Here is a 57,228-nt window from a genome sequence, read left to right as displayed (position 1 = left end):
GGTCGTTGGAGGGTGTTCCAACAGATCAAGCAACAGCTAGGTTTGAGAAACGCTTCGTGAATGTCGGCCCGACGTCCGAAGCGAATACGTAGACGGGGAAATGATGCAGCCAAGGATGCGTACAAAAGCTAACAGCCCCCAGGCTCGTTTTGAATCCATCTCCAAGAAAAATCGAGTGGAAATGACAGTCAAATATAAAAGGCTTGTCTACGGGGCGGTACTCGCTGTTGCAATCGGCTACCTCGCAACGCCATGGAGTGCGCGGGCGGATAGCCCGCTCAATCTCAATGATTTGCAGCGGCAAAACGATGTGATCCTCAGGCAACAGCAGGATCAGCTTCGCCAGGACCAGAGCAAAGCGCAGCGCCCAAGCAGCGCGGGAGGCGCGACGCTGACTCCGCCTGCGCCTGCCGCGGCGCCTGAGACCGGGCCGTGCCGCGATATCAAGACCATCGTCGTCAATGGCGCGTCCCATCTTCCTAAAGGCACGCTTGACGAGATCGTCCATGCTCACGAGGGCCGTTGCCTCAAAGCCGACGACATCGAAGCGCTGCTGACCGAGATCACCGGCGAATATTTTCGGCGCGGCTATATCACGACGCACGCGTATCTGCCCGCACAGGATCTGACAAAAGGGCAACTGACGATAACGGTCGTCGAAGGGGTCATACAGGCGTACCGAATCGAAGACAACCCGCGCAATCGGCTTTGGGCGAATGCGATCTTCCCCGCTGTACCGGGCGCGATGCTCAATCTGCGGGACCTCGAGCAGGGTATCGATCAGATCAACCGGGCCACGTCGAACAATGCGCGCCTTGACATCGAACCGGGCAGTGAGCCGGGCGAGAGCGTCGTCGTCGTTCACAATCCCCAGAGCTTTCCGCTGCATCTGTTCACGTCCTACGACAACCAGGGCGTGGATGCGACGGGTCGCCTGAGCGGAATGGCGACCGTCACCGAAGATGGCCTTCTCGGCTTGAATGAAATCGTGTCGGTCACGCATCGTCAGACGCTGCCGTTCGACAGCGCTCACGATTCGAAAACCGATGCACTCGATGTCGTGATCCCGTTCGGCTATAACACGCTGACGTTCGATCTGAGCGACATGCGCTATGACTCGCTGGTCAACGAAGCCGGCGGTACGCCGCTGCTCTCCCAAGGCAGCACAATCACGCGCAGCATCGGTCTCGATCGTGTCGTGTTTCGCAACCAGGACAGCAAGATCTCGGTTTCGGCCTCGCTTACGGATCAGTCGACGAGCAGCTATCTCCAGCAGCAATACCTCAGTGTTGCGAGTCGGGAGTTGACATTCCTCGATCTTGGCACGTCGCTCTTTGCGGGCGTCAGCGGTGGCTTGTTCAATGGGCGGTTCGACTTTGTCCAGGGCCTGCCGATACTGGGTTCGCTGCGCGACCCCGGCGAGCTTCCCGATAGCGCGCCCCATGCACAGTTTTCGAAAAGCACGCTCGACCTCGGCTACACGCGACCGTTCTCGCTGCTTGGGCGAAACCTCGACTGGTCGAGCCACCTCTATGCGCAGTACGCGATGACGACGCTGTTCGGCTCGCAACAAATTCTGATCGGCGGGCCGACCACCGTGCGCGGCTTTCTCGACGAGACCTTGAGCGGCGACACCGGCGCTTACTGGCGCAACGAAATCGGCGTGCCGTTCTCGCTTTCAGGGCAACTGGGCACGCTGTCCGGTCGGTTCTATACCGGATTCGACGCAGCGTCGGTGACCAATCGTGCGCCCGGTGTGCCCGGCGGCACGATGACCGGGTTGACGGTCGGCGCGTCCTGGCAATGGCGCCAATTGAGCGGCGAAGTGTTTTTCTCGCACCCACTGACCATGCCGAACTCGATCGCACGTGAAGCCGATCGAGTGTTCTTCCGTCTGTCGTACTCGTTGTAAAGGCTGAGCCATGAACCACGTCTATCGCATTGTCTGGAACGCCAGTCGCGGCATGTGGGCCGTTGTCGCGGAAACCGCTCGCGCACGCGGCAAGACAGCCAGTACCGTGGTTTTGAGCGCAGCGGCGCTGGCTGCCGTTGCTGCTTCGGATCTCGCATCAGCCGCGAGTCCGTCCGTCGTCGTCGCCCCGGGCAGCGGCAATACATCGGCGACGACGGCAAACAACGGCGCGACGATCGTGCGGATTTCGACACCGAACGGCGCAGGCGTCTCGGTCAATACGTACCAGCAGTACAACGTCAATTCGGCGGGGCTCGTACTCAATAACGCTCCGACGAGCCAGATTTCGGTCCAATCGAAGCTCGCGGGGCAACTGTTCGCGAACCCGAATCTGGTGACGCCCGCGACCGTCATCCTCAACGAAGTCACTTCGAACAACCGATCGACGCTCGCCGGCTTTACCGAAGTCGCCGGCGGTGCCGCGGACGTGGTCGTGGCGAATCCGTACGGCATTACGTGTTCGGGTTGTGGCTTCATCAATACGAATCGCGTGACGTTGACGACAGGCACGCCGACATTCGGCGGCAATGGCGCGTTGACCGGTTTCAACGTCCAGCAAGGTGACATTCTGGTGAACGGCAGCGGCCTCAATGCAACGGGGCAGCAGATTCTCGATCTCGTCACGCGTGCCGTAGAACTCCAGGCGCCGATCAATGCGCAGGATCTTGGCATCACGGTCGGTCCGAACGTCTGGAGCTACGCGACGCGCGCCGTGACCGGGACGACCTCGCCGACGGGAAGCGGTCCGGCCTATGCGATCGACAGTTCGGCGCTCGGCGGCATGTATGCGAACCGTATTACGCTGATTGCGACCGAGCAAGGTCCTGGTGTGCAGTTGCTGGGCAATGTCGCGGCAACGGCCGGCGATTTCACGCTCTCCGCCGCGGGCGCGATCGTGCTCGCAGGCAATGTGTCGGCGCAACAGAACGTGTCGATCGCGAGCTCGAGCACGGCGGCCAATGCGATCACGCTGAACGGCGCCAGCGTGACGGCCGGTCAGGATCTCTCGGTCAATGCGGCCGGCGGAGCCTCGATGACCGGAAGTGCGCTTGTCGCAGACGGCAATCTGTCGCTTACGGCCGCAAGCCTCACCGATGCGTCGAGCACGAGTACGCTGACCAACAACAATCAGCGTTACGCGGGCGGCGCGCTGTCGCTCAATATCACCGGCGCGGCGACGATCGACGGCACCAACTGGCAGTCTGCCGCAAGCAACCTGTCGGGGGTCTTCGGTAACCTGAGTATCGGACCGGATGGTGCGCAGCTGGTCGCCGGCAATGCGCTGTCGCTGACGAGCAATCAGGGCGACCTCGACCTTGGCGCCGCGTTTGTCAAAGCGGCGAGCAATCTGAGCCTCGACTCGGCCGGCGCGATCACGACCGCGGCAGGTACGGGCGAGGGCGTCGAAAGTTCGAGCGGAACGCTGAGCGTAAGCGCGGCGGGAGGGCTCAACAACGCAGGTGTGCTTTCGGCCGACACGGGAGCGGCGACAATCGAGGCCGGATCGTCGCTGACGAACAGCGGCACGATTCAGGCGGGTGGTTCGCTCAGCATTGCGGACCAGTCGGGCGGGGCAAGCGAATCCATCACGAACGGAGGTACGCTGTTCGCGGGCACGTCCTTCACGTTGCAGGGCGCGAATGTCGGCAATACGTCGGGCGGTTGGATTCAAGCAGGCCAAGGCACGTCAGTGCAGGTTGCAAGCCTCGACAATGCGGGCACGTGGTTGCTGTCGTCGCAGCCTGGAGCGTCGTCGGATACCGTGACGGCAAGCGGCGCGCTGACCAATAGCGGCACGTTGCAGTCAGGCGGTAGCGCGACGATCGCGGCGAACAGCATCGACAATCAGGGCAACGTGCTCGCTGCAGGCAATCTGACTGCTGGCGCGGCGACGACGTACATCAACGAGCACGGTGCGGCAACCGAGGCGGGCGGCACGCTGAACCTCGGCGGGAATTCGCTGACCAACGACGGCACGCTGCAAGGGGCCGCGGTAACGCTGGGCGCGAGCCGGGGATTGATGAACGCGGGTCTCGTCGACGCGAGCACCGGGGCGGCGACCCTCGATATCGGCGGAACGCTCAACAATGAACACAGCGGCCAGATCTATGGCGCGACGGGCGTCGGCGTCGCGGATTTCAGTGGCCGCAGCACCGAAAACGTCACGAACACCGGACAGCTGCTGTCGGGCGGCACGCTGAGTCTGCAGGGTGCGTCGGTCCAGAACAATGCAGGTGCGGTCGTTCAGGCGACGAGCGGTAGCACGGTCGTCGCCAATTCGTTGAGCAACGATGGTCAATGGTTGCTTTCGACGCAGGCGCCGGCATCTCCCGACAGCGTGAGCGTCACGAATGCGCTGAACAACCAGCACGACGGCGTCATGCAGGGTGCGGGCAATGTCGACGTCACGGCGCAGCAACTGAACAACGACGGTGAATTGCTTGCCGGTCGTAACCTCGAGATCGATAGCTCGACAACGAGCACGTCGTTGAACAATACGGGTCTGGTTCAAGCCGGCAATGTGCTTACGCTCGACGCGGCCAACAGCGCCGCGACCAACCAGCCAACCGGCAAGCTGCTCGGTAACGAACTCGATTTCACACTTGCGAACCTCAACAACGACGGCACGATTCAGGGGGGGGCAGGCGCCAACAGCAACATCTCGGTGACGGATACGCTGCAAAATCGAAACGGCGCGACGTTCACGTTGACTACCGCAAGCAATGGCGGCGGCACCATCCGCGCCAATAGTCTGCAGAACGCCGGCACGTTGCAATCTGTCGGCACGATGACGCTCGATATCGGCAACAGCCTGTTTGACAACGGCGCTGTGCTCGTCAACGGCAATGCTGTGATCAACGGCATCGGCGGGGGAAGCTATATCGCGCAAATCGACGGCAATCTGCAAAGCGGCTCGACGCTGACGGTCGACAATGCGTCGAGCATCACCGTCGGCGGCTCGGGGACGATTCTGGGCAATACGATCAGGCTTGGTAGCTCAGCTGATCCTGTTCAGACGTTGACGTTGGATACCGGCGCTCAAGGCGCCGAGATTTCGGCGTCCGGCAACCTTAGTATCAACGCCGGCACGCTGAATATGGATTCGACGGGGAGCAACGAGCGCATTCTCGGTGCGATGAGCGGCGCCGGAACGCTGACGCTCAATCTGAGCAATGCGTTGACCAACGATGGCGCGATCTTTTCAGGGGACGCGCTCAACATTAAGGCGCCCGGCATCACCAATACGAACACAGGGGGCATCAGCGCGCTCCATGGGCTTTACCTCGACGCGGGCGGCGACAATCTGACCAATAGCGGCTCGCTATACGCGGGAACTGTGTTGAACGTGAGCGACGTCAACACGTTGAGCAATCTCGATACGCCTGCAACCGCGACGACGGGTAACGCACCGAGCGGGACGATCTATTCCGGCGGCAATATTTCGTTGACGGCCGGTACGATCGTCAACAACAGCCTGATTCAGGCGAACGGCAATATCGCACTGAATGCCGCAACGATCGACAATGAATCGTCTGAAGCAGGGTCGCTGGTCTGGGGTTCTGCGCAGAACGATGCGACGACTTCGAACGTCGTCTATTCATTGGGTTATCACAACTGTACGGGTAACGTCGCCGACCAATGTTCGCTGACGGACAACACGGAAACCTGGACGGTCTCGCAAACCTTCAATGGCCCGGCCCCGACCTTTGCGCCGCAGATCATCAGCACGGGCGGCGGAACGGTCAGCCTGACGGGCTTTACGACGGCGAACAATATTGGGGCGCTGATCTCGGGCGGTACGGTCAACATCGTGGGCGCGAATTCGGGTTCGACCTTTACGAATAGCGCGCTTGCGCCGCTGGCGTTGACTTATACGCATACGTGGGGGAACTACTTCGAATACGTCGCGGCTGGCCCAACCGTCAGCGGCGCGACGAATTCCGACCAGAACGACTCGGTGACTTACACCTCAAGCGTCATTCCGGGCTACAACACGAATTCAGGCATCTACGCGAGCACGCTGAACGTGTCGAATGTCGCGCTGTACAACGTCGGTCCGACGACGAGTCCGGTGTCGGCGACGGGATCGACATCGTCGAATCCGACACTGCCTTCATCGTCGGGTACAGCGGTCTCGAATCTTCCGTATAGCTCGACGCCGTTCAGCGGCACCTTGCCTGGCGCGCCGTCGCAGACCGGTTCGGGTGATGCGCTACTCAATCAACCGGCGACGGCGGTGAGTCCGGGCCTTGGTGTGACGTTTGCGGGCAAGCAGCCTATCGCTCCCCTGAGCGCAAACGGGTTCCGGAGTCTGAGCGGCATCACGATTACGCTGCCGACCAATCCGAACGGCTATTTCGTCGCCGATCAGGCGCCGGGTGCACAGTACCTCGTCGTCACGAATCCGCTGCTCGGCTCGGGCAGCAATTACCTCGGTGCCGCCTATCTCGAGAGCCAGCTTGGCTACAACCCCGACACGACGGGCGAACTGGTCGGCGACAACAATTACCAGGCTTATCTGGTGCAGCAGGAATTGATTGCGCAATCCGGCAACGATTTGCTGACCGGCTACAGCACGCTCGCGACGCAGATGCAAGGGCTGCTCAACAATGCCGTATCGGAAAGCCAGACCCTCGGTTTGACATACGGTCAGGCGCCGACGGCGGCTCAGCTCGCGAATCTCACCCAGAACATTGTCTGGATGGTCGAGACGGTCGTCGACGGCCAAAAGGTGCTTGCACCCGTCGTCTATCTGAGCGCGGCGACCAAGGCAGGCATCGCGCAGGGTGCCGTGCTTGAAGCAAGCACCACCAATCTCGACGTGACCTCGCTGACCAATACCGGCGCAACGATCGGCGGCAGCCAATCGCTCAATGTGGTCTCGCAAGGCAATATCGTCAACAGCTCCGGTCTGATTACAGGCGGCAACGTCAGTCTGACGTCGACGAACGGGAATATCGTCAATCAGACCCTGACGCAAAGCAGCGGCAGCGCAACGCGAAACATTACGCAGGTCGACAACCAGGCCGGCATCGTATCGACGGGAACGTTGTCCGTTAATGCGGCGAAGGACATGACGAACCTCGGAGCGAATGTGTCCGCCGGAGGCGACGCGAGTCTGTCGGTCGGCGGCAACGTGACCTTCGATACGGTTCAGGACACGAACACGACCACGACGAACTCGGCAAGCTCACATGGTCTCGTGACCACGATCAATAGCGACACGAATTCGGCGACAACGCAAATCCAGTCGAATCTGACGACCGGCGGCAACCTCAATGTCCAGGCGGGCAAGGACCTCACGCTCAATAGCACGAACGTGACGGCGGCGGGCAACGGCAATCTGCAGGCCGGCGGCAATATCAACATCGGCGCGGAAAGCAACTCGACGACCGATAGGAGCAAGAGCACGACGTCCGGTGTCGGTTACGACCAATCGCTCTATGCGTCGACGACAACCACGACGGCGAGCAATACGACGACTGCGGTCGGCAGCAATATCCGGTTCGGCGGCAACGCGAATCTGTCGGCAGGCAACGATATCAACTTGCAGGGTGCCAATCTGAGCGCGCAAGGCAACGGCACGATGAGCGCCCAGAACGTCAATATCATGGCCGCGCAGAACACGAGCACGACGACGACCACGACGTCGACGAGCACGATCCTCGGCGTCGACCACGGCAATACGGGCAGCAATGGAAACTCGGCGAGCGCGTCGTCGGGCGACGGCGCCGCATCGGCGAGTGCATCGAGCAGCCGCAGTGCCGCAAACGGCATGGGGCAGGGCAGTGTGTCGGCGAACGCCAATGCGTCGGGTAGCGCAACGGGCAGCTCCAGCAACGGCGATGTGCAGGGTGCGGTCACCGGCAGCGCGGGTGCGACGGTGACGGCAGAGGCTTCCGGCGGGATCGACTTTGCGTCGCATACGACGACGACAACGACCGACGCGAGCACGGCGAGCGTGGGTTCGAGTGTCAACTTCGGCGGCAATACGACGGTCAACGCGAAGCAGAATGTGACGCTCCAGGGCTCGACGTTGAACTCGGGCGGCAACGCAACGATCAACGCGCAAAACGTCAACGTCGAGGCCGCGCAGAATACATCGACGTCGACGACCACGACGACGAGCACTGCGGTCGGTCTGATCGCAAGCAGCAACAACTCGGCGAGCGTGTCTGCGAACGGCGACGCTTCGGGCAGTGCGGGCAAGGGTATCGTGCCGAATGCGAGTGCCGATGCGTCGGTCAGTGCGCAAGCGTCGAGTAACAATCAGCTTGCGCTCGTCAACCACGATACGAGCACGACGAGCGCGCTCAATATCACGAATCAAGGTTCGGCGATCACGGCGGGCGGCGATCTGAACGTCAACGCGAGCAATAGCCTGACGGCGACCGGGTCGAGCCTCGAGGCCGGCAACAATCTGAACCTCAACGCGAAAAGCATGTCGTTCAATTCTGCCAACAACGCAAGCGAAACCACTTCGTCGAGCAGCAACACGTCGGCCGGGTTCTTCGCGAACGGAAATGCGCAGGCGAGCGCAAGCGGCAATGGGGCTGCGGGTATCGGTGCGAGCGCGAGCGGCCAGCTCAGTGCATCGGCTGGGGGCGAGGTCGGCATCTATGCGAACAACACCACGCAGAGTTCGTCGAGCGGCTCGACGACCGCTGTGACGTCGAGCTTGTCGGCCGGCAGCAATATCAACCGCAAGGCAAGCTCGAGCATTACCGATGTCGGCACGCAGATCACGGCAGGCGGCAACCTCAATCAATCCGCCGCGACGATCACGAGCCTCGCTGCCGCGAATACGAGTCATTCGACATCGAGCACGACAACGAATACGGCGACGGTCGGCGGTTACGGTTCAGTGAGCGCATCGGCATCGTTGAGCACGGAGGGGGGTAAGAGCACGAGTGCGGGCATCAGTGCGGGGCTCCAGGCCAACTACGAGAATCAGCAGAACTCGCAATCGTCGAGCAGCAGCAATGCCGTCGTGTCGAATATCCAGGTTGGGGGCAGCGTGAACACACAGTCCTCGGGTGCGACGAATCTGCAGGGCACGGCCGTCAGCGCAGGTCAGAATGTCAATGTCTCGGCGAGTACTTTGAACTATACGGCCGCGCAGAATACGACCCGGTCGCAAAGCAGGCAATCGGACGGAACGGCCGGCGTGCAAGTTGATGTCGTCAAGAAGGAGGTCAGTGCGAACGGCGGATACACAGGTTCGTCGAGCCGGCAAAGCACGAGCACGGCGGTGACCGGGAGTATTACGGCGGGCGGAAACCTCAACGTGACAACCAAGGGCGATGCGAACCTCGAAGGCACGAATCTGAGTTCGGGAGCGGCAACCAATATCACGACGGGCGGCAATCTGAACTATACGGCGGCCGCGAATACGAGCAGTTCGTCGGACTCGTCCCAGGGCGCATCGCTATCCGTCTCGGTCGGCAAGGCGGGCAGCTCGGTTGCGGCCGGTGCGAACTATAGCCACGATTCGTCGAACAGCAGTACGGCAGTTGTCGGCAGCATCACGAGCGGTGGGTCGTTGACGGTCAACAGCGGACAGAACGCGACATTCACGGGCACGGCCATCTCGAGCGGCGGCAACGGTTCGATTGGCGCCGGCGGTACGCTGTCGTTCAATGCCGCGCATAGCACGAACTCGAGCGAGAGCTATGGGGTGGGTGTCTCGGGGCAGGTTGGAACCCAAAACAACGACACGACGGCGACGCAGCCCAAGGCGACCGTCACCAAGTCTGCCGGGGCCGATGTCAACGGCAATTATTCGAAGAGCCAAAGCGATACCGCGACGGTGGCCAGCGTCACCAGTAATGGCAATCTGCAGTTGTCTTCTGGCGGCGACACGAACCTGCAAGGCACGAATGTGAGTTCGAACGGGGTCACGTCCCTAACTGCGGGCGGCAACGTCAATATCACGGCAGCGAAGAGCACGTCGAGTTCGGTTGGGTTCGGGCTTGATGTCGGTGGAAGCGTATCGAGCACCACACCCGCCGCAAATCAACCGAAGCCAGCCGGGACGCCGAGTCCGGGTGGCGCGGTCGGAGCGGCCGCGGACAATGCGACAACGCCGACGCCTGGCACGGCGACGAAGATTCGTAATGCGTTGGGCTCGACGATCGGTGCGGCGGTCGATGCCGTCAAGGGAATGAAGGGCGGTTCGGGCGATAGCACGAACACGGGTTCGACGCCCGGCGCGACGACGGAAAAGCATGCAAGCGGCGTACTGACGGTTGCGGACGTCAGCAACTCGAGCTCACAAAACGCGAGCATCACAGGCGGACACGGCGTCGTGATTGCGTCGGGCGGAGGCAGCTCCGGTACCACGCAAATCACGGCGAACGTGACGCTGCCCAAGCAAATGCCAGCCGGTTCGACGGTGACCGCACAAACGGCGGACGGTCAGCCTTTGCCGTCGTGGCTCAAGTTCGATCCGTCAACGGGCAAGTTCAGCGGTACGCCGCCCGCCGGCACGCCCGCGTTGACCGTCGACGTCAAGGTGCCTCAACCCGATGGGACTACGCAGGTCGTGCAGATGAAGTTTTCAGCGCAGTAGCGAGTGACGCGCAGCGATCCGTCGAAATGATCGACGGATCGCTTAGCGAAGCGGTGGTGTCGTCGCCCTGTTGAGGATCTTGCGGAGGTTTTTTGGACTCGCTAATTTTTTCGCCTCCTTTGCAAAACCGGGTATCGTGTCGGCGAACGGCGCGCGACCCCCGGCCATTCCGGCACCGCGCGCCTTACCTCACCTCGACCCCCAATCCGTGACCGACTTTCCCCTCCTTACCTGGACCGACCCCGCCGCCGGCACCACCCACACCGCCCGCTGGCGATCCGAGGCCGGTAATCCGCCGCCGAAGCGCGTGACGATCGGCGACGACCGCACCACGGCCGACGCCGCCTACCGCCAAGCCTGCGAAGGCATCGCGCTGCTCTGGCGCGGCGACTTTCAGAACGCGCGCCAGTTGCTGCAGGCGATGTCCCGCCGCGCCGACCGCAAGCCGCGCAAAGCCGCCGCCTCTGCGCTCGACGCGTTCAATCTCCACCGCCAGGCACAGTCGCAACGCGCACGCACGCTCGGCATGCTGCTGATTCCGCTCGAAGCGGATTACTCGATCGATCTGCGCCGCGCGCCGGATGTGCGCGATGCGTGCTCGGAAGCGTATGGCGCAGGCGAAGAGCCCTCGGTCGTATCGCTAAGAGAGCTGCTCGGTTTGATCGGCGCGCATGAGTGGCGCAAGAAGGGCGTCGAGATTCCGGCGCTCGATGGCGAGCGCATTCACCCGCACTACGGCGTGTTTTCGCCGGTGCGCGGCGAATATGTCGACTTGGTCGCCAAGGCGCCGTTGCCTTCGCAAGCGCTCGCGTTCGATATCGGCACGGGCACCGGCGTGCTTGCCGCCGTGCTCGCCAAGCGCGGCGTGAAGCGCATCGTCGCGACCGACCAGGACTCTCGCGCGCTCGCTTGTGCTCGCGAGAACCTCACGCGGCTCGGCCTCCAGTCTCAAGTCGACGTCATCGAGGCCGATCTCTTTCCGGACGGCCGCGCGCCGCTCGTCATCTGCAATCCGCCGTGGCTGCCCGCGCGGCCGAGCTCACCGATCGAACGGGCCGTCTACGACCCGGACAGCCGCATGCTGCGCGGCTTTCTCGATGGCCTCGCGGCGCATCTCGAGCCGCATGGCGAGGGCTGGCTGATCATGTCGGATTTTGCGGAGCATCTTGGCTTGCGCTCGCGCGACGCGCTGCTTGGGATGGTCGATGCGGCTGGTTTGCAAGTCGCGGGCCGCGACGACACCAAGCCGAAGCATCCGAAGGCTTCGGATGCGAGCGATCCGCTCTATCAGGCGCGTGTCGCTGAAGTGACGTCGCTGTGGCGACTGAAAGCGAAGTGATGTGATTGTCGCGCGGCGCCGCGCAAGGGCTGCGCTGCCGGCGCGAACGAGGCGAATCGCCCGCGCAGCGCGCCGCCGCTCACGAATCCGATCGGTCGCGCGACCCCCGCGCCAGATACTCGAGCACGCCCCGCCCAGCCGCCGCGCCGCTCGCAAAACACGCGGTCAGCAGGTACCCGCCGGTCGGCGCTTCCCAATCGAGCATCTCGCCCGCGCAGAACACGCCGGGCAGGCGCTCGGCCATCAGGTCCTCGTCGAGCGCTTCGAACGCGACGCCGCCCGCGCTGCTGATCGCCTCGTCGATCGGCCGAACGCCCGTGAGCCGCAGCGGCAGCGCCTTGATCGCGAGGGCGAGCCGCGCGAGATCCGCGAACTCGTCTTTTGACAGGCACTCGCGCAGCAACCCGAGCTTCACGCCCGTGATGTGCAGCTTGCTTTGCAGATGGCTCGACATCGAGCGCGCGCCGCGCGGGCGCATGAGCGCTTCGGCGACGCGTTGCGCGCTCCAGCCCGGCGCGAGGTCGAGCCATATCGTCGCCGCGCCGTCAGCCTCGATCGCATCGCGGATCGGCGCCGACAGCGCGTAGACGAGACTGCCTTCGATGCCCGTCTGCGTGACCACGAACTCGCCTTGGCGGAATGGCGGTGCGGCGCCGTCCTCGCTGCACGCGACGCCGATCGCAACCGATTTCACCGGCTGCCCTGCGAAGCGTTCCTGAAAGAACGCGCTCCAGTTCGCGTCGAACCCGCAATTCGACGGCTTGAGCGGCGCCACTTCCACGCCGCGCGCTGCCAGGAGCGGCACCCACGTGCCGTCGGAGCCGAGGCGCGGCCAGCTCCCGCCGCCTGTGGCGAGCACGACGGCATCGGCTAGCACGACACGCTCGCCTTCGGGCGTCTCGAAGCGCAGCGCGTGAAGCGCATCAGTCGAACCGTTCCAGCCGACCCACCGGTGCCGCATGTGCAGCCGCACGCCCGCCTCGCGCAGCCGACGCAGCCACGCCCGCAGCAACGGCGCCGCTTTCATCCCGGTCGGAAATACGCGGCCCGAGCTGCCGACAAACGTCCCGATCCCAAGCCCGTGCACCCATTCGCGCAGCGCCTCGGGACCGAGGCGGCCGATGAGCGGCGCGAGCGTTTCGCGCCGTGCGCCATAGCGTCCGACGAACGCGTCGAGCGGTTCCGAATGCGTGATGTTCATCCCGCCGATGCCGGCCAGCAGGAACTTGCGTCCGGCCGACGGCATCGCGTCGAAGACGTCGACGCGCACGCCTGCGCGCGACAAGACCTCGGCGGCCATCAGCCCGGCAGGGCCGGCGCCGACGACGGCGACGAAAGCGGTCGAAGGAGATTCGTGGTGTTGATCGGGCATGCGGTGCGGATCGGGAACCAAGTTGGGCCGTCTGAGGCGCGCGTTGCCGATAAGCCAATTGATCGCGCACGGGAGCCGGCAGGCGGGGCCGCTATTGTCACATCGCAGCCTTTGAGTCCGCAATCCGGGCCCTATACTCTTTCAATACCCTTTTCGATCATCAGGAGACGACATGAACCACCCCCACGCTCACATTCGTTCGCTGTCGACCGGAGTTAGCGCTTTAGCGCTTACTCCGGTCCCATGCAAAGCTCCCCCCGAGGGGGCGGATGCCTCCCTTGGGGCGGCCCGGCGGGAGGCATCATGACCCGCAAGTACATTGACTGCCGCGAATTCCCAAGCGATATAGGGTGCTCGGTCGCGCTATCGGCGGATTCGGAAGGCGAATTGCTCGAGGCCGCGGTGCAGCACGCGGTTGTGGTACACAAGCATGTCGATTCGCCTGAGTTGCGTGCGCAACTCAAGACGCTCTTCAAGGACGGCACGCCGCCCGTCGACGCCCCGCGCCACGCCTGAGGCGCGCCGCGGGACGCCGCCAAGAGGCCGCCGTGAGGCCAACTGTCGTGAAAGCGCAGGTCCCGTGCAGCAGCGGACCTGCGCGTGCCCGCGTTCAGCCGGGGTAAGCCTCGTCCACCTTGAGCCCGGCCAGCTTGAAGATGACGCGTAGCGTCTGCGGTTTGATCTCGCGTCTCGACGCGAGCGTCGTCAATATGAAGTCCATCACCTTCGCGTACTTGAGCAATGTGAGGCAGTTTTCGAGCCCGGCGTCTCCGTCGCGCATCAGTTCGGCAATCCGTAGCATCTCGACCGAAATGTCGCGCGCCATTTCGAGTTCGAGTTGCTGCTTTTCGGACCAGGACGGTGTCGCCAGCAGTTTGGCGAGCATCTCCTGAAACTGTTGCTCCGCGTCTCCGTTAGGTATCGTAGCCATCGCTGTCGTCCTTTCGTCAACTTGGGTCTGAGGCGGCGATCAAGCGCGCCGCGCCACGCACGATCGAGTGACGTAACGTGCGCGGCCGTGTTTCGCCACCGTGTTACGGCGCTGATCGCGCACCTCCGATACGATCGAGTTCGTCGCGGGCATCGTGCCATGGTGCGCTTTCCCGCGTGGCACCGCTTTGCCGCGACGTTCCCCGTGTTGTTTCCCATGTCTTGAGTTCCGAGCGGGCCTCGTCGGTGCGTGCGACAGGCTGCGCGAACGAGACGCATGAAGCATTCCATGCTGTCCATCGCGGTCGCACGCGGGTACGAAGCGTCGCCCAGCGCTCTTTTCGGTAAACTGACGCGATTACTTCCGTTCTTCTGTAGGCTGTCGCACGTATAGGTGCGACTTGCCGTCAAGCGCCTTCACGATGTCCGACAAAATCCACGAAATCCGCCCGAACCAGTCGATCGAGCTGCTGAAGGAACTGCATATCCTGACGCGCGACGGCAAGATGAATCAGGACAGCCGCCGCAAGCTCAAGCAGGTCTACCACCTGTTCCAGTTCATCGAGCCGCTGCTCGCGGAGGTCCGGCAAAAGCAGGGACACGTTTGCCTTGTCGACCACGGCGCAGGCAAGTCTTACCTGGGCTTCATCCTCTACGACCTGTTCTTCAAGGAGCAGCCCGGCGACGGCGCTTCGCACATCTATGGAATCGAGACGCGCGAGGAACTGGTCGCGAAGTCGGCCGAGCTGGCGGCGCGGCTCGGGTTCGAGGGGATGTCGTTTTTGAACTTGTCGGTGGCGGAATCGATCGCTTCGGATCGCCTGCCGGCGAGCATCGATATCGTCACGGCGCTGCACGCGTGCAATACCGCAACCGACGACGCGATCCGCTTCGCGCTCGAAAAGCACGCGCAGTTCATCGTGCTCGTGCCGTGCTGCCAGGCAGAAGTCGCGGGCGTGCTGCGCAAGAACAAAGGGAAGTCGCTCGGCAATGCGCTCGCGGAAATCTGGCGCCACCCGCTGCATACGCGCGAATTCGGCAGCCAGATCACGAACGTGCTGCGCTGCCTGCAGCTCGAAGCGCACGGCTATCAGGTGAGCGTGACGGAACTCGTCGGCTGGGAACACTCGATGAAGAACGAGCTCATCATCGCGCAGTACAAGGACTTGCCGCGGCGGCGTCCGGCGGAGCGGCTAGGCGAAGTGCTCGGCACGCTCGGCCTCGAGGAGTTGCACGAGCGCTTTTTCACCCCGGCTTGAGCTTGGCGGATTTGGGCGCATTCGCGGCGGATTCGTCGGGGCGCCGCATGCGAGCGCGTGACGTATCACGCGCTCGCCCGTTCACGTTCTCATGCGTCGCGCCGCTCGCTCATCCATGCCCGCCAGCCTTCGTGGCCCAGGCGGCGCAGCGTTTCCTGATTGCGTTCGTAGATCTCGGCGGCGTCGGGAAACGCATCGACCGCGCGCGCGATGCTCGACTCGCGCAGCAGATGCAGGATCGGATACGGCGCGCGGTTCGTGTAGTTCTCGATGTCGTCGGGCTCGCTGCCTTCGAACTGGTACTGGGGATGGAAGCTCGCGATCTGCAGGATGCCCTCGAGCCGCATCTGCGTGAGCAAGCGCTCCGCAAGGAACAGGCAGTCGTTGAAGTCGAGAAAGTCCGCGAGCGTGCGCGGAAAGACGACGAGCGTCGTGTCGATCTGCTCGGGATCGGCGTTCGCCAGCGCGTTCAACTCGGCTTCGAGGTCCGTCAACACGCCTTCCATGCCGGTCGCTTCGCTGATCGCGTAGCGGATCTGATTCTTCACGTGCACGGCCTTCGCGAACGGGCACAAGTTCAGCCCAATGACCGCGCGCGTCAGCCAGTGGCGCGTGGCGGCGAGGATGGTGTCGTGGGAATCGGTCGACGTCGGCATGATGCCTTGAGTAAATCGAAAGCTTGCATTCTAAGCGCGATGCGATGCGCCTCGCTTCGTGCAAGAGACGCTTCAGTCCTTCGTCGCGGATAGCCGTTCGCGTCGCAGGGTAAACCCCTAGATATGTTGCTGGCCACGGCGATGCAGCGCTTCGGCGTGCGCCCGACGGCGCTGGCCGCGCTCGGCACGCTTTGGTCAGGACGGTTATGCTATGCGGCCGGGCGCTGGCCGCCGTGTTCCGAACTCGACCAAGAGAAGCTCATGTCCAAGAAACCCGCACCGACCGAAACTCCGATTCACGAACTGATCGCCGGCCGCTGGAGCCCGCGCGCGTATTCGAGCGAACCGATCAGCCGCGAGCAACTGCAGTCCGTGCTCGAGGCGGCGCGCTGGGCGCCGTCGGGCTACAACATTCAGCCGTGGCGCTTCATCGTGTTCGACCGCAGCGTCGACGAAGCCGCGTTCAAGCGCGCTTTCGCGACGCTCGTGCCGTTCAACCAGGGCTGGAACGCCAACGCGCCGGTGCTCATCGCGGTGACGGCGCACACGCTGAACGCGAAGGGCGAGGTGAACCGCGTCGCGCCGTATGACGCGGGCGCAGCGGGGTTCTCGCTGGTGCTGCAGGCTCACGCGCTGGGTCTCGCCGCGCATCAGATGAGCGGCTTCGACCAGAAGGCGTTCCATGAGGCGTTCGCGCTGCCGGACGACGTCGAAGCGATCGCGTTTATTTCGATCGGCCACCACGGCGACGCGGAAAAACTCGATCCGGCGCTGCGCGATCGCGAGAAGGCGCCGCGCACGCGCTTGCCGCTCGGTGAGATCGCCTACGCGGGGGCGTGGAAGAAGGCGTTCTGATTCGCGGCACTTTCGTCACAACGTTTGCCACGACGCAACGCTGCGACTCCTATTGATCGTCGCCGACCGCCGATAACGGCAGGGCGACATGCTCGAGCGGCTTGCGCTCGGCGTTGATGCCCCAGACCGCCGCGACGAGCGCCGCGGCGATCATCAGCGCCGCGCCGACCAGATAGCCGGAGAACACTTTGCTGGCTTGATGCGTATCGATGAGGCGCCCGAAGAACGCCGGCCCGGCGATACCGCCGAGACCCGTGCCGAACGCGTAGAACACCGCGATCGCGAGCGCGCGGATTTCGAGCGGGAACGATTCGCTGACGGTGAGATACGCGGAGCTCGCCGCCGCCGACGCGAAGAAGAAAATCACCATCCACGCAACTGTCTGCTCGACGACGGTGAGCCAACCGCGCTCGAACAAGTACCCGCAGGCGATCAGCAGGACGCCCGAAATCGCGTACGTGAACGCGATCATGGCGCGGCGTCCGATTGAATCGAAGGCATGACCGAGCACGAGCGGCCCAAGGAAATTGCCGAGGGCGAACGGCAGCAAATACCAGCCGACATGGTCGCCCGGCACGCGATAGAACTCGGTGAGCACGAGCGCATAGGTGAAGAAGATCGCGTTGTAGAAGAACGCTTGGGCCGTCATCAGCGAGAATCCGACGAACGAGCGCCGCCGGTGCAGCACGAAAAGCGCATGCAGCACCTCGCGCAGCGGCGTGCCTTTGCGTTCGCGCAACCGCAGCACGCGCACGCTTTCATCGCTCAGCACGTGGCCGGCTCGGCGAAACCGCGCTTCGATCGCTTCGACGATGTGGCTCGCTGGTCCCGGCTGATTGTGCGTCAGCAGCCATCGAGGGCTCTCCGGTATCCACATCCGCATCGGCACGATGACGAGCGCGAGCGCCGCGCCGATCAAGAAGCACGCGCGCCAGCCCCAATCGCCGGGCAGCACGTGCGGATCGAGCAGCACGATCGACCCGCCTGCGCCAAGCGCCGCGCCGACCCAGAACGTGCCGTTGATGGCGAGATCGGTCCAGCCGCGCACGCGGGCCGGCGTGAATTCCTGGATCGTCGAGTTGATCGCCGCGTATTCGCCGCCGATGCCGGCGCCCGTCAAGAAGCGGAACACGATGAAGCTCGCGAGATTCCACGAGGTCGCGGTTGCCGCCGTCGCCACCAGGTACAGGCTCAGCGTGACGAAGAAGAGCTTGCGGCGTCCGAGGCGATCGGTGAGCCAACCGAAGAAGAGCGCGCCGAGGACAGCGCCCGCGATGTAGGCGCTGCTTGCAATGCCGACATCGGCGTTGGAAAAATGCAGCGCCGGGCTCGTCTTGAGCGCGCTCGCCACCGCGCCTGCAAGCGTGACTTCGAGCCCGTCCAGCAACCACGTGACGCCGAGTGCGACGACGATCAGCGTGTGAAAGCGTCCCCATGGCAGGCGGTCGAGACGGGAGGGCAGATCGGTTTCGACGATGTCGGGCGGCGGGTGCAAAATGGGTCCTTTATCCGGTTGCAAAGTGCGCGCCAGCAAACTGCGTTCCTCGCCGTTCACGCGCGTGACGGCGGGTGCCCCCGGGTTGATGGCGGCGGTGCTTTTATGATAAAAAACCGGTCCTCAATTGTTCGCGCCAAGCGTGATGCGATTTAAGCCATGACTTATTGCGCGATTGACTTCGGCACCTCGAACTCGGCCGTCGCGCTGCCCATCGGCGGCGGTGTGCGGCTTGCACCGGTCGAGGGCGACTACACGACGCTGCCCACCGCCGTATTTTTCAACACCGACGAACACACGCGCGAATTCGGCCGCGCCGCGCTGGAAGCGTATATCGACGGCTTCGACGGCCGCCTGATGCGCTCGATGAAAAGCATCCTCGGCTCGGCGCTCGCCGAAACCACGACCGACCTCGGCGACGGCTCCGCGATCAAATACACCGACGTGATCGCGATCTTCGTCGATCACCTGAAGGGCAAGGCGGAGGCGTTTGCCGGCGCGCCCATCGAGCAGGCCGTGCTCGGCCGTCCGGTGTTCTTCGTCGACGACGATCCGCGCGCCGATTCCCTCGCGCAGCGGCAGCTCGAAAGAGCGGCGCGCTCGGTCGGGCTCACGGACATCCACTTCCAGTACGAGCCGATTGCCGCCGCGTTCGACTACGAATCGCGGCTCACCGAAGAAGGGCTCGTGCTGGTCGCCGATATCGGCGGCGGTACGTCGGACTTTTCGCTCGTGCGAGTCGGTCCCGAGCGCATGAAACGAATTGAGCGCAAGGACGACGTGCTCGCGCATCACGGCGTGCACGTGGCCGGGACGGACTTCGACCGGCGCGTCGAACTGACGACGATCCTGCGCGAACTCGGCTACCGCTCGCTCGATCCGGAAGGACGCGAATTGCCGAACCGCATCTATTTCGACCTCGCGACCTGGCATTTGATCAACACGGTCTACGGGCCGAAGCGCGTGAGCGAATTGAAGCTGATGCGGCATCTTTACACCGATGTGCGGCAGCATGACCGCCTGATGCGCGTCGTCGAGCGGCGCCTTGGCCACGCGATGGCGGCGCGGGCGGAAGAGGCGAAGATCGGCGTGGCGGCCGGCGGCCAGACGCTGATCGACCTGGAGGCGGTGGAGGAAGACCTGCGGCTCGCGTTCGATGAAGCGCAACTGATCGAAGCCGGCATCGACGAAGCGCAGCGCATCGTCCAAGCCGCGCGCGATACCGTGCAGGCCGCGGGCATCGCGCCGCGCGATGTCGGTGCGATCTATTTCACGGGCGGCTCGACTGGGCTGGCGTTCCTGTCGAACGCCTTGGCCGGAGCGTTTCCCGGGGCGAAGCCGGTATTCGGCGACCGCCTTGCCAGCGTGGCGACCGGCCTTGGAATTCACGCCCAGCGCATTTTTCACTGACGCGTTTTCACGCTGGCCTGGCTCTCTCGTCGGACAAATAAAAAAGCCCCGCATTTGCGGGGCTTTTCAGCATCCTGTTAAGGCTGGGCTGGCTTACGCCGGCTTGATGTTCGCAGCTTGCTTGCCCTTCGGGCCAGTCTTCACTTCGAACGTCACTTTCTGGTTTTCTTGCAGCGTCTTGAAGCCTTCCGTGCGGATTTCGGAGAAATGCGCGAACAGATCTTCGCCGCCGCCGTCCGGGGTGATGAAGCCAAAGCCCTTTGCGTCATTGAACCACTTGACGGTACCGGTTTCCATATTACTTTTTCCTAAACAATGGGTAAAAAAGGCCGAAGCCTTGGGGAGCGCACGAAAATCAAGGAAGGGTAATAGACCAACCGGAGTACCGTTGATGGGGCGAAACTACGAAAGACCAATTCACTCGCCACTTGAAATCCTGCCCGGACTTTATAAGGCGAAAGTCATGAAAGGTCAACCCAATCCCGACAAGCTTGGGGGGCTTTTCGAAAGCGTTAAGAATATATGGCGGGCATAACGCTTACAAATCTTGCAAGCCGGCTGTTTTTTTGTAGTGACTGAACCATTTTGGCGCCATTCGGCGGTTGCAACCGTTAAACTACGCGCCGCGTGGCCGGTTGCACCGAGTGGCACATCGGCCTTCACAGAACGCGTGGCGGTAAGCGCGCCGTGCACGGAGTCTTATGCACTGCCGCACTGACCATGCCTTTTGAGATATCGGAAGGAGAAGTCGTGAAAAGTTCTATTCAACGGAACGTTGGGCCGATTGCACTGATGCTGACAGGCCTGGGTTCGATCATCGGATCGGGCTGGCTCTTCGGCGCATGGAAGGCAGCCAAAATCGCCGGTCCTGCGGCGGTTTGCGCATGGGTGATCGGCGCTGTCGTGATTCTCGCGATTGCTCTGACGTATGCCGAACTCGGTGCGATGTTCCCGGAATCCGGCGGTATGGTGCGCTACGCGCGCTACTCGCACGGCGCGCTGGTCGGTTTCATCAGCGCGTGGGCGAACTGGATCGCGATCGTGTCGGTGATTCCGATCGAAGCCGAAGCGTCGATTCAGTACATGAGCACCTGGCCCTACGAATGGGCGCACGAGCTCTTCGTCAACGGCTCGCTAACCACAAACGGTCTGTTGCTCTCCGCCGTGCTCGTGGTGATCTACTTCCTGTTGAACTACTGGGGCGTCAAGGTGTTCGCGCGCGCCAACTCGGCGATCACCGTGTTCAAGTTCATCATCCCCGGCGCGACGATCCTCGGCCTGCTGCTCACGGGTTTCCATTCGGACAACTTCGGCACGTCGAGCAATTTCGCTCCGTACGGCTGGTCGTCGGTGCTGACCGCGGTCGCGACGAGCGGCATCGTGTTCAGCTTCAACGGCTTCCAGAGCCCGATCAACCTGGCCGGTGAAGCGCGCAATCCGGCCAAGAGCGTGCCGTTCGCCGTGATCGGCTCGATCCTGCTTGCACTCGTGATCTACGTGCTGCTGCAAGTGGCGTATATCGGCGCGGTGAGCCCCGGCGACGTGATGAAGGGCTGGAACCACTTCAACTTCAAGTCGCCGTTCGCGGAACTGGCGCTTGCGCTGAACCTGAACTGGCTGGCGATCCTGCTCTACATCGACGCGTTCGTGAGCCCGAGCGGCACCGGCACGACCTACATGGCGACGACCACGCGCATGATCTACGCGATGGAGCGCAACAACACGATGCCGAAGATGTTCGGCAACGTGCACCCGTTCTACGGCGTGCCTCGCAATGCGATGTGGTTCAACCTGATCGTCTCGTTCATCTTCCTGTTCTTCTTTCGCGGCTGGAGCTCGCTCGCGGCGGTGATCTCGGTCGCGACGGTGATTTCCTACCTCACCGGCCCGATCGCGCTGATGGCGCTGCGCCGCGCGGCAACGGACCTCGAGCGTCCGCTCACCGTACCGGGCATGAAGGTGATCGCGCCGTTCGCGTTCGTCTGCGCGTCGCTCGTGCTGTACTGGGCGAAGTGGCCGCTGACCGGCGAAATCATTCTGCTGATGATCGTCGCGCTGCCGGTGTACTTTTACTTTCAGGGCAAGTCGGGCTGGGCAGGCTGGGGTCGTGATCTGAAGGCTGCATGGTGGCTCGTGGCCTACCTGCCGGCGATGGCGATCCTGTCCCTGATCGGCAGCCATCAGTTCGGCGGCATGGGCGTGCTGCCGTACGGCTGGGACATGCTGGTCGTGGCCATTGTGGCGCTCGGCTTCTACTTCTGGGGCGTGAGCTCGGGCTATCGCACCGAGTATCTGAGCGAGCGCGAATCGCACGATGAGATTCTCGAGGGGATCGGCGCTTGAGCGGTGGGTCGCTGGGTTCCACCTGCTTGATGTGAAAGCCCGCCTGAGCAATCAGGCGGGCTTTTTCTTGACGCTTGCCGTTTCGTCGGTCGCGTCAGTGCGGCCTGGGCGCTTTTAATTCGCGCTGCCGAACACGTAGTTCGTCATCGCCAGCGAGCGCTGGTAGGTGCCAAGCGACTGCCTATCAAGCGTGTAGTCGTCGTCGGCCGCGCCAAGCGCGGAGAACACCGGCAGCAGATGCTCGTCGGTCGGATGCATGAGCACCGCGTGCGGCGCTTGCCGCCGATAGTCGAGCAGTGCATCGACATCGCGCGCGGCGAGCCGCGCTTCGAACCAATCGGTGAACTCGGCGACACGCGGATCGGCGTCTTCCGGCCGGGCGGAAAAGTCGACCGCGCGCAGGTTGTGCGTGATCTGGCCGGAGCCGATTACCATCACGCCGCTATCGCGCAGCGGACGCAGCGCGCGCCCGATCTTGTAGTGATGAGCCGCATTCATGCGCGGCTGGATCGACAACTGCGCGACGGGCACGTCCGCGTGCGGAAACATCAGCAGCATCGGCACCCATGCGCCGTGGTCGAGACCGCGGGCTTCAGTGCGGGCTGCGATTCCCGCTTCGGCGAGCAGTGCAACCGCTTGCCGCGCCACCTCTGGCGCACCGGGCGCCGGATACTGGAATTCGTACAGCGCGCGCGGAAAGCCGTAGAAGTCGTGGATCGTCTCGGGCTTTTCGGCGGTGCTGGCGACGGGGGCCGCAGTCCCCCAGTGCGCCGACAGCATCAGGATTGTGCGCGGACGCGGCAAACGCTCGGCCAGCAATGCAAATTCAGCGGACGGCAGCGACGGATCGATCGGCAGCGTCGGCGCGCCGTGGGACAGGTAGACGGAAGGAAGGCGGGACATTTGGGCAACATCGCGTCGAGCGCGATGCGGAAAGTGAGGTTGCTTCGAATATAGGCGCGTATTGCTGCTTGATAAACCGGCTCAGGCGGAATTGATTGCGTCGCCGCTGTTGGTAATCGGCGGCGTCCGCGCTTCAGCCGTCGACGCCGCGCATTCCCTGCCAGACCGGCGCGGGCGGCGTGCCGATTGCGAACATATCGAGCACCCGGGCGACCGTGTGATCGACCATCTCGTCGATCGAGGCCGGCCGGTTGTAGAACGCGGGTAGCGGTGGAAAAATGACGCCGCCCATTTCGGTCACGGCCGTCATGTTGCGCAGATGCGCGAGGTTCAGCGGCGTTTCGCGCACCATCAGCACGAGGCGCCGGCGCTCCTTGAGCGTGACGTCGGCAGCGCGGGCGATGAGGTTGTCGGAAAGGCCGTGCGCGATGCTCGCGAGCGTCTTCATCGAACAGGGCGCGACGATCATCCCGTCGGTCGCGAACGACCCCGATGCGATGCTTGCCCCCACGTCGCGCACCGAATGCACGACATCGGCGAGCGGATGGACGTCGTCCTTGGTGAGCCCGAGTTCGTGCTGGATGTTGAGCCAGCCGGCGCCGGAGATCAGCAGGTGGGTTTCGACGTCGCCCGTGCGCCGCAGCGTCTCGAGCAGTCGCACGCCGTAGATTGCGCCGGTGGCGCCGGTCATCGCGACAATCAGCCGGCGCGGCGGCGCGCTGCGGGTCTCCATCGAACTTGCCGCTGGCCGGGAGCGTGAAGCGACGCGGACGGCTTTACGCCGCTGCGAACAATTGCTGCAGCTCGCCGGACTGATACATCTCCATCAGGATGTCCGAGCCGCCGATGAATTCGCCCTTCACGTAGAGCTGCGGAATGGTCGGCCAGTTGGAGTATTCCTTGATGCCTTGGCGGATGTCTTCGTCGTCGAGGACGTTGACGGTCTTGAACTGATCGACGCCGCATGCCTTCAGGATCTGCACCGCGCGGCCAGAGAAGCCGCACATCGGGAATTGCGCGTTGCCTTTCATGAAGAGCACGACGGAGTTCTCGCCGACGATTTGCTTGATGCGTTGTTGCGTGTCCATGGGGGGCCTTGCGTTTTGTGGGGTAGAGATAGATCGAAATGATAGCGGAATTCGCCGGGCCGGGCTGAGGGCGGCGCCGGCGTCAACGGCGGGCGATGGCGCGGGCTGGGGCCTCGGCGCCGTTCAGGCCGGCGTTCATCCGCCGTCGATCCACGTGCCGCCGCTGATGCGTTCGATGGCAGCAAGGTCGGCGCGCGAATGCACGCTTTCGAAGCCTTGCGCGGCGAGCAGGGCGCGCACGTCGGCGGCCTGGTCGTAGCCGTGTTCGATCCACAACTGGCCGCGTGACGCGAGGCGCGAGCGCGCGCCGGCCACGATGATCCGGATCGCCGATAAACCGTCCGCCTCGTCGGTGAGCGCGCCGTGCGGTTCGAAGCGCAGGTCGCCTTCAGTCAGATGCGGGTCGCCGTGCCGGATATACGGTGGATTGCTGACGATTGCGTCGAACGAGAGCGCCGGGTCGAGCGCCGTGTACCAGTCGCTTTGCAGCAACTGCAGCGCACCGCCGGGGCGTTTGGCGTCGAGCAGCTTGGTGGCATTGCGCGCCGCCACGGCGAGCGCTTCGGCGGAGCGGTCGAGCGCCCAGACGCGCGCGTCGGGCCGCGCTGACGCAATCGCCACCGCGATCGCGCCGGTCCCCGTGCCGAGGTCGAGCACGCGCGGCGCCGCCGTGCCGTCGAGCGCGGCGAGCGCTGTCTCGACTAGCAGCTCGGTCTCCGGCCGCGGAATCAGCACGTGCGGCGTCACTTCGAATTCGAGGCCGAAGAACTCGCGCGCGCCGACGATCTGCGCGATCGGCTCACCTGCCGCGCGACGCGCTTCGAGCGCTCGATACTGCGCGCATGCGGCGTCGGACAACGGCTCGTCGCCGCGCGTGATCAGTTCGGTTCGGCGCCAGCCGAGCGCATGCGTGAGCAGAATCCGCGCTTCGAGCGCGGGCAGCGCCGACGCGCGCAGCAACGACGCAGCCGTTTGCGGCGTGAGTCCAGAGTCGGCGGCGGTGTTCATAAGCAGGCGCCTTGTTCCGGCAGACGTCGCACGACCTCAGTCGGCGTCGCCCAGCGACGCCAGCAGCTCCGCCTGATGCTCGCTGACGAGCGCGGCGATCAGTTCGTCGAGATCGCCGTCCATGATCGCTTCGAGCCGGTACAGCGTCAGGTTGATGCGGTGATCGGTGAGCCGCCCCTGCGGGAAGTTGTAGGTGCGAATCCGCTCGGACCGGTCGCCCGAGCCGATCAGGCTCTTGCGCGTCGCCGCTTCCTTCGCATGCTGCTCGTGGTATTGCTTGTCCTTGATGCGCGCGGCGAGCACCTTCAGCGCGCGGTCCTTGTTCTTGTGCTGCGAGCGGTCGTCCTGGCATTCGACGACGATCCCCGTCGGAAGGTGGGTGACGCGCACCGCCGAGTCCGTCTTGTTGATGTGCTGGCCACCCGCGCCGGACGCGCGGAACGTATCGATGCGCAGGTCTGCCGGATTGATCTCGACTTCGCCGATCTCGTCGGCTTCCGGCATGACCGCCACCGTGCACGCCGACGTATGGATGCGGCCTTGCGTCTCGGTCGCCGGCACGCGCTGCACGCGGTGTCCGCCGGATTCGAACTTGAGGCGCGAATACGCGCCCTGGCCCGCGATCCGCACGATCACTTCCTTGTAGCCGCCGAGGTCCGACGCGCTCTCCGACATTGTCTCGACCTGCCAGCGCTGGCGCTCGGCATAGCGCAGGTACATGCGCAGCAGATCGCCCGCGAACAGCGCCGACTCGTCGCCGCCGGTGCCCGCGCGGATTTCGACGAAGATGTTGCGGTCGTCGTTGGGATCTTTCGGCAGCAGCATCGTGCGCAGCTCGCCTTCGAGCTGGCTCATCTTCTCGCGCGCGCCGCGCACTTCCTCTTCGGCGAAATCGCGCATCGAAGCATCGGCGAGCAGTTCCTGAGCGGTCGCCGAATCGGTGAGCGCCTGCCGCCAGCGCGCGTAATGCTCGACCACCGGCCCGATTTCGGCGTGCTCGCGCGTGAGCTTGCGGTACTGGTCGAGGTTCGACGTGACGTCTTCGCGGCTTAGCAGGTCATTGAGTTCGGCCAGCCGGTTGGCGAGCTGGTCGAGCTTGTGTTGCATGCTCGTTTTCATGGTGTGGAGCGGGGCTCCCGGGTAGGCTGCAAATCTGAGGTAAGGGGCGGGGGAGCCGCGGGTGGGGAAATAGGTCGATCAGTCTGCCCGCGGAGCTCCCGTAGCGGAGCAAGGATGCGAGGCAGCGCCGCTAACGGTCGGAAGAATTCGAATGCTTGTAGAACCCGCCCAACAGCTCGATGAGCGTATCGCGATTTTCGCTGCTTGCGCGATTGAGCGCGTGAGTCGGGCCGTGAATGAGCTTGTTGGTCAGCGACTGCGACATCGCTTCGAGCACCACCGCCGGATCGTCGCCGCGCGCGAGCATCTTGAGCGCCCGTTCGACTTCCGCCTGGCGCAGCAAATCCGCTTGCGTGTGCATGTGGCGGATCACCGGCACGATGCTGCGCGCATCGAGCCACTGCATGTAGTTCGCGACGCGTGTCTCGATGATCGACTCGGCTTGCGCGACGGCCGCCTGCCGCGACGCATTGCCTTCGCGCACAATGGCGCCGAGGTCGTCGACGGTGTAGAGGAACACGTCTTCGAGCTTCGCGACTTCGGGCTCGATGTCGCGCGGCACGGCCAGATCGACCATGAAGATCGGCCGGTGGCGGCGCGCCTTCACCGCGCGCTCGACGGCGCCCAGGCCGATGATCGGCAGCGTCGATGCCGTGCAGGACACGATGATGTCGAACTCGTGCAACCGCGCGGGCAACTCGGAGAGCGGGATCGAGCGGCCATTGAAGCGCTCGGCGAGCTTCGCGCCGCGCTCGGCGGTGCGGTTCGCGACGACCAGCTCGCGCGGCTGCTGGGCGGCGAAGTGCGTCGCGCACAGCTCGATCATTTCGCCGGCGCCGATGAAGAGCACGCGCTGGTTTGCGACCTTGTCGAAGATGCGCTGCGCGAGCCGCACGGCCGCGGCGGCCATGGACACCGACTGTGCGCCGATCTCGGTCGTGCCGCGCACTTCCTTCGCCACCGAGAACGTGCGCTGGAACAGCTGATTCAGGTACGTGCCAAGCGCGCCCGCCTCGGATGCCGTGCGTACCGCATCCTTCAATTGTCCGAGGATTTGCGTTTCGCCGAGCACCATCGAATCGAGACCCGACGCGACGCGGAACGCGTGCCGGACCGCTTCCGACTGCGGCAGCGCATAGACATGCGGCGCAAGTTCGCCGACCGGAATGCCGTGGTACCTCGACAGCCACTCGATTGCGGTTTCGCGCGCGGCGCGGTCGTCGGTTGCGCAGTAAAGTTCGGTGCGGTTGCAGGTGGACAGGATCGCGGCTTCGGGCGCGTTAGGGGCCGCGCGGCCGAGCCAGAGGTCCTTGAAGGTCGCGAGAGCCGGCTTGATCTGGTCGAGCGGAAACGCCACGCGTTCGCGCAGGGCGACTGGCGCTGTATGGTGGTTGATTCCGATCGTTAAAAGTTGCATGTGCGGGGCTGCAATGGACCCTGGCTGTGGGTGCGGCAAGGCTATGATTCAGCCGCATATTATAGCGTTTCTATGCTGCTTTCATTTTCGCCGCGATCGGCGTCTTCTGGCCCTTTGATCCCTTTGGGCCCTTTGGGCCCTTTGGTTCCTTTGGCCGGCGTCTCGCCGAAGATCCGGTCGAGCTGATAGCCGAAGCCGTAGAGCGGGCTCAGACTGTAGCCCCGCTCCGGATGCAACTGCAGCTTGGTTCGCACGCGCGACGCGTGGGTATCGAGCGTGCGCGACTTGAAGTCGCGCCGCGTCGCCCAGACCGCCTCGAGAATGTGCGCGCGCGAAACCGGGCGCCCGAGGTTCGCGAACAGCAGCAGCGCGAAGCGGCATTCCTTCGGTGTCAGCGTGACGACCTGATCGTCGAATCGTGCTAGACCGCGCGCGACGTCGAACGCATACTCGCCGAAGCGTCCGCGCGACGGGCTGGGCGGACGGCGCACGCCGGCGCGGCGCAAGAGCGCGTCGACCCGCGCGAGCAGCTCAGGTCCGCGCACCGGCTTGCCGAGGCAATCGTCGGCGCCCGCATGCAGGCTCGCGACGATCTCGCTCTCGCGCGGCGCGTGAATCATGACCATGGCCGGCAGGCCGGGCAGGATCGCGCGGGCGGCCGGGATCACGTCTTCGGACGGCAGATCGCCCGCCCACTGGTCCGTAATGAGAAGATCGCAGGTTCGCGTGGCGATCCACGCGAAGAAGTCGTTGCTGTTGGTGAAGTGCCGACAAGTATGGCCGCCGGCGAAGAGCAGCCGGTCCATTACTTCGGCGTGGCGAGAATCCGGTTCGATAAGGGCGATTCGCATGGATGGGCGTCAGCGGCAGCGCGCGCACTTGCTTAACATTTTTCCGACCCCTAAACTCGACCGCTGCACAGAGAAATGCCGTGCTGATCTTTTGGTTGAATGAGATAAGAATGCTATTAAGGCGTCTGCGCAGTGCCTATGGGATTAGTCTGAAAATAATGCGAGGGTGCCGCTGATGGGCTGGCCGGGAATCGTCGTGCTGGGCGCTGTCGTCGGCTCGCTCGGCTGGCGGCTTCATCCGCTGCGCCGCACGGGCCGCACCCGTCCTTGGGTTGCCGTGCTGATCGGGGTTGCGGCAGCCAGTGCCGCCAAGATGGCCGGCAGTGTGACGGGCCTTTTCTATGATGGCGACACGCTCGAATGGCCGGTTTGCACGGCCATCGCACTTCTCGCCGTTGCCGTGACGGTCGGCTTGGTCTCCCGTCGATGAACGCTTGCAGGCTACATAATGAATATCCGACTTCCTGAATCCGCTGCCCTCGGCGAATCCATTCCCGAGCGGCTGGCGCGGCTGCGCGGTGCGATGGCGCGCGCGGGGCTCGCCGCCTATATCGTTCCGTCCGCCGATCCGCACCTCTCCGAATATCTGCCGGAGCGCTGGCAAGGCCGTCAATGGCTGTCGGGCTTCAAGGGCTCCGCTGGCCTTCTCGTCGTCACCGCCGACTTCGCGGGCCTCTGGACCGACAGCCGCTACTGGGTGCAGGCCGAAACCCAACTGGCGGGCAGCGGAGTGCAGTTGATGAAGCTCGTGTCCGCGCAACAGTCGCAGGCGCATGTCGATTGGCTGGCGCAGAACCTTCCGGCAGGAGCGACGGTCGGCGTCGACGGCGCAGTGCTGGGCGTCGCGGCGGCGCGCGTGTTGACCGATACGTTTTCCAGGCGCGGCATTGCCTTGCGGACCGAGGTCGACTTGCTCGACGAGATTTGGCCGGGACGCCCGGCGCTGCCGGACGTGGCTGTCTATGAGCACGCCGCGCCGCATGTCGGCGACGCGCGCGCCGAAAAGCTCGCCCGGGTGCACCGCGCGATGCAGGAAAACGGCGCGCAATGGCATTTCGTCTCGACGCTCGACGACCTCGCGTGGCTCTTGAACCTGCGCGGCGCCGACGTGAAGTACAACCCGGTGTTCGTCGCGCATGCGCTGATCGGGCTCGATGGGGCGTCGCTCTTCATCGGCGACGGCAAGGTGCCGAAGGAAACGGTCGATGCGCTCGCGCGCGACGGCATCCGCGTCGAGCCGTATCAACGCACTCCCGCCGCGCTTGCGGCATTGCCGGCCGGCTCGACCCTGCTCATCGATCCGCGCCGCGTGACATACGGCCTGCTGCAGGCGGTGCCGGCGTCCGTGAAAATCGTCGAGGCGGTCAACCCGTCGACGTTCGCCAAATCGCGCAAGACCGCGAGCGAAGCCGAACACGTGCGCGCGACGATGGAACAGGACGGCGCCGCGCTCGCCGAGTTTTTTGCGTGGTTCGAAAGCGCGCTCGCCAAGGGCGAGAGGATCACCGAACTCACGGTCGACGAACGCCTGACCGCCGCGCGTGCGCGCCGGCCGGGCTTTGTGTCGCTGAGCTTCTCGACGATAGCGGGCTTCAACGCGAACGGCGCGATGCCGCACTACGGCGCGACCGCTGCGTCGCATTCGACGATCGAAGGCAACGGTCTGCTCTTGATCGACTCCGGCGGTCAATACGTCAGCGGCACGACGGATATCACGCGGGTCGTGCCGGTCGGTACGGTTTCGGCGGATCAAAAGCGCGACTTCACGATCGTGCTCAAGGCGATGATGGCGCTCTCGCGCGCGCATTTCCCGCGCGGCATCCGCTCGCCGATGCTCGACGCGATCGCCCGCGCGCCGATCTGGGAAGCCGGCCTCGAGTACGGCCACGGCACCGGCCACGGCGTCGGCTACTTCCTGAACGTGCACGAAGGCCCGCAGGTCATCTCGCACTACGCACCGGCCGAGCCGTTCACGGCAATGGAGGAAGGGATGATCACGTCCGTCGAGCCGGGTATCTACCGGCCGGGCAAGTGGGGCGTGCGGATCGAAAACCTCGTGTTGAATCGCGTCGCTCAAGAGACTGCGTTCGGCTCGTTCCTCAAGTTCGAGACGCTCACGCTGTGCCCGATCGATACGCGTTGCATCGAGCTGTCGTTGTTGCGCGAGGACGAGCGTGCGTGGCTCAACGCGTATCACGAGACGGTGCGCACGCGCGTCTCTCCGCACGTGTCGGGCGACGCGAAGGTGTGGCTCGAGACGCGGACGCAGCCCATCTGATCGTCGCGCATCAAAACTACGTTTGGGCGAACAGCGCGCTGGCCGGCAATCGGACTTCGGTGCGCCCGCTCGCCGACGTGCTGAGAGCGGAGTTCGCATGACCATCAAAGCCGTCGTCTTCGATTTCGGCGGGGTGCTGATCGACTGGAGCCCCGAGTACCTGTATCGCCAACTGATTCCCGATGAAGCGGAACGCCGCTGGTTTCTCACGCGCGTCTGCGCGATGGATTGGGTCGTGAGGCAGGACGGCGGCCAGCCGATCGCCGAAGGCACCGAGGAACTGATCGCGAAGTTTCCCGAGCACGAGGCGCTGATCCGCGCGTTCTACGAACGCTGGCACGAGATGATCGCCGGCGTGCTGGAGGACGGCGCGGCGACGGTCGAGAAACTCGATGCGGCCGGCGTGCCGCTCTTCGGCCTGACGAACTGGTCGGCGGAGACGTTCCCGTACGCGTGGGAGAACTTTCCGATTCTGCGGCGCTTCAGGGACATCGTCGTCTCGGGCCGCGTGAAGCTCGTGAAGCCGGACCCGGCGATTTTCCGCGAGATGGTCAGCCGTATCGAGCCGCACTTGCCCGACATCGAGCCGCACGAAATCGTCTTCATCGACGACAACCGCAAAAACGCCGATGCCGCGACGGCCCTTGGCTGGCACGGCGTGCATCACACGAGTGCGGCGGCGACCGAAGCGCGCCTGCGCGAGTTGGGCCTGCCGGTCTGAACCGTCGCTGATCGGGCGCGGCCGCGTGATCGTCCGAAGCGCGTCCGAAGCGCGTCCGGCGCGGGGTTCCCGTTCGCCTCGCGGTTCATTGCCCGATCAGGTTGCGCAACGCGCCGCTCAGCCCCTTCACCGTTTCGCCCACGCCTTTGGCGACGCCCTTGACGCTTACGCCGAGCGCATCGGCAAAGCCCGAACCGAGCTTCGTCGCGAAGCTCTCGTTGAGCGAGAACTTCGGGTCGCGCAGATTGCCGTCGAGTTCGAAATGCAGCGTGATCTTGTCGCCGTGCGTCTTTAGCGCGGCGACGGCGGCCTTGGTGGACAGCGACAGGAAGGTGTCGAGCGGATCGCCGGTCTCGGCGAGCTGCAGGTGATCGAGCGTCACCACGCCCGGTGCGTGAAGCTGCTCGTTGTGCACCGTCGCGTCGACGGTCATGTCGAGCGTGCCGCCCGCCACGGGCGTCTTCGCGCTGATTTTCGTCAGCAAATACGGGTCGAGCGTGACGATGTCGACGCCGCGCAGTTGCGTGTTCGTCTGCGAATCCTTGCTCGCGATCTTGATCCAGCCGGAAAACGATACCGTGCCTGTGTGCTGCGGCCCCTTGATGCTGCCCTTCGCGGCAACCGTCGTCGGATCGGCGAGGGCGGGCAGATGCAGATGATCGACCGTCGCGTTCGCGTTTTCGACCACGATCTTGTAGGCCGGGTGCCGCACGGTCTCGTCGTAGAAGTCGAATGTGCCGTGCGTGAATTCGATGTGGTCGACGAGCTTGTCGGGTCCCCAAACGGGAGTGGTTTCGGTTTCGCTCGCCGGCGCCTCGCTGAGCGATCGCCGCAGGTTCGGCACGACTTGCAGGCCGCCGCTCTCGGTGCGCAGGACGGTCAACTTGAAGCCGTCGACGACGACGCTTCGCACGTGGATACGTTTCCTGAGCAAATCGGGCAGGTCCGGTTCGACCGTGATCTGATTGGCGCGCAGCGTATCGCCCGCGGGCCAGCCCTTGGGCGCATGCAGACGGACATGGGTGAGCCGGACGCCCGACAGGCCGATGTCGATGCGCTCGGCGCTCCCGAGCGGCCCGAGCACGCTGGCGATGCGCGCTTTCAATTCGCGCTCGAGCGCATAGACGCCCGCAAACGCCGCCACGACGAGTGCCACGATCACGCCGACGACCACCCACGCTACCCGCATGCCTTTCGTTGCCATCCGTTGCTCCTGGCTGCCGCTCGCGCTCCGCACCGCATATGGACAAGCGCCCCGCGCACTCGACAGTGCGCGGGGCGCTTATTTTCACGCAAGCCGTGTGCCTTGGTTGGCGATCGTTTGGCTTAGCGGGTGACCGGCTTGTAGCGCACGCGCTTCGGCTTGGCGGCTTCCTCGCCGAGGCGCTTCACCTTGTCCGCTTCGTATTCGTGGTAGTTGCCGTCGAAGAACACCACTTGCGAGTCGCCTTCGAAGGCCAGGATGTGCGTGGCGATCCGGTCGAGGAACCAGCGGTCGTGCGAGATCACCATGACCGAGCCCGCGAATTCGAGCAATGCATCTTCGAGCGCGCGCAGCGTTTCGACGTCGAGATCGTTCGACGGTTCGTCGAGCAGCAGCATGTTGCCGCCCGCGATCAGCGTCTTCGCGAGATGCAGCCGTCCGCGCTCGCCGCCCGACAGCGTGCCGACGTTCTTCTGCTGATCGCCGCCCTTGAAGTTGAAGCGGCCGATATACGCGCGCGACGGCGTTTCATACTTGCCCACCGTCAGCACGTCGGCACCGTCGGAAATCTCTTCGAACACCGTTTTCGAGCCGTCGAGCGCGTCGCGGCTCTGATCGACATAGGCGAGCTTGACGGTCGGCCCCTGCACGATTTCGCCTGAATCCGGCTGCTCCTGGCCGGTCAGCATGCGGAACAGCGTCGACTTGCCGGCGCCGTTCGGCCCGATGATGCCGACGATTGCGCCCGCCGGAATCTTGAAGCTCAGGTTGTCGATCAGGAGGTGATCGCCGTAGGCCTTGCTGACGTTCTTGAACTCGATGACTTCGTTACCGAGCCGCTCGCCGACAGGAATGAAGATTTCCTGTGTTTCGTTGCGCTTCTGGTATTCCTGGCTGTTCAGCTCCTCGAAGCGTGCGATACGCGCCTTCGACTTCGCCTGGCGTCCCTTCGGATTCTGGCGCACCCACTCCAGCTCCTTCTTGATCGCCTTCTGGCGAGCCGATTCGGACGCTTCTTCCTGCTTCAGCCGTTCTTCCTTCTGATCGAGCCAGCTGCTGTAGTTGCCCTTCCACGGAATGCCGTGGCCGCGGTCGAGTTCGAGAATCCACTCGGCGGCGTTGTCGAGGAAGTAGCGATCGTGCGTGACTGCGACGACCGTGCCGGGGAAGCGCACGAGGAACTGTTCGAGCCAGTCGACGGATTCGGCGTCGAGGTGGTTGGTCGGTTCGTCGAGCAGGAGCATGTCGGGCTTTTCGAGCAGGAGCTTGCACAGCGCCACGCGGCGCTTTTCGCCGCCCGACAGGTTTTCGATCTTCGCGTCCCATGCCGGCAGGCGCAGCGCATCGGCGGCGATTTCGAGCTGCTGCTCGGGGCTGCCGCCGTCGCTCGCGGCGAGGATCGCTTCGTATTTCGCTTGTTCGGCGGCGAGCGCGTCGAAGTCGGCGTCGGGTTCGGCGTAGGCCGCGTAGATCTCGTCGAGCTTTTTCTGGGCCTGGAAGACGTCGCCGAGGCCGTCCTCGACCGCTTCGCGCACCGTCTTCGACGGATCCAGCTTCGGCTCCTGCGGCAGATAGCCGATGTTGAGGTTCGGCATCGGCGTGGCTTCGCCTTCGATTTCCTTGTCGACGCCGGCCATGATCTTGATGAGCGTCGATTTGCCCGAGCCGTTCAGGCCGAGCACACCGATTTTCGCGCCGGGGAAGAACGAGAGCGAGATGTCTTTCAGGATCTGGCGTTTCGGCGGCACGATCTTGCCGACGCGGTTCATGGTGAAGACGTATTGGGCCATGGGCTAGAAGTCGGAATGTTGATGCCGCGCCGCGCGAGAGAGGGCGCAGGCGGCGATTGATGAAATTGGGCGCGCTGCGCGGAGGGGCGCGGCGCTTGGATGGGCTGTCGTGCCGGCGCTTTGCGCGTGTGAGCGTCCGTTATTGTACTTCGCGCTCGAATGCGCGCTGGCGCGGCCCCCACGCGAGCGTGCCGACCATGCTGGCGCCGGGATGGCCGAGGAACGTGCCGCGGTGGCCGCCGGCTTGCGCGCCCTGTGCGCAGATCATGTCGGCGCCGTTGGCTTTCCAGGCCAGGGCTTCGGCGACCGATCGGATGTCGATGCGACGAGCCGCTATCAGACGTTGAACAGGAAGTTCATCACGTCGCCGTCGTGCACGACATATTCCTTCCCTTCGGCGCGCATTTTCCCGGCCTCCTTCGCGCCTTGCTCACCCTTGTAGGTCACGTAGTCGTCGAACGAGATGGTTTGCGCGCGGATGAAGCCGCGTTCGAAGTCGGTGTGGATCACGCCCGCGGCCTGCGGCGCCGTGTCGCCGATATGAATCGTCCACGCGCGCACTTCCTTCACGCCCGCCGTGAAGTACGTCTGCAGCCCAAGCAGCTTGAAACCGGCGCGGATCACGCGGTTCAGGCCCGGCTCGTGCATGCCCATGTCGGCGAGGAACACTTCCTTGTCTTCGTCGGCCAGATCGGCGATCTCGGCCTCGATCGCGGCGCACACCGCGACGACCGGCGACTTCTCGCCTTCCGCGTACTTGCGCACCGCTTCGAGATGCGGGTTGTTCTCGAAGCCGTCTTCCTTCACGTTCGCGACGTACATCGTCGGCTTCGCGGTGATCAGGCAGAACGGCTTGAGAAGCGCCTCTTCCTCGTCCGTCAGATCGAGCGCACGCACCGACTTCGCCTGATCCAGTTGCGCGCGCACCTTTTCCAGCACGGCCGCCAGCTTGACCGCTTCCTTGTCGTTGCCGGACTTCGCCGCCTTCGAATAGCGCGCGAGCGCCTTCTCGACGGTCGCGAGGTCGGCGAGCGCCAGTTCGGTGTTGATGACTTCGATATCCGACAGCGGATCGACCTTGCCCGCGACGTGAATCACGTTCTCGTCCTCGAAGCAACGCACGACGTGCGTGACCGCGTCGGTTTCGCGAATGTTCGCGAGGAACTGGTTGCCGAGGCCTTCGCCCTTGCTCGCGCCGGCGACGAGCCCAGCGATATCGACGAACTCGACGACCGCCGGCACGACGCGCTCGGGCTTGACGATCTCGGAGAGCGCCTTCAGGCGCTGATCGGGCACTTCGACCACGCCGACATTCGGCTCGATCGTGCAGAACGGATAGTTTTCGGCGGCGATGCCCGCCTTGGTCAGCGCGTTGAACAGGGTGGACTTGCCGACATTAGGCAAGCCGACGATGCCGCATTTGAGGCTCATGGAATCCTTCGAACGGGTGAAACGGCGCTACGGCCGCGCGCTCTTCGGTGCAGCCGGCAGGACGGCTTCGCCGCAGCGCGGAAAAAAGGACGGCGCGCAGGGCGCGGCCGGCAAAAGCGCTATTGTACCGCTGGTCCCGCGACGGGCCGCGCCCTTCGGCATCGAGCGTGCAGCCGCGCCGGGCGTTGCCCGCCGCAGGCAGTCCGACCGTGAAGGGGCCAGATGCTCGCCGGCGTGCCCGCGCCACTTTTGATATAGCGCACCAGCGCGGCCCGTCCGGACAAGCCGTCCGAAAGGGCGCGGCTATAATGCCCGGCATGAATGCCTCACATCAAAGCTTCCACGTGGCCGTCGTCGGCGGCGGGCTGGTCGGCAAGACCACCGCGCTCGCGCTGACGCAGGCCGGCCTGCGCGTCGCGCTGCTCGCTCAGCCCACCGTGCCGCGTCCTGCGGATGCTGTCTTCGATTCGCGCATCTACGCGCTGTCCGCCAGTTCGCAGACTTTGCTCGAACGCCTGCGCGTCTGGCAGGCCCTGGATCACAGCCGGCTTTCACCCGTCTACGACATGCGCGTCTGGGGCGACGCGCACGCCGAACTCCATTTCTCGGCGTTCCAGGCATCGGTGCCGCAGCTCGCGTGGATCGTCGAATCGTCGCTGATCGAGCAATCGCTCGATGCCGCGCTGCGTTTCCAGCCGAACCTGACCTGGATCGACGCGCGCGCCCAAGGGCTCGACGTCAAACCGGATGCGGCAGCGCTCGGTCTCGCGAACGGCCAGGTCATCGAGGCGGATCTGGTCGTCGGTGCGGACGGGGCCCATTCGTGGGTGCGCGCGCAGATGGGCTCGAAGGTCGAACGGCGCGATTACCGGCAGAAGGGCGTCGTCGCGAACTTCATGGCGGCCAAGCCGCATGGCGAAACCGCGTACCAGTGGTTCAAGGACGGCGAAATCATCGCGTTGCTGCCGCTGCCGGACGGCCACGTGTCGCTCGTCTGGTCGGCGCGCAGCGAGCACGCGCGCGATCTGATGGCGCTCGATCCCGCGCAACTGGCGGCCGCCGTCGAAAAAGCGACGCTAGGCCAGCTCGGCGCGCTCGAATGCGTGACGCCCGCGCAGGGCTTTCCGCTCGCGCTGCAAACGGTCGACCGCCTGATCGCGCCGCGCGTCGCGCTGATCGGCGACGCCGCGCACCTGATCCACCCGCTCGCCGGCCAGGGAATGAACCTCGGCTTGCGCGACGCGGCCGCGCTCGCCGACGTCATCGCGAAGAAGGAGCCGTTCCGCGATTTGGGCGACCCCGTGCTGCTGCGCCGCTACGAGCGCGCGCGCCGCGAGGATATCGGCGCGCTGATGCTCGCCACCGACGGCCTGCAGCGCCTGTTTTCCGTACCGGGCACGGTCGCGCGCGCGGTGCGCAACACAGGAATGGCGCTGGTTGGTGCGCAGCCGCTCATTAAGCGCTGGCTTGTTTCGGTCGCCTTGGGCTAATAATTCGGCAGCGACTGTCCGCCGCGAACACCTGGCACGCGATGCGCGCGCGTTTCACCAAAGGATGCACAACATGAAGAAAATCGTTCGGATCGCCGTGACGGTGCTGGCCGTCGCGGCAGCGACCCTCGGCTGCACCGCCCAGGCCGACCAGGCCGACCAGGCCACCGACAAGCTGAAGTCAACGCTGCAAGCGCGCCTCGGCAGCGACATGCCGATCAAGAGCATCGCCAAATCGCCGATCGCGGGCCTATACGAGATCAATCTCGGCACGCAGATCATCTATAGCGACGCAAACGGCGACTACTTGCTGCTCGGCGATCTCGTCGACACGAAAACTCGCACCAACCTGACCGAAGCGCGCCTTGCCGAAACCAACAAGATCGACTTCGCGAGCCTGCCGTTCGCGAACGCGGTCAAGGTCGTGAAGGGCAACGGCAGCCGCAAGATCGCGGTGTTCTCCGATCCGAACTGCCCGTACTGCAAGCAGCTCGAAACGACGCTGAAATCGATCGATAACGTCACCGTCTACACGTTCCTGTATCCGGTGCTGACGCCGGATTCGCTCGTGAAATCGAAGGCGATCTGGTGCTCGGCCGACCGCGCGAAGACCTGGGAAGCCTGGATGCTCGACCACAAAGCGCCCGGTGGCCCGGCCGACTGCGACACCAGCGCGCTCGACAAGAACCTCGCGCTAGGCCGCGGCATGAACGTGACCGGCACGCCGACCGTGTTCCTCGCCGACGGCCGCCGGCTGCCGGGAGCCGTGTCGGCCGACCAGCTCGACAGGGCCCTATCCGCCGTGCGCTAACGCAGCGGACCCTTTGACAAGAGGCGCAATCGCGCCTCTTGCCGTTTCTGCCGTCCCTTTTTTCGACCCTTGCCGTTTTCCGAACCCACTTGCCTGCCGATGAAGCCGATCCGCTACACCATCGTCCCGAAGCAACCTGCCGCGCACTTGTTCGAAGTGACCTTGACGCTCGCCGACCCCGATCCGGCCGGACAGCGCTTCATGCTGCCGGTGTGGATTCCCGGCAGCTACATGGTGCGCGAGTTCGCGCGCCATATCGTCACGCTGCGCGCGTTCAACGAGGCGGGCCGCAAGGTGCGCATCGAGAAGACTGATAAGCACGCGTGGCAGGTCGCGCCGGTGAAGGGCGGCTCGCTGACCTTGCGCTACGAAGTGTATGCGTGGGACATGTCGGTGCGCGCCGCGCATCTCGACGACACCACCAGCTTCTTCAACGGCACGAGCGTGTTTCTCGCCGCACTCGGGCATGAGGAAACGCCTTGCGTCGTCGATATTCAAAAGCCCGCGGGGCAGGCGTACCGCAACTGGCGCGTCGCCACGGCACTGCCCGAGGCGCGCGGCACGAAGCGCTACGGCTTCGGCGAATACCGCGCGGAGAACTACGATGAGCTGATCGACCACCCGGTGACGCTCGGCGAGTTCGCACTCGCCACGTTCAAGGCGCACGGCGTGCCGCATGACATCGTGATCGCGGGGCGCGTCGTGTCGCTCGACATGGACCGGCTCGCGGCGGACTTGAAGGGCATCTGCGAAGCCCAGATCGCGCTGTTCGAGCCCAAGACGAAGAAGGCGCCGATGGATCGCTACGTGTTCATGACGCAGGCCGTGAGCGACGGCTATGGCGGCCTCGAGCATCGCGCGTCGACGGCGCTCATCTGCAATCGCACCGACCTGCCGGTGCTGGGCCAAGCCGACGCGTCCGAGGGGTATCGGACGTATCTCGGACTATGCAGCCACGAGTATTTCCACACGTGGAACGTGAAGCGCATCAAGCCCGCCGCCTTCGCGCCATATGACCTGACGCGCGAGAACTACACGTCGCTCCTGTGGCTCTTCGAGGGCTTCACGTCGTATTACGACGACCTGATGCTCGTGCGCAGCCGGAGCATCACGCCGGATCAGTACTTCACCTTGCTCGGCAAGACGATCGGCGCGGTGCTGCGCGGCAGCGGGCGCTTGAAGCAGAGCGTCGCCGAAAGCTCCTTCGACGCATGGGTCAAGTACTACCGCCAGGACGAAAACGCGCCGAACGCGATCGTCAGCTATTACGCGAAGGGCTCGCTCGTCGCGCTGGCGTTCGATCTCGCGATCCGCGCGCAGACGAATCACCGCAAGTCGCTCGACGATGTGATGCGGCTCCTCTGGCAGCGCTACGGCCGCGATTTCTACCGCGGCAGCGCCGTCGGCGTGGGCGAAGACGAGGTCGCGGCGCTGATCGCCGAGGCGACCGGCGCGGACCTCTCGGCGCTTTTCGAAGAAGCGGTGCGCGGCACGCGCGACTTGCCGCTCGCCGAGCTGCTCGCGCCGTTCGGCGTGACGCTCGAGCCGGAGACGGACAAGAACGGCAAGCCGTCGCTCGGCGCGAAGACGCGCGGCGGCGCCGAATGCGCGCTGACGGCGGTTCACGACGGCAGCGCGGCGCAAAAGGCGGGCTTGTCGGCGGGCGACGTGCTGGTCGCCGTCGACGGCCTGCGCGTCACCGGATCGAACCTCGACGCGCTGCTTGCGCGCTACCTGCCCGGCGCCAAGGTCGAGATTCATGCGTTCCGGCGCGATGAGCTGCGCGTTGCCCAGGTGAAGCTCGATGGCCCGGAGGTCTCGCGCTACAAGCTGGCGACCCGCGACAAGGGGGGAAAGGACGGCCGTCGCGGCGAGCTCGCAGCCGTGCGCAAAGTCCGCGAGCGCTGGCTGCAAGGCTGACCGAACGGCATGGAACGGCCGGCCGTCCGAGCGCGAGCGGCCCCGTCCTGAGCCGAAAAGGGGCAGCCAGGTCCGTCTAGACGCGCCAGAATGGGGGCGATCGCGCACTCATTCGGGACTGTCGCCCCTCCCAAGTCGGCCGATTGTTCTACCGGTGCAACAATCCGTCGCCGCCAGGCTACTTTTTCGCGACGCGCCGAAACATACAATGGCTTCACTCGCGCAACGTTGCGCACCCCTTCTGGAGCCAAATATGACCACCATCCTGCAACTGAACTCGTCGGCCCGTTCGCAAGGCGCGAACTCGACGCTGCTCGCGAACGAACTGACGGCGAAGCTGCAACAATCGAACGCGGGCGCGAAGGTCGTCGTTCGCGATCTGCTCGCCGACGGGCTGCCGCACCTCGACGAAAGCGTTCTCGGCGCGTTCTTCACGCCGGCCGACCAGCGCACCGCCGAACAAGCTGCGATCGCCGCCAGGAGCGACGCGCTGATCGCCGAACTGCAAGCCGCCGATATCGTCGTGATCGGCGCTCCGCTGTACAACTTCGGCATCTCGTCGCAACTGAAGACGTACTTCGACTGGATCGCTCGCGTCGGCGTCACGTTCCGCTACACGGAGAACGGTCCCGAAGGTCTGGTGAAGGGCAAGAAAGTGTTTGTGGTGTCCGCACGCGGCGGCAAGTACGTCGGTACGCCGGGCGACACCCAGACGCCGTACCTGAAGATGTTCCTCGGTTTCATCGGGATGACCGACGTGAACTTCATCTACGCGGAAGGGCTCAATATGGGCCCGGATGCGGCGGGCGCTGCGCTGGCCGGCGCACGCGAGGCGATTGCTGCGGCGTAATTCGCTTGCTGGTCCGTCTTGAAACGTCACGGCGCTCTCGCGCCGTGACGTTTTTTTATGTGCAGCGAATTTTACCGATGCGAATTCAACCTATTTACTTTCTCGGTGTCAATGCAGGCGCCAATCGATCGGATCTCGGCCGTTTGCCGTCAAATAATCGTTCGCCATCGCGAAATGGCGGCAGCCAAGAAATCCACGATGTGCTGAAAGCGGAGAGGGGTGGGGCGCCTCGAGCACGCAATGTGGCTTGTCCTCCAGCAATGCTCGCTTTGCTTGCGCGTGTGCGCCCCACAGCATGAAAACGAGGCCGTCGTGGCGCATGGCGAGTTCGTGAATCAGCGTATCGGTGCATTTTTCCCAGCCGCGTTTCGCATGGCTCGCGGCTAAGCCTCGCTCGACCGTCAGCACCGTGTTCAGCAGCAGCACGCCTTGTTTCGCCCACGCATCGAGACATCCATGGTGCGGCGTCTCGTAGCCGAAATTCGCGGCGATCTCCTTGAAGATGTTCCGTAGCGACGGCGGCGGACGCACGGACGGCGGCACCGAAAACGCCAGCCCGTGCGCCTGAGGATGTCCGCGGTCTTCGCCGTGATAGGGATCCTGGCCTAGGATGACGACTTTCACGTCGTCCGGACTTGTCAGGCGCAGCGCGCGAAACACATCGGCGGGATAGATGGTCTTGCCCGCCGCGCGTTCGTCATCGACGAAGCGGCACAGCGGCGCGTAAGCGTCGCTGTCGATGAACGAACGGAGATGGGTGTGCCAAGCGGCAGGCAGCGCATCGAACTGCGCTTCGAGCGCTTCGATCGACGGCGCGGCCTGCGCCGCTGGCGGTGCGTCGAAAAGCGAGGCTTGCGACGAGCGGGAAGGGGAGCGAGAGGCGGATTTCATGGCGAGGAAGTGTCGCAGCAAACGCCGCGCGGCTCAAGCCGGGATATCGCGTCCTCTCGCAATCGCTCAACGCTCGCGCAATTGATAGCCTCGCTGCGCCTTGCTGGTGTCGTCCGGGGCCAGGCCTGGGACCTTCGCTGCCAGTTCGGCTTGCAGCGCACGCAGCGCCGCTTCATCGCCATGCTTCAGTTCGAGCTCGATTTCGCTAATCGGTGCACGGCGGGTTTCACCGCCCACAACGGCAGTGATTTCGCCTTGGTCGATCGCAGCTTCGATTTCGGTGTCGCCGTGAACGATGTGCCAAAGCGTGCGCGTGAAATTCGTGCTGAAGAGTTCGATCAACGCCGGCGCCGCAGCGCGTAGCGCGTTAGCGGAGGCGGCATCGTCGCACGCCGCGGCGAGCGCATCGATGTCGAGGCCTTCGCCTGCAACCGGCATTTCCCATTCATGCCGCCGATGCAGGCCGCCCTCGGCGATGCCGACCGTCTTGTAAGTCTGCAGCCAGCCGTGCGGCGATTTTCGCAAGCGCAGCGCGCTCTTCGACTTCGCAAGCGCTAGCGCCGGCGTATCGAAGTAGTCATTCGTCAGTTGAACATGAATGCCGGTTTTGCCCGTCCGCGCTACGAAGAATGCTGTGGCCGCGGCGATCTGATCGGGCGGCAACGCAAGCTTGATTTCACGTTCGATGCTCATGGCAGTGGCGACCTTGGCAAGAATCAGAAAAACATCCGAGCAAGCTCTGCACCGGGCTCGTCGGCGCGCATGAACGCTTCGCCGACAAGGAAAGTATGCACCGACAGCTCGCGCATCCGCTCGACATCCGCGCGCGACAGGATGCCCGATTCGGTCACGACGATCCGGTCCTCGGGAATCGAATCGAGCATGCCGATCGTCGTTTGGAGCGACGTCTCGAACGTGCGCAGGTTGCGATTGTTGATGCCGATCAGCGGCGTTTTCAACGTGAGCGCTTCCTTGAGTTCGGCGCTGTCGTGCACTTCGACGAGCACCGCGAGGCCCAGCGAATGCGCGAGCGCTTCGAGATCCTGCATCTGCGAGGTTTCGAGCGCGGCGGCGATCAGAAGGATCGCATCGGCGCCCATCGCGCGGGCTTCGACGATCTGATACGGATCGACGATAAAGTCCTTGCGCAGCACCGGCACATCGCACGCGGCGCGCGCGTCTTCCAGATAGGCTGCGCTGCCTTGAAAGAACTGCACGTCGGTCAGCACCGACAAACATGCCGCGCCGTGCTTCGCGTACGAGCGCGCAATGTCGGCGGGCGCGAAATGCTCGCGCAGCACACCTTTCGACGGGCTCGCCTTCTTGACCTCGGCGATGACCGCGGCCTTGCCGGCCGCGTGCTTCGCACGCAGTGCGCCGACGAAGTCGCGCTTGTCGCGCGCCGAAGCTTCGAGGCGCAGTGCTTCGAGCGGCGCGCTTTGTTGCGCTGCTCGGACTTCCTCGCGCTTGACCGCGATGATGCGTTCCAGAATGTCGCTCATTGTTGATGATTCCGTTTCTGTGTCTGTCGAGTTATTTGACCGCTTGCGGCTTGAATTGCTGCGTGAAGCGCACCAGTTCGTCGACCTTCGCGCGCGCCCTGCCGCTCGCGATCGCTTCGCGCGCCAGCTGGATGCCGTCCGCGATCGATGCCGACACGTTTGCCGCGTAGAGTGCGGTGCCGGCGTTCAGCGTGACGATCTCGCGCGCGACCCCCAGCGTGTTGTCGAGCGCTTCGAGCAGCATCGTCTTCGATTCGGCCGCATCTTCCACCTTCAGTGTGCGGTTCGACACCATCTGCAAGCCGAAATCCTCGGGATGGATCTCGTACTCGTGCACTTCGCCGTCGCGCAGTTCGCCGACGAGCGTCGCCGCGCCGAGCGACACCTCGTCCATGCCGTCCTTGCCGTACACGACGAGCACGTGCTTGGCGCCGAGCCGCTGCATCACGCGGACCTGGATGCCGACGAGGTCCGGGTGGAACACGCCCATCAGCTGATTCGGCGCGCTTGCGGGATTCGTCAGCGGCCCAAGAATATTGAAGATCGTCCGCACGCCGAGTTCGCGGCGCACGGCGGCGATGTTCTTCATCGCGGGATGATGGTTCGGCGCGAACATGAAGCCCATTCCTGTCTCGGCGATAGACGCGGCCACCTGGTCCGGTTGCAGATCGATATTGACGCCGAGCGCTTCAAGCACATCCGCGCTGCCCGACTTGCTCGACACGCCCCGATTGCCGTGCTTCGCGACCCTCGCGCCGGCGGCCGCAGCGACGAACATCGTGGCCGTCGAGATGTTGAACGTATGCGAGCCATCGCCGCCCGTGCCGACGATGTCGACGAAATTCGAGTTGTCGGCCACCTCGACGTGATTCGCGAATTCGCGCATCACCGTTGCGGCCGCGGCGATTTCGCCGATCGTCTCTTTCTTCACGCGCAAGCCAGTGATGATCGCGGCTGCCATCACCGGCGACAGGTCGCCGCGCATGATGAGCCGCATCAAATGCAGCATTTCGTCGTGGAAGATTTCGCGGTGCTCGATCGTGCGCTGCAACGCTTCCTGCGGGGTGATGGTCATGATGTCGTCCCTCTTCACGCGCTGCGGTGCGCGCCGGCGGCTTTTGCGCTTCTTACGAAGTTCTCGAGCAGCGGGTGGCCGTGCTCGGACAGAATCGATTCCGGGTGGAACTGCACGCCTTCGATCGCGAATTCCTTGTGGCGCACGCCCATGATCTCGCCGTCGTCGGTCCACGCTGAGATTTCGAGGCAGTCCGGCAGCGACTCGCGCTCGATCGCGAGCGAGTGGTAACGCGTCACTTTGAAGTGCTTCGGCAGGTCGGCGAACACGCCCTTGCAGTCGGTTTCGATCTGGCTCACCTTGCCGTGCATGATCGTCTTCGCGCGCACGACGCGCCCGCCGAACGCCTCGCCGATCGCCTGATGGCCGAGGCACACGCCGAGAATCGGCTTTTTGCCCGCGAAGTGACGCAGGACGTCGAGCGTGATGCCGGCGTGCTGCGGATTGCTCGGTCCGGGCGACAGGCAGATGCGCTCGGGGTCGAGCTTCTCGATTTCATCGAGGGTGATTTCGTCGTTGCGATGGGTCCGGACGTCTTCGCCGAGTTCGCCGAAGTACTGGACCAGGTTATAGGTGAACGAATCGTAGTTATCGATCATCAGCAGCATGGTCTTGTCTCCGGTCAGAAGTCGCTATCGAGGCCGTCTTGCACTTGCTCGGCGGCGCGCAGCACGGCGCGTGCCTTGTTCTCGGTTTCTTGCCATTCGGATTCCGGCACCGAATCCGCGACAATTCCCGCCGCCGCCTGTACGTACAAATTGCCGTTGTGGATGAGGCCCGTGCGGATCGCGATCGCGAGATCCATCTCGCCGGTGAACGACAAGTACCCGACGGCGCCGCCGTAGAGTCCGCGCTTGACCGGCTCCAGTTCGTCGATCAGCTCCATCGCCCGCACTTTCGGCGCGCCGGAGAGCGTGCCGGCCGGGAACGTCGCGCGCAACACGTCGAAATTCGTCGTGCCCGGCTTCAGCTTGCCTTCGACCGAGCTCACGATGTGCTGCACATGCGAGTACTTTTCGATGACCATCCTGTCCGTGACGGCCACCGAGCCGATCTGCGCAATTCGGCCGACGTCGTTGCGCGCAAGGTCGATCAGCATCACGTGCTCGGCGATTTCCTTCGGATCGTTCAGGAGTTCCGTGGCCAGCTCGGCGTCGCGCTCCGGCGTGTTGCCGCGCGGGCGGGTGCCGGCGAGCGGACGGATCGTGACGATCCGGTCTTCGCCGCGCTTTTCCTGCCGCACGAGAATTTCCGGCGATGCGCCGACCACGTGAAATTCGCCGAAGTTGTAGTAGTACATGTACGGCGACGGGTTCAGCGAACGCAGCGCGCGGTACAGCGAAAGGGGATTGTCGCGATACGGCTTGATCAGACGCTGACCGACTTGTACCTGCATCAGTTCTCCGGCTGCGATGTATTCCTTCGCCTGACGGACCGCGGCGAGGTAATCGTCCTTCGCAAACTCACGGTAGATCTCGGTGCGCACGCTTGCCGACGTGACGGGCGGCTGTACTGTCGTGCGCAGACGCTGGCGCAGGTCGCGCAGACGCTGCTTCGCGCGCGCGTACGCCTCGGGCGTAGACGGGTCTGCATAGACGATCAGGTAGAGCTTGCCGGCGAGATTGTCGATGACGGCGACTTCCTCGGTCAGCAGCAACTGAATGTCGGGCAGGCCGAGATCGTCGGGCGGCGTGCTGTGCGCGAGCTTCCTTTCGATGTAACGCACGGCGTCATAGCCGAAATAGCCGGCGAGACCGCCGCAAAAACGCGGCAGCCCAGGACGCTGGGCGACTTTGAAGCGAGCCTGGAATTGCGCGATGAATTCGAGCGGATCGCCTTCGTGCCTCTCGACGACCTTGCCATCCGCGACCACTTCCGACACGCCCGCCTTCGCGCGGACGAGCGTACGCGCCGGCAAGCCAATGAACGAGTAGCGCCCGAAGCGCTCGCCGCCCACCACCGATTCGAGCAGGAACGAGTTGGCGCCGCCGCGTTCGGCCTGCGCGAGCTTCAGGTACAGCGAAAGCGGGGTTTCGAGATCGGCGAGCGCCTCGGCGATCATCGGAATGCGGTTATAGCCCTCGTTCGCGAGGGATTGGAATTCGAGTTCGGTCATGTTCCGATCCTGTTCGTAGGCAAGGCGGCTGGCGCCAGGCAAAGCATTGGCGCTGCGCGGCCGGTCGGGCATGTACGGCAAGAGGGTGCCAACCGGCGCGGAGTGCCTCGTGCAACGCGCGCATGGCGAACCGGCAACTGGCCGTGAATGCAGCATCCGCTTAGGATGCAGGCCTCGGTTCAAGCAATGCGGCAAAAGGAGCGCGAGCGCGCAGCGAAGTAAAAAACGGGCGCTGAAGACGAACTCCAGCGTACCTCAAGAGAGGTTAGCGCGACCAGCGACGCCAGGGCCAAGCTCCCCGGTCGATGCTGCTCAGACTCCGTTTTTTATTCAGAAACATGAAGATGGACGATGGTTGGGTCAGGGTAGGGCTGCTGCGCCACGGTTCGCGTTATAGGCCGAAATGGCGATTGCGGCATCGAACAGCGAGGCAACTATACCATCCGATTTTATCGTTTGTATAGCTTGCCCATGGTTGTAGCCATAAGGGACGGTGAGGGTCGCGAGGCCTGCTGCCCGGCCCGCGAGTGCGTCGTTCTCCGAATCGCCGATGGCAACGGCCTCCTGCGGCGCGACGCCCAGCGTCTCGCACGCGGTGAGCATCGGCAGCGGGTCCGGCTTCTTGCGCGGCAGGCTGTCGCCGCCGTAGACCACGGCAAAGTAGCCGATCAGCGCGTACTTTTCGAGCAACTCGACAGCAAACCGGCGCGGTTTGTTGGTGACGCACGCGAGCTTGAGGTTCGCGTCGCGCATCGCTCGCAGGCCGGCTTCGACATCGGGATACAGACGCGTGGCGAGGCCGTTGATCTTCGCGTACTCCACTTGATAAAGCGCAAGCGCTTCCTCGAAGCGGCACTGTGCTTCGTCGGCCGAAAAGCGCGGCGCGAGGACGCTGCGGATCAGATGTTCCGAGCCCTTGCCGACATAGCCGATCACTTCCTCGCGCGACGTTTCCGCTGCGTCGAGTTGCGCGAGCATGCCGTTCAGGCCTGCGGTGAAATCGTCTGCAGTATCGATCATCGTGCCGTCGAGATCGATCACGGCTGCTTTCAGTCGAGGCCCCGTGAAGCGAGGGGCGTCGAATGTCGGGGCCGCCTTCGTCATGTTCGGGCCGCCTTGACGGTAGCGAGGGCGCGGCGCATGTCGTCGATCACCGCGCGATAGTCCGGCTTGCCGAAGATCGCCGAGCCCGCGACGAACGTATCCGCGCCGGCGGCTGCGATTTCCGCGATGTTGTCTGCCTTCACGCCGCCGTCCACTTCCAGGTGGATCTCGCGGCCGGTGCGCTCGCGGTACGTGTCGATGCGCGCGCGCGCTTCGCGCAGCTTGTTCAGCGCCTCGGGGATGAACGATTGACCGCCGAAGCCCGGGTTCACCGACATGATCAGCACGAGGTCGACGCGGTCCATCACGTGATCGAGGTAGTTGAGCGGCGTGGCAGGATTGAACACGAGGCCGGCCTTGCAGCCGTGATCGCGGATCAGCGACAGCGTGCGGTCGATGTGATCGGAGCCTTCCGGATGGAAGCTGATCAGATTTGCGCCGGCCTTCGCGAAGTCCGGCACGATGCGGTCGACGGGACGCACCATCAGATGCACGTCGATCGGCACCTGCACGTGCGGACGGATCGCTTCGCAGACGAGCGGGCCGATCGTCAGGTTCGGCACGTAATGGTTGTCCATCACGTCGAAGTGGATCCAGTCGGCGCCGGCGGCGACGACGTTGCGGACTTCCTCGCCAAGCCGCGCGAAGTCGGCCGAAAGGATGCTGGGAGCGATGCGGAAATGCGTCATGGCGCTAAGTGGTTGGCGAAGTGGGGCCGAAAAACCGCTATTTTACCGTTTCGCGCAGGCAAAAGCGGGCGTGTTCGGTTGCGGGCGGGGGCCGCATCCATCAGAATGCCAAACCAGAGCGGTTTCGGGCCGGCAGGCGCAAGACTGTTGCCGCGCGGGTCCAGCAGGTTTCTATCAGAACGGAATTACGATGAGCCAGTATCAATTCAGCGTGTCGGCGCAGACGCGTTACTTGCCCGAGCAGTCGGACCCGGAGCGTCGTCAATACGCGTTCGCGTACACGTTGACGATCCGCAATACGGGTCAGGTGACCGCGCAATTGATCGCGCGTCACTGGATCATCACCGACAGCGAAAGTCAGGTTCAGGAAGTGAAGGGGCTCGGGGTCGTCGGCCACCAGCCGCTTTTGAAACCGGGCGAGCAATTCGAATACACGAGCTGGGCGGTGATTGCGACGCCCGTTGGCACGATGCGCGGAGAGTACTTCTGCGTGGCCGAAGACGGCGAGCGTTTCGAAGCACCGGTTCCGGAATTCGCGTTGCAAATGCCGCGCACGCTGCACTGAATCAGCGCGGGCCTGAGCCGCCCCGCGCATGCGACGCCGCCTGGCGGCGCGCTTATCGAAGCGGACGCTTGTTGCCCGGATTCTTCTTTCTGCCCGACGCCGTCCACACGACGATGAAGACCAACAGGGCCAACGCCAGAAAGGCTTCCAGCGCGAAGATGAGCATCGGGTATTCGTCGAGCAAATCAGACATGGCGGTTTCCATCAAGAACGAACATTCTAAGCGCTTCGGTCTTCGCGCAGCAGGCTGGGCCGCTGCGGTTTCCATTGCTGTGCTGGTCGCCGCGTGCGGTGGCGGTTCCATCGTACGGCCGGCTGTGTCACCGCCGACAGGCGCCGCGATCATCCCGGGCCAAATTGCCGCCGCGCGCCTGACACCGGTCGCGTGGCAACAGGTGCCGGGTTGGGAGGACGATACGCTGATCGGCGCGACGGCCGCGCTGCGCCAGAACTGCCTGCGGCTCGCGCAGCAATCGAACTGGCGGCGCGCGTGCGCCGCGGCCGTGCAACTGGACGATCTCGACTTCGCGAGTGCGCGCACCTTCTTTGAAACGTACTTCACGCCATTCCAGTTCGCCAACAGCGATGGCACGCTGGATGGCCTCGTGACCGGCTACTACGAACCGCTGTTGCGCGGTGCGCGCACGCGCCATGGTCCCTACCAGTACGCGCTGTATCACTGGCCGTCCGGGTACCGTGCCGGCGCGGCGTTGCCGGCGCGCGCGCAGCTCGAACGCTCGGGCTTGCTGGAGGGGAACGAACTGGTTTGGGTCGACGATCCGATCGAAGCGTTCTTTCTGCAGGTGCAGGGGTCGGGACGCATCGTGATGGAAGACGGCAGCGTAATGCGGGTCGGTTTCGGCGGGACGAACAACCAGCCGTACAAGTCGATTGGACGCTGGCTGCTCGACCGTCGCGAGTTGACGCCTGCACAGGCGACGATGCAAGGGATCAAAGCGTGGGCGCGCGCCAATCCGACTCGCGTCGATGCCTTGCTCGATACGAACCCGCGTTTTGTCTTTTTCAGGGAGATGCCGTCGACGGAGTCGACGCCGAGCGATGGCGCTGACGGACCGATCGGCGCATTGGGGGTGCCGCTGACGCCCGAGCGCTCGATTGCCGTCGACCCTTCCTCGATTCCGCTGGGCACGCCGGTCTTCCTGCAGACCACGCGGCCGATGACAAACTCGCCGATGAACCGCCTCGTGTTCGCTCAGGACACCGGCAGCGCGATCAAGGGCGGCGTGCGGGCCGACTACTTCTGGGGACTCGGCGACGACGCCGGCGATCTGGCTGGCAAGATGAAGCAGACCGGACGGATGTGGCTGTTGCTGCCGAATTCCTGATGAGCTCGCTTGCGGCGCGCGGCGGTTCCGCCCCGCGCCGGCCCCGACGTGTCTGCGCCCCGCGTCTCAAACACCGAGCTTGCGCTTGTCGATGACCCGCCTCGCCTTGCCTACCGACCGCTCGATCCCGTTCACCGGCATTACGTTGACGATCGCGGAGACCCCTATCAGCGCCTTGATGTCGTAGGCGAGCGCCTGCTTGGCGGCGTCAAGCGACGCGGCATCCGGCGCAGTTTCGGGGCAGGGTTCGACGTTGAGCGTCAGCACGTCGAGCGGCCCTTCCTTCGTCAGCACGATCTGATAGTGAGGCGCCAGCGCGTGCCGTTTCAGCAGGAGTTCCTCGATCTGAGTCGGGAAGACGTTCACGCCGCGCACGATCATCATGTCGTCGGAGCGGCCCGTGATCTTCTCCATACGGCGCATTGTGCGCGCCGTGCCGGGCAGGAGGCGCGTCAGGTCGCGCGTGCGATAGCGGACGATGGGGAGCGCCTCTTTCGTGAGCGACGTGAAGACGAGCTCGCCGAGCTCTCCATCAGGCAGCACCTCGCCGGTTTCCGGGTCGATGATTTCCGGATAGAAGTGGTCTTCCCAGATCGTCGGGCCATCCTTCGTTTCCACGCATTCCGAGGCCACGCCGGGACCCATCAGCTCGGACAATCCATAGATGTCGACCGCATCGATGCCCATGCGTTTTTCGATTGCGACGCGCATGTCGTTGGTCCAAGGCTCCGCGCCGAAGATGCCGATGCGCAGCGAGCAGTGCGCGGGGTCGATACCTTGGCGCTCCAGCTCGTCGGCGATCGACAACATATAGCTCGGCGTCACCATGATGATGTCGGGCTTGAAGTCCTGGATCAGCTGCACCTGCTTTTCCGTTTGGCCACCGCCGAACGGAATGACCGTCAGCCCAGCGCGTTCCGCGCCGTAGTGTGCGCCGAGACCGCCGGTGAAGAGACCGTAGCCGTAGCTCACGTGGACCTTGTCGCCGCGCCGTGCGCCTGCCGCGCGAATCGAGCGTGCGACGAGATTGGCCCACGTATCGATGTCGCGCGCCGTGTAGCCGACGACGGTCGGCTTGCCCGTCGTGCCCGACGACGCGTGAATGCGCGAGATCTGTTCTTGCGGCACGGCGAACATGCCGAACGGATAGTTATTGCGCAAGTCGCTTTTTGTCGTGAACGGGAAGCGCGCAAGATCGGCTAGCGACTTCAGATCGTCCGGATGGACGCCGGCGTCGTCGAACTTGCGCCGATAGACCGGCGAGTTTTCGTACGCGTGCTTGAGCGACCATTTCAGCCGATCGAGCTGGAGCGCTGCGAGCTCGTCGCGGCTGGCCTTTTCGATCGGCTCGAGCGGGAGCGGGGTAGTCATCGGGTGTCTCCTACATGTTTGCTATTGAGGTGCGAAGCACGACGGACGCATTGCGCTTCGCAAAAGCTTTGATTCAGGCGGACGAGCGCTGCCGTGAAGGAGCGTGGGCGGCTCCGAATCTGCATCAGCTATCGACCGCTATCACATGACCCTTGATGTGCGCGGACTTGCCGCGAAACATTGCGACGGTGTCGCCGGCACGGTTCGTCACGCGAATGTCGTAGATGCCGTTGCGCCCGCTCAACACCTGCTCGACGGCCTCGGCCGTCAGCACGTCGCCGCCGTGGACCGGCCGCAGGAATTCGATTGAACAACCCGAAGCTACGGTATTGAGGTTGTACGTGTTGCACGCGAATGCGAACGTGGAATCCGCAAGCGTGAACATGAGTCCGCCGTGGCAGATGTTGTGGCCGTTGAGGAAGTCCGGACGGACGGTCATGCGCATCCGGGCATAGCCGGGGCGCACTTCGAGCAGTTCGAAGCCGAGCGCACGGCTGCAGGCGTCAGAGTCGAACATTGTCTTCGCGGTGGCACGCGCCAGTTCGTCGGGGGCGAGGCTTTCGTGGGCTGGTTGGGAAGACATCTCAACGTCCTTCAAAGCGCGGCGCGCGTTTTTCGATAAAGGCGTGCACACCCTCGGCGTAGTCGAAGGATGCGCCGAGTTTGCGCTGCAAGTCGCGTTCGAGATCGAGTTGCTGATCGAGCGATTGCGTCACGCTGGCACGCATCGCCGTCTTGATGGCCGCAATGGCGCGCGTGGGCTGTTGCGCGAGCCGGGCGGCAAACTGTGCGGCGATGCTGGGCAGTTCGGCGTCGTCGACGACTTGCCAGATGAGGCCCCAGCTAAACGCTTGCTCTGCGCTCAGTTTGTCCCCGGTAATGGCGAGCCCCAGCGCGCGTGCCATGCCGATGCGTTGAGGCAGAAATGCTGTCCCTCCCGAGTCCGGCAGAAGGCCGATCTTGACGAACGCTTGAATGAAGCTGCTCGAGCGCGCGGCAAGCACCAGGTCGCACGCGAGCGCGAGATTGGCGCCCGCGCCAGCTGCCGTGCCGTTGACGGCGGCGATGATGGGCAGCGGCAACGCTTGCAGGCGGCGGATCAGCGGATTGAAGTACTGGTCGACCAAGTCGCCCGGATCCGTCATCGCGCCAGGCGTGAAATCGAGGTCCGCGAGATCCTGGCCGGCGCAGAAGCCGCGGCCCGCGCCGGTCAGCACGAGCGCGCGAACGTCGGCTTTTTCGACTTCGTCTAGCGCTGCACTCAATTCCCGGTGCATCGTTCGCGTGAAACTGTTGAGCTTGTCGGGGCGGTTCAGCGTGATCGTGGCGACGTGCGCTGACGCGCCGATGTCGACGCGGATCGTTTCATAGGGCATCAAATGTCTCCTGTCGACCAGAGTTAGCGCTTTAGCGCTTACTCTGGTCCCATGCAAAGCTCTCTGACTCTAAATATCGCGGCGCGCTCGGGCGCCGGCAGCTCGATCAAACGCGCTCGATAGCCAGCGCGATGCCTTGACCTACGCCGATGCACATCGTGCAAAGCGCGTAGCGCCCGTCGGTTCGTTCCAACTGGTGCAGCGCGGTCGTGATAAGCCGTGCGCCGGACGCGCCGAGCGGGTGCCCGAGCGCGATTGCGCCGCCATTTGGGTTCACGCGGGCATCGTCGTCGGCGACACCGAGCATGCGCAGCACCGCGAGCCCTTGCGCAGCGAATGCTTCATTGAGCTCGATCACGTCGAACTGGTCGAGCGACATGCCGAGCTGGCTCAGCAGCTTCTGCGTAGCCGGCGCAGGCCCGATCCCCATGATGCGCGGCTCGACGCCGGCCGTCGCCATGCCGATGATGCGGGCGCGGCGGCGCAGGCCGTACTGCTCGGCGGCCTCGGCATTGGCGAGCAGCAGCGCGCACGCGCCGTCATTGACGCCCGATGCGTTGCCTGCCGTGACCGTGCCGTCGGGACGCACAACACCCTTCAGCTTGCCAAGCGCTTCAAGCGACGTTTCGCGCGGATGCTCATCGAGCGCAACGCGAACCGGATCGCCTTTCTTTTGCGGAATTTCAACCTCGACGATTTCCTGCGCAAGCGTACCGTCCCGCTGCGCGCGAGCCGCTTTCTGCTGGCTGCGCATCGCGAACGCGTCCTGATCGGCGCGGCTGATCGAGAAATCGGCGGCGACGTTTTCTGCCGTCTGCGGCATCGAGTCGACGCCGTAGTCGCGCTTCATCAGTGCATTGATGAAGCGCCAGCCGATGGTTGTGTCATGAATTTCCGCCTGGCGCGAAAAAGCGCCCGTAGCTTTGCCCATGACGAACGGTGCACGCGTCATGCTTTCCACGCCGCCCGCAATCATCAAGCGGGCTTCGCCTGCTTTGATCGCACGCGCCGCGGTGCCGGCCGCGTCCATGCCGGAGCCGCACAGGCGGTTCAGCGTGGAGCCCGGCGCGGTGGTGGGCAGGCCAGCCAGCAGGGCGGCCATGCGTGCGACGTTGCGGTTATCTTCCCCAGCTTGATTGGCGCAACCGTAGATGACGTCGTCGAGCGCGCTCCAGTCGACATTGGGATTGCGTTCGATCAGCGCCTTGATGGGCACGGCAGCGAGATCGTCGGCGCGGACGTCTTTCAGGACGCCGCCGTAGCGGCCGAACGGGGTGCGAATCGCGTCGCAGATAAAGGCATCGGACATTTGAATTCCCTGCGAATGGCGCGCCCGCATGGAGGCAGGCGCTTCAACTCATATTAGTGACGAAGGCGGCGGCGTTCGATTCGGCCGAATGGTCTATGCCGTTTGGCCAGCTTCCGCGGGAGCGGACTTCGGTGCAACATGGACCCGGCTTTGCACGACGCGGAAGCGATTTGCCACAAAGGCAGCGTCGGCCAGCGCCGCGTTGGCGGCCGGATTGGCGCCGGTGCCGTGGAAATCGGAGAACGCAGCCGACTGATTGACGAATACGCCGCCCGTCAGGTTGATCGAAAGCGCTACGCCGCCGCGGATCGATGCCTCATGTGCGGCTTCGATCGTCGTGTCGTCGGTGCTGTAGACGGAGAACGTGAGCGCGCCATGTTCGGCGGCGATCGAGCCTGCGAGATCAAGGGACTGGGCGGTCGAATCGGTGGCAATCACGAACGAGATGGGGCCGAACCACTCGCCGGTGAATTTGCTCGTGTCCTTTGCGGCGTCGAGTTGCAGAACAAGCGGCGTGCGAACGCGCGCACCGGGAAACGCGGGGTGCGCGAGCGACTGGCTTTCCACGAGGACGCTGCCGAGCGAGCGCGCCTCGTCGATTCGGCGCGCGACACCTTCGTTCTGAATCGCGCCGAGCAATTCGACGGCACGGGCCGGGTCGGCAACAAGTTTTTGCGCGGCGCCCGCCAGCGCTTGCGCTACATCGTCGAAACTCAAGTGTCCGTCGGCGGTGCGGATTCCGTCGCGCGGCACGTAGATGTTTTGCGGAGCGGTGCACATCTGGCCCGAATAAAGCGCCAGCGAGAAAGCTACGTTCCGGGCAACGGCTTTGATGTCGTCGACCGAGTCGATTACGATCTGATTGACGCCCGCCTTTTCTGTGAACACCTGGGCCTGGTGGGCGTTTCGTTCGAGCCAGGTGCCGTTTTGCGTGCTGCCGGTGAAGTCGATGAGCTTGATGTCGGGGCGCAGCGCGAGATTTTGCACGAGGGCACCGTCGTTCGGCTCCGTTGCCAGCAGCGTGACGACATTCGGGTCGAACCCGGCCTCGCGCAACACGTCGCGCGCGATACGAACGGTAATGGCGAGCGGCAGGATTGCGCCGGGATGGGGTTTGACGATGACCGCGTTACCCGTTGCCAAGTCGGCAAAGAGGCCTGGATAGCCGTTCCAAGTGGGAAACGTGCAACAGCCAAGCACCAGCCCGAGACCACGCGGGGCGATCGTGTAGCGCTTTTGCATCGCGAGTGGCGGGTTTTTGCCTTGCGGCTTCTCCCAGTGGGCCTCCGCGGGAATGCGTCGCAGCTCGTCCCACGCATAGGCGATCGCTTCGAGCGCGCGGTCCTGCGCGTGCGGGCCGCCTGCCTGGAAGGCCATCATGAATGCTTGGCCGGTCGTGTGCATCACGCTATAGGCAAGCTCGAAACTGGCGCGGTTCAAGCGGGTCAGAATCTCGAGGCTCACGCCAACCCATGCCTTCGGGCCTGCAGCGCGCCAACTGCGCTGGGCTGTCTTTGCCGCGCCGATGAGGGCGTCGACATCGGACTTCGGGTAGCGGACCCTCAGTGCGAAGCCATAGGGCGACTGCTCGGCGCCGACGGTCTCACCGTTGGTCGGCTGGTCGAGGTCGAACGTGTGATTGAGGTGCGCCTTGAATACAGCCTCGCCGTCGGCGTTGCCGGTTTCCCCGTACACTTTGGGACTCGGCATTTCTGCAAACGGGCTCCAATAGCCGCGCGATTCGATGGCGGCGAGGGCGTTGTTCAGCGTATCTTCGTGCTTCGTGAATAGAGCATGTGTCATGGCGGAGGAGGGGATGGCTGAGCGATTGGGGAATCTTGCCGATTAATTGACCGACCGGTTGGTCGAGGAATGGTAGCATCATTCAAACGCACGCGGGAAGGGTTTTCGCGTTTCTTTGATCGATAAGGAGGATGCATGGCGTACGAGAATATTCTGGTCGAGACTCGAGGGCGGGTCGGATTGGTGACGCTGAATCGCCCGAAGGCGCTCAATGCGCTCAACGACGCGCTGATGGACGAGTTGGGCGCCGCTCTCAAAGCATTCGATTCCGATGACAACATCGGCGCAATTGTGCTCACCGGCAGCGAAAAGGCGTTCGCGGCGGGCGCCGACATCGGGATGATGGCGACCTATTCCTATATGGATGTCTACAAGGGCGACTACATCACCCGCAACTGGGAAACGGTGCGTTCGATCCGAAAGCCAATCATTGCGGCGGTCGCGGGTTTCGCGCTCGGCGGTGGCTGCGAGCTGGCGATGATGTGCGACATCATCATTGCGGCGGAGACGGCCAAATTCGGTCAGCCGGAGATTAAGCTCGGCATCATGCCTGGAGCCGGCGGCACACAGCGATTGCCGCGCGCGGTTTCCAAGGCGAAGGCGATGGACATGTGCCTGACCGCGCGCTTCATGGATGCATCCGAGGCCGAGCGGGCCGGGTTGGTGTCACGTGTGGTTCCGGCTGCGTCGGTAATCGAAGAGGCGGTGGCGGCAGCCGCGACGATCGCTGAGTTTCCGTTGCCTGCGGTCATGATGGTGAAAGAGTCCGTCAACCGCGCATACGAGACGACACTTGCAGAGGGCGTTCATTTCGAGCGGCGCCTTTTCCATTCGCTCTTTGCAACCGAGGATCAGAAGGAGGGAATGGCGGCGTTCGTCGAAAAGCGCAAACCCGTGTTCAAGCACAGGTAGGGTCGCCTGCAAAATACCGCTTGCCAGGACGCGAGGGGGTGGCTAGAATTTCGGTCTTTCGCGCTTCGGAGTGGGGCGCGAGGGA

At 64.0% G+C, this 57,228-nt stretch carries 49 protein-coding genes; 19 read left to right on the top strand and 30 right to left on the bottom strand.

The window, feature by feature from the left end:
• Positions 1-181: 181 nt before the first annotated feature.
• The 3 genes from J3489_RS27345 to J3489_RS27335 all read left to right on the top strand — a co-directional run bounded on the left by J3489_RS27345 (position 182) and on the right by J3489_RS27335 (position 11,883).
• Positions 182-1,912 (top strand): ShlB/FhaC/HecB family hemolysin secretion/activation protein, encoded by a 1,731-nt coding sequence (locus tag J3489_RS27345; protein ID WP_207003525.1) that lies wholly within the window; start codon positions 182-184, stop codon positions 1,910-1,912.
• Positions 1,913-1,922: 10 nt separating this feature from the next.
• Positions 1,923-10,544: a hemagglutinin repeat-containing protein gene (locus J3489_RS27340; protein ID WP_207003524.1), complete on the top strand. Its 8,622-nt coding sequence runs from the start codon at positions 1,923-1,925 to the stop codon at positions 10,542-10,544.
• Positions 10,545-10,752: 208 nt separating this feature from the next.
• A complete protein-coding gene (locus J3489_RS27335) occupies positions 10,753-11,883 on the top strand; it encodes a methyltransferase (protein ID WP_207003523.1) in 1,131 nt (376 codons plus the stop codon).
• Between the two features lie 79 nt (positions 11,884-11,962).
• Here J3489_RS27335 and J3489_RS27330 read toward each other — a convergent pair whose 3' ends face one another.
• On the bottom strand, positions 11,963-13,255 hold the full coding sequence (locus tag J3489_RS27330; protein ID WP_207003522.1) for a TIGR03862 family flavoprotein: 1,293 nt from the start codon (positions 13,253-13,255) through the stop codon (positions 11,963-11,965).
• Between the two features lie 303 nt (positions 13,256-13,558).
• On the opposite strand from J3489_RS27330, the gene J3489_RS27325 reads away from it, so the two are divergent.
• Positions 13,559-13,771: a DUF1059 domain-containing protein gene (locus tag J3489_RS27325; RefSeq protein WP_207003521.1), complete on the top strand. Its 213-nt coding sequence runs from the start codon at positions 13,559-13,561 to the stop codon at positions 13,769-13,771.
• 94 nt (positions 13,772-13,865) lie between these two features.
• Here the strand turns inward: J3489_RS27325 and J3489_RS27320 are convergent, their stop codons facing one another.
• The gene (locus J3489_RS27320) at positions 13,866-14,186 is read right to left on the bottom strand and encodes a type II toxin-antitoxin system HicA family toxin (protein WP_207003520.1); all 321 of its coding nucleotides are present in this window, start codon (positions 14,184-14,186) and stop codon (positions 13,866-13,868) included.
• A gap of 421 nt (positions 14,187-14,607) precedes the next feature.
• On the opposite strand from J3489_RS27320, the gene J3489_RS27315 reads away from it, so the two are divergent.
• Positions 14,608-15,444, top strand: coding sequence for a class I SAM-dependent methyltransferase (locus J3489_RS27315; protein ID WP_207003519.1), 837 nt, complete (start codon positions 14,608-14,610; stop codon positions 15,442-15,444).
• A gap of 89 nt (positions 15,445-15,533) precedes the next feature.
• Here the strand turns inward: J3489_RS27315 and J3489_RS27310 are convergent, their stop codons facing one another.
• Complete coding sequence (locus tag J3489_RS27310; protein WP_207003517.1) at positions 15,534-16,100, bottom strand: DUF1415 domain-containing protein; 567 nt, start codon at positions 16,098-16,100, stop codon at positions 15,534-15,536.
• A gap of 261 nt (positions 16,101-16,361) precedes the next feature.
• On the opposite strand from J3489_RS27310, the gene J3489_RS27305 reads away from it, so the two are divergent.
• Positions 16,362-16,955: a nitroreductase family protein gene (locus J3489_RS27305; RefSeq protein ID WP_207003515.1), complete on the top strand. Its 594-nt coding sequence runs from the start codon at positions 16,362-16,364 to the stop codon at positions 16,953-16,955.
• A 49-nt stretch (positions 16,956-17,004) separates the two neighbouring features.
• Here J3489_RS27305 and J3489_RS27300 read toward each other — a convergent pair whose 3' ends face one another.
• A complete protein-coding gene (locus J3489_RS27300) occupies positions 17,005-18,450 on the bottom strand; it encodes an MFS transporter (protein WP_242540351.1) in 1,446 nt (481 codons plus the stop codon).
• A 159-nt stretch (positions 18,451-18,609) separates the two neighbouring features.
• Here J3489_RS27300 and J3489_RS27295 point away from each other — a divergent pair, with 159 nt between their 5' ends.
• A complete protein-coding gene (locus J3489_RS27295) occupies positions 18,610-19,860 on the top strand; it encodes an Hsp70 family protein (RefSeq protein WP_207003513.1) in 1,251 nt (416 codons plus the stop codon).
• 93 nt (positions 19,861-19,953) lie between these two features.
• On the opposite strand, the gene J3489_RS27290 is transcribed toward J3489_RS27295, so the two are convergent.
• Positions 19,954-20,157, bottom strand: a complete 204-nt coding sequence (locus J3489_RS27290) for a cold-shock protein (RefSeq protein ID WP_060858913.1) — start codon at positions 20,155-20,157, stop codon at positions 19,954-19,956.
• 453 nt (positions 20,158-20,610) lie between these two features.
• Between J3489_RS27290 and J3489_RS27285 the strand changes: the two genes are divergently transcribed.
• The gene (locus tag J3489_RS27285) at positions 20,611-22,203 is read left to right on the top strand and encodes an APC family permease (protein WP_207003511.1); all 1,593 of its coding nucleotides are present in this window, start codon (positions 20,611-20,613) and stop codon (positions 22,201-22,203) included.
• Between the two features lie 114 nt (positions 22,204-22,317).
• On the opposite strand, the gene J3489_RS27280 is transcribed toward J3489_RS27285, so the two are convergent.
• From J3489_RS27280 to J3489_RS27250, 7 genes are all read right to left on the bottom strand, one after another.
• Complete coding sequence (locus tag J3489_RS27280) at positions 22,318-23,106, bottom strand: DODA-type extradiol aromatic ring-opening family dioxygenase (RefSeq protein ID WP_207003509.1); 789 nt, start codon at positions 23,104-23,106, stop codon at positions 22,318-22,320.
• A 133-nt stretch (positions 23,107-23,239) separates the two neighbouring features.
• Positions 23,240-23,839 (bottom strand): UbiX family flavin prenyltransferase, encoded by a 600-nt coding sequence (locus J3489_RS27275; RefSeq protein WP_207003507.1) that lies wholly within the window; start codon positions 23,837-23,839, stop codon positions 23,240-23,242.
• Between the two features lie 43 nt (positions 23,840-23,882).
• Positions 23,883-24,194, bottom strand: coding sequence for a Grx4 family monothiol glutaredoxin (grxD, locus tag J3489_RS27270; protein WP_207003505.1), 312 nt, complete (start codon positions 24,192-24,194; stop codon positions 23,883-23,885).
• A gap of 135 nt (positions 24,195-24,329) precedes the next feature.
• Positions 24,330-25,202, bottom strand: a complete 873-nt coding sequence (gene prmC / locus J3489_RS27265; RefSeq protein ID WP_207003504.1) for a peptide chain release factor N(5)-glutamine methyltransferase — start codon at positions 25,200-25,202, stop codon at positions 24,330-24,332.
• Between the two features lie 36 nt (positions 25,203-25,238).
• The gene (gene prfA / locus J3489_RS27260; RefSeq protein WP_207003501.1) at positions 25,239-26,321 is read right to left on the bottom strand and encodes a peptide chain release factor 1; all 1,083 of its coding nucleotides are present in this window, start codon (positions 26,319-26,321) and stop codon (positions 25,239-25,241) included.
• Between the two features lie 130 nt (positions 26,322-26,451).
• Complete coding sequence (gene hemA, locus J3489_RS27255) at positions 26,452-27,738, bottom strand: glutamyl-tRNA reductase (protein ID WP_207003499.1); 1,287 nt, start codon at positions 27,736-27,738, stop codon at positions 26,452-26,454.
• Positions 27,739-27,797: 59 nt separating this feature from the next.
• On the bottom strand, positions 27,798-28,589 hold the full coding sequence (locus J3489_RS27250) for a response regulator transcription factor (protein WP_207003497.1): 792 nt from the start codon (positions 28,587-28,589) through the stop codon (positions 27,798-27,800).
• A 175-nt stretch (positions 28,590-28,764) separates the two neighbouring features.
• On the opposite strand from J3489_RS27250, the gene J3489_RS27245 reads away from it, so the two are divergent.
• From J3489_RS27245 to J3489_RS27235, 3 genes are all read left to right on the top strand, one after another.
• On the top strand, positions 28,765-29,019 hold the full coding sequence (locus tag J3489_RS27245) for a hypothetical protein (protein ID WP_207003494.1): 255 nt from the start codon (positions 28,765-28,767) through the stop codon (positions 29,017-29,019).
• 18 nt (positions 29,020-29,037) lie between these two features.
• Positions 29,038-30,867: an aminopeptidase P family protein gene (locus J3489_RS27240; protein ID WP_207003492.1), complete on the top strand. Its 1,830-nt coding sequence runs from the start codon at positions 29,038-29,040 to the stop codon at positions 30,865-30,867.
• Positions 30,868-30,964: 97 nt separating this feature from the next.
• Positions 30,965-31,588 carry an HAD family hydrolase gene (locus tag J3489_RS27235; RefSeq protein ID WP_207003490.1) on the top strand — a complete coding sequence of 208 codons (624 nt, stop codon included), beginning with the start codon at positions 30,965-30,967 and terminating at the stop codon, positions 31,586-31,588.
• Positions 31,589-31,673: 85 nt separating this feature from the next.
• On the opposite strand, the gene J3489_RS27230 is transcribed toward J3489_RS27235, so the two are convergent.
• The 4 genes from J3489_RS27230 to ychF all read right to left on the bottom strand — a co-directional run bounded on the left by J3489_RS27230 (position 31,674) and on the right by ychF (position 36,013).
• Positions 31,674-32,792, bottom strand: a complete 1,119-nt coding sequence (locus J3489_RS27230) for a DUF748 domain-containing protein (RefSeq protein WP_207003488.1) — start codon at positions 32,790-32,792, stop codon at positions 31,674-31,676.
• Positions 32,793-32,914: 122 nt separating this feature from the next.
• The gene (gene ettA, locus J3489_RS27225; protein ID WP_207003487.1) at positions 32,915-34,582 is read right to left on the bottom strand and encodes an energy-dependent translational throttle protein EttA; all 1,668 of its coding nucleotides are present in this window, start codon (positions 34,580-34,582) and stop codon (positions 32,915-32,917) included.
• Between the two features lie 139 nt (positions 34,583-34,721).
• Positions 34,722-34,850: a hypothetical protein gene (locus tag J3489_RS27220; protein ID WP_374193490.1), complete on the bottom strand. Its 129-nt coding sequence runs from the start codon at positions 34,848-34,850 to the stop codon at positions 34,722-34,724.
• A gap of 68 nt (positions 34,851-34,918) precedes the next feature.
• Positions 34,919-36,013 carry a redox-regulated ATPase YchF gene (ychF, locus tag J3489_RS27215; protein ID WP_207003485.1) on the bottom strand — a complete coding sequence of 365 codons (1,095 nt, stop codon included), beginning with the start codon at positions 36,011-36,013 and terminating at the stop codon, positions 34,919-34,921.
• Here ychF and J3489_RS27210 point away from each other — a divergent pair.
• The 5 genes from J3489_RS27210 to J3489_RS27190 all read left to right on the top strand — a co-directional run bounded on the left by J3489_RS27210 (position 36,012) and on the right by J3489_RS27190 (position 41,084).
• Positions 36,012-36,266, top strand: coding sequence for a hypothetical protein (locus J3489_RS27210; protein WP_207003483.1), 255 nt, complete (start codon positions 36,012-36,014; stop codon positions 36,264-36,266). The genes ychF and J3489_RS27210 overlap by 2 nt on opposite strands.
• A gap of 64 nt (positions 36,267-36,330) precedes the next feature.
• The gene (locus J3489_RS27205) at positions 36,331-37,503 is read left to right on the top strand and encodes a UbiH/UbiF family hydroxylase (protein ID WP_207003481.1); all 1,173 of its coding nucleotides are present in this window, start codon (positions 36,331-36,333) and stop codon (positions 37,501-37,503) included.
• Between the two features lie 73 nt (positions 37,504-37,576).
• Positions 37,577-38,314 carry a DsbC family protein gene (locus J3489_RS27200; protein WP_207003479.1) on the top strand — a complete coding sequence of 246 codons (738 nt, stop codon included), beginning with the start codon at positions 37,577-37,579 and terminating at the stop codon, positions 38,312-38,314.
• 99 nt (positions 38,315-38,413) lie between these two features.
• Positions 38,414-40,234, top strand: a complete 1,821-nt coding sequence (locus tag J3489_RS27195; RefSeq protein ID WP_207003477.1) for a M61 family metallopeptidase — start codon at positions 38,414-38,416, stop codon at positions 40,232-40,234.
• A gap of 253 nt (positions 40,235-40,487) precedes the next feature.
• Entirely contained in the window at positions 40,488-41,084 is a 597-nt protein-coding gene (locus J3489_RS27190; RefSeq protein ID WP_207003475.1) for an FMN-dependent NADH-azoreductase, read from the top strand.
• Positions 41,085-41,192: 108 nt separating this feature from the next.
• Here J3489_RS27190 and J3489_RS27185 read toward each other — a convergent pair whose 3' ends face one another.
• The 8 genes from J3489_RS27185 to rpe form a co-directional block, all read right to left on the bottom strand.
• The gene (locus J3489_RS27185) at positions 41,193-41,975 is read right to left on the bottom strand and encodes a uracil-DNA glycosylase (RefSeq protein ID WP_207003473.1); all 783 of its coding nucleotides are present in this window, start codon (positions 41,973-41,975) and stop codon (positions 41,193-41,195) included.
• A 66-nt stretch (positions 41,976-42,041) separates the two neighbouring features.
• Positions 42,042-42,668 carry a CYTH domain-containing protein gene (locus J3489_RS27180; protein WP_207003471.1) on the bottom strand — a complete coding sequence of 209 codons (627 nt, stop codon included), beginning with the start codon at positions 42,666-42,668 and terminating at the stop codon, positions 42,042-42,044.
• A gap of 23 nt (positions 42,669-42,691) precedes the next feature.
• Positions 42,692-43,477: an indole-3-glycerol phosphate synthase TrpC gene (trpC, locus tag J3489_RS27175; protein ID WP_207003469.1), complete on the bottom strand. Its 786-nt coding sequence runs from the start codon at positions 43,475-43,477 to the stop codon at positions 42,692-42,694.
• Between the two features lie 31 nt (positions 43,478-43,508).
• Complete coding sequence (trpD, locus tag J3489_RS27170; protein WP_207003467.1) at positions 43,509-44,552, bottom strand: anthranilate phosphoribosyltransferase; 1,044 nt, start codon at positions 44,550-44,552, stop codon at positions 43,509-43,511.
• A gap of 14 nt (positions 44,553-44,566) precedes the next feature.
• Entirely contained in the window at positions 44,567-45,160 is a 594-nt protein-coding gene (locus J3489_RS27165) for an aminodeoxychorismate/anthranilate synthase component II (protein ID WP_207003465.1), read from the bottom strand.
• Positions 45,161-45,174: 14 nt separating this feature from the next.
• On the bottom strand, positions 45,175-46,668 hold the full coding sequence (trpE, locus tag J3489_RS27160; RefSeq protein ID WP_207003463.1) for an anthranilate synthase component I: 1,494 nt from the start codon (positions 46,666-46,668) through the stop codon (positions 45,175-45,177).
• A 360-nt stretch (positions 46,669-47,028) separates the two neighbouring features.
• Positions 47,029-47,772 carry a phosphoglycolate phosphatase gene (gene gph, locus J3489_RS27155; RefSeq protein WP_207003461.1) on the bottom strand — a complete coding sequence of 248 codons (744 nt, stop codon included), beginning with the start codon at positions 47,770-47,772 and terminating at the stop codon, positions 47,029-47,031.
• Entirely contained in the window at positions 47,769-48,461 is a 693-nt protein-coding gene (gene rpe, locus J3489_RS27150) for a ribulose-phosphate 3-epimerase (protein WP_207003457.1), read from the bottom strand. The genes gph and rpe overlap by 4 nt, the downstream gene beginning before the upstream one ends.
• Positions 48,462-48,651: 190 nt before the next feature.
• On the opposite strand from rpe, the gene apaG reads away from it, so the two are divergent.
• Positions 48,652-49,026 carry a Co2+/Mg2+ efflux facilitator ApaG/CorD gene (gene apaG / locus J3489_RS27145; protein WP_207003454.1) on the top strand — a complete coding sequence of 125 codons (375 nt, stop codon included), beginning with the start codon at positions 48,652-48,654 and terminating at the stop codon, positions 49,024-49,026.
• 52 nt (positions 49,027-49,078) lie between these two features.
• Here apaG and J3489_RS39125 read toward each other — a convergent pair whose 3' ends face one another.
• Positions 49,079-49,219: a hypothetical protein gene (locus tag J3489_RS39125; RefSeq protein WP_508617101.1), complete on the bottom strand. Its 141-nt coding sequence runs from the start codon at positions 49,217-49,219 to the stop codon at positions 49,079-49,081.
• Here J3489_RS39125 and mltA point away from each other — a divergent pair.
• Entirely contained in the window at positions 49,218-50,372 is a 1,155-nt protein-coding gene (gene mltA / locus J3489_RS27140; protein WP_508617100.1) for a murein transglycosylase A, read from the top strand. The two genes, J3489_RS39125 and mltA, sit on opposite strands and share 2 nt — an antisense overlap.
• Positions 50,373-50,438: 66 nt before the next feature.
• On the opposite strand, the gene paaK is transcribed toward mltA, so the two are convergent.
• The 5 genes from paaK to paaN all read right to left on the bottom strand — a co-directional run bounded on the left by paaK (position 50,439) and on the right by paaN (position 56,231).
• A complete protein-coding gene (gene paaK / locus J3489_RS27135; protein ID WP_207003452.1) occupies positions 50,439-51,743 on the bottom strand; it encodes a phenylacetate--CoA ligase PaaK in 1,305 nt (434 codons plus the stop codon).
• A gap of 124 nt (positions 51,744-51,867) precedes the next feature.
• The gene (gene paaI, locus J3489_RS27130; protein ID WP_207003450.1) at positions 51,868-52,326 is read right to left on the bottom strand and encodes a hydroxyphenylacetyl-CoA thioesterase PaaI; all 459 of its coding nucleotides are present in this window, start codon (positions 52,324-52,326) and stop codon (positions 51,868-51,870) included.
• Position 52,327: 1 nt separating this feature from the next.
• Complete coding sequence (paaG, locus tag J3489_RS27125) at positions 52,328-53,119, bottom strand: 2-(1,2-epoxy-1,2-dihydrophenyl)acetyl-CoA isomerase PaaG (RefSeq protein ID WP_207003448.1); 792 nt, start codon at positions 53,117-53,119, stop codon at positions 52,328-52,330.
• A gap of 106 nt (positions 53,120-53,225) precedes the next feature.
• A complete protein-coding gene (pcaF, locus tag J3489_RS27120) occupies positions 53,226-54,428 on the bottom strand; it encodes a 3-oxoadipyl-CoA thiolase (RefSeq protein ID WP_207003446.1) in 1,203 nt (400 codons plus the stop codon).
• A gap of 93 nt (positions 54,429-54,521) precedes the next feature.
• Positions 54,522-56,231: a phenylacetic acid degradation protein PaaN gene (paaN, locus tag J3489_RS27115; RefSeq protein WP_207003444.1), complete on the bottom strand. Its 1,710-nt coding sequence runs from the start codon at positions 56,229-56,231 to the stop codon at positions 54,522-54,524.
• Positions 56,232-56,366: 135 nt separating this feature from the next.
• Here paaN and J3489_RS27110 point away from each other — a divergent pair, with 135 nt between their 5' ends.
• Positions 56,367-57,143, top strand: a complete 777-nt coding sequence (locus J3489_RS27110; protein ID WP_207003441.1) for an enoyl-CoA hydratase — start codon at positions 56,367-56,369, stop codon at positions 57,141-57,143.
• Positions 57,144-57,228: the final 85 nt, after the last annotated feature.

It is taken from the genome of Trinickia mobilis (assembly GCF_017315705.1).
Taxonomy (GTDB): Bacteria; Pseudomonadota; Gammaproteobacteria; order Burkholderiales; family Burkholderiaceae; genus Trinickia_A; species Trinickia_A mobilis.
Note: the sequence above shows the minus strand (reverse complement) of the source record. Positions and strands in the feature narration are given on the sequence as shown.

What these genes read in the sequence shown, in the direction of transcription:
- J3489_RS27345 (WP_207003525.1), top strand. Translation starts at nt 182, where the DNA reads ATGACAGTCAAATATAAAAGGCTTGTCTACGGGGCGGTACTCGCTGTT.
- J3489_RS27340 (WP_207003524.1), top strand. Translation starts at nt 1,923, where the DNA reads ATGAACCACGTCTATCGCATTGTCTGGAACGCCAGTCGCGGCATGTGG.
- J3489_RS27330 (WP_207003522.1), bottom strand. Translation starts at nt 13,255, where the DNA reads ATGCCCGATCAACACCACGAATCTCCTTCGACCGCTTTCGTCGCCGTC.
- J3489_RS27325 (WP_207003521.1), top strand. Translation starts at nt 13,559, where the DNA reads ATGACCCGCAAGTACATTGACTGCCGCGAATTCCCAAGCGATATAGGG.
- J3489_RS27320 (WP_207003520.1), bottom strand. Translation starts at nt 14,186, where the DNA reads ATGGCTACGATACCTAACGGAGACGCGGAGCAACAGTTTCAGGAGATG.
- J3489_RS27315 (WP_207003519.1), top strand. Translation starts at nt 14,608, where the DNA reads ATGTCCGACAAAATCCACGAAATCCGCCCGAACCAGTCGATCGAGCTG.
- J3489_RS27310 (WP_207003517.1), bottom strand. Translation starts at nt 16,100, where the DNA reads ATGCCGACGTCGACCGATTCCCACGACACCATCCTCGCCGCCACGCGC.
- J3489_RS27305 (WP_207003515.1), top strand. Translation starts at nt 16,362, where the DNA reads ATGTCCAAGAAACCCGCACCGACCGAAACTCCGATTCACGAACTGATC.
- J3489_RS27295 (WP_207003513.1), top strand. Translation starts at nt 18,610, where the DNA reads ATGACTTATTGCGCGATTGACTTCGGCACCTCGAACTCGGCCGTCGCG.
- J3489_RS27290 (WP_060858913.1), bottom strand. Translation starts at nt 20,157, where the DNA reads ATGGAAACCGGTACCGTCAAGTGGTTCAATGACGCAAAGGGCTTTGGC.
- J3489_RS27280 (WP_207003509.1), bottom strand. Translation starts at nt 23,106, where the DNA reads ATGTCCCGCCTTCCTTCCGTCTACCTGTCCCACGGCGCGCCGACGCTG.
- J3489_RS27275 (WP_207003507.1), bottom strand. Translation starts at nt 23,839, where the DNA reads ATGGAGACCCGCAGCGCGCCGCCGCGCCGGCTGATTGTCGCGATGACC.
- grxD (WP_207003505.1), bottom strand. Translation starts at nt 24,194, where the DNA reads ATGGACACGCAACAACGCATCAAGCAAATCGTCGGCGAGAACTCCGTC.
- prmC (WP_207003504.1), bottom strand. Translation starts at nt 25,202, where the DNA reads ATGAACACCGCCGCCGACTCTGGACTCACGCCGCAAACGGCTGCGTCG.
- prfA (WP_207003501.1), bottom strand. Translation starts at nt 26,321, where the DNA reads ATGAAAACGAGCATGCAACACAAGCTCGACCAGCTCGCCAACCGGCTG.
- hemA (WP_207003499.1), bottom strand. Translation starts at nt 27,738, where the DNA reads ATGCAACTTTTAACGATCGGAATCAACCACCATACAGCGCCAGTCGCC.
- J3489_RS27250 (WP_207003497.1), bottom strand. Translation starts at nt 28,589, where the DNA reads ATGCGAATCGCCCTTATCGAACCGGATTCTCGCCACGCCGAAGTAATG.
- J3489_RS27245 (WP_207003494.1), top strand. Translation starts at nt 28,765, where the DNA reads ATGGGCTGGCCGGGAATCGTCGTGCTGGGCGCTGTCGTCGGCTCGCTC.
- J3489_RS27240 (WP_207003492.1), top strand. Translation starts at nt 29,038, where the DNA reads ATGAATATCCGACTTCCTGAATCCGCTGCCCTCGGCGAATCCATTCCC.
- J3489_RS27235 (WP_207003490.1), top strand. Translation starts at nt 30,965, where the DNA reads ATGACCATCAAAGCCGTCGTCTTCGATTTCGGCGGGGTGCTGATCGAC.
- J3489_RS27230 (WP_207003488.1), bottom strand. Translation starts at nt 32,792, where the DNA reads ATGGCAACGAAAGGCATGCGGGTAGCGTGGGTGGTCGTCGGCGTGATC.
- ettA (WP_207003487.1), bottom strand. Translation starts at nt 34,582, where the DNA reads ATGGCCCAATACGTCTTCACCATGAACCGCGTCGGCAAGATCGTGCCG.
- J3489_RS27220 (WP_374193490.1), bottom strand. Translation starts at nt 34,850, where the DNA reads ATGATCTGCGCACAGGGCGCGCAAGCCGGCGGCCACCGCGGCACGTTC.
- J3489_RS27210 (WP_207003483.1), top strand. Translation starts at nt 36,012, where the DNA reads ATGGAATCCTTCGAACGGGTGAAACGGCGCTACGGCCGCGCGCTCTTC.
- ychF (WP_207003485.1), bottom strand. Translation starts at nt 36,013, where the DNA reads ATGAGCCTCAAATGCGGCATCGTCGGCTTGCCTAATGTCGGCAAGTCC.
- J3489_RS27205 (WP_207003481.1), top strand. Translation starts at nt 36,331, where the DNA reads ATGAATGCCTCACATCAAAGCTTCCACGTGGCCGTCGTCGGCGGCGGG.
- J3489_RS27200 (WP_207003479.1), top strand. Translation starts at nt 37,577, where the DNA reads ATGAAGAAAATCGTTCGGATCGCCGTGACGGTGCTGGCCGTCGCGGCA.
- J3489_RS27195 (WP_207003477.1), top strand. Translation starts at nt 38,414, where the DNA reads ATGAAGCCGATCCGCTACACCATCGTCCCGAAGCAACCTGCCGCGCAC.
- J3489_RS27190 (WP_207003475.1), top strand. Translation starts at nt 40,488, where the DNA reads ATGACCACCATCCTGCAACTGAACTCGTCGGCCCGTTCGCAAGGCGCG.
- J3489_RS27185 (WP_207003473.1), bottom strand. Translation starts at nt 41,975, where the DNA reads ATGAAATCCGCCTCTCGCTCCCCTTCCCGCTCGTCGCAAGCCTCGCTT.
- J3489_RS27180 (WP_207003471.1), bottom strand. Translation starts at nt 42,668, where the DNA reads ATGAGCATCGAACGTGAAATCAAGCTTGCGTTGCCGCCCGATCAGATC.
- trpC (WP_207003469.1), bottom strand. Translation starts at nt 43,477, where the DNA reads ATGAGCGACATTCTGGAACGCATCATCGCGGTCAAGCGCGAGGAAGTC.
- trpD (WP_207003467.1), bottom strand. Translation starts at nt 44,552, where the DNA reads ATGACCATCACCCCGCAGGAAGCGTTGCAGCGCACGATCGAGCACCGC.
- J3489_RS27165 (WP_207003465.1), bottom strand. Translation starts at nt 45,160, where the DNA reads ATGCTGCTGATGATCGATAACTACGATTCGTTCACCTATAACCTGGTC.
- trpE (WP_207003463.1), bottom strand. Translation starts at nt 46,668, where the DNA reads ATGACCGAACTCGAATTCCAATCCCTCGCGAACGAGGGCTATAACCGC.
- gph (WP_207003461.1), bottom strand. Translation starts at nt 47,772, where the DNA reads ATGACGAAGGCGGCCCCGACATTCGACGCCCCTCGCTTCACGGGGCCT.
- rpe (WP_207003457.1), bottom strand. Translation starts at nt 48,461, where the DNA reads ATGACGCATTTCCGCATCGCTCCCAGCATCCTTTCGGCCGACTTCGCG.
- apaG (WP_207003454.1), top strand. Translation starts at nt 48,652, where the DNA reads ATGAGCCAGTATCAATTCAGCGTGTCGGCGCAGACGCGTTACTTGCCC.
- mltA (WP_508617100.1), top strand. Translation starts at nt 49,218, where the DNA reads ATGGCGGTTTCCATCAAGAACGAACATTCTAAGCGCTTCGGTCTTCGC.
- J3489_RS39125 (WP_508617101.1), bottom strand. Translation starts at nt 49,219, where the DNA reads ATGTCTGATTTGCTCGACGAATACCCGATGCTCATCTTCGCGCTGGAA.
- paaK (WP_207003452.1), bottom strand. Translation starts at nt 51,743, where the DNA reads ATGACTACCCCGCTCCCGCTCGAGCCGATCGAAAAGGCCAGCCGCGAC.
- paaI (WP_207003450.1), bottom strand. Translation starts at nt 52,326, where the DNA reads ATGTCTTCCCAACCAGCCCACGAAAGCCTCGCCCCCGACGAACTGGCG.
- paaG (WP_207003448.1), bottom strand. Translation starts at nt 53,119, where the DNA reads ATGCCCTATGAAACGATCCGCGTCGACATCGGCGCGTCAGCGCACGTC.
- pcaF (WP_207003446.1), bottom strand. Translation starts at nt 54,428, where the DNA reads ATGTCCGATGCCTTTATCTGCGACGCGATTCGCACCCCGTTCGGCCGC.
- paaN (WP_207003444.1), bottom strand. Translation starts at nt 56,231, where the DNA reads ATGACACATGCTCTATTCACGAAGCACGAAGATACGCTGAACAACGCC.
- J3489_RS27110 (WP_207003441.1), top strand. Translation starts at nt 56,367, where the DNA reads ATGGCGTACGAGAATATTCTGGTCGAGACTCGAGGGCGGGTCGGATTG.